The following is a 57,671-nucleotide window of genomic DNA, read 5'->3' on the forward strand; positions in this document are numbered from 1 at the left end:
AACGTGATGAAAAAGCCAATCGTGATGCTGCCCGCAATTGTCGCCAGCGCGATTACCGGGCCTATCGCCACTGTCATCTTTCAGCTGCAATGTACGCCAAGCGGCGCAGGCATGGGCACGGCTGGATTCGTCGGGGTGTTTGGCGTGGTCGATGCGTCCGCTGGCGCGATGCCTGCTACTGCAATGTGGGCGGCAATCGTGCTTTTGATGTTCGTACTTCCAGCGGTAATTGCTGGCGCAGTCGCAATGTGGATGCGCCGTAAAGGCATCATTCGCCATGGTGATATGGCTTTGGCAAAACTGTAAAACACCACCGTATAGGTGGCTTAGAAACGCGATCCCAATCGCCATCATTGTCAAAATAAGTTCACCGCCGCACAGGCGTGCTTAGAAAATGTACACGAACCGCGCATGAAAAGCGCCGTTGTTCACCACCGCACAGGTGGCTTAGAAATAAAAAAACGGCGACGCTTTGTCGCCGTTTTCCCACTAGATTCTTATATTCTGGCAAGTCATCACCGTATACCTAGTGCTACCGCAGCTCCTCAAGCGCATTAACCTAATAACTTACGCGTTGCCCGCAAGCGCTGCGCGAAACAGATCGTTAAGCACGGCGATATCGCGCGGCTGGCGGACGCCTGCAAATGCACCAAAGCCTTCGCTTTCATGGCGCTCGATTTCCGTGCGGATAAAGCAATCAATAATATCGTTTTTGGCGATAAAGTCTTTTTCCTGACTGACGGCCTTTTGCGCAAGTAAAGCGTCTATTTCTCTACGCACTGCTTGGTCATCAAGCATGGTTAGCAAGGTGTGGAACTCTATCGGGGCTGGCTTTTGCTGCGCTTGTAGCCAGCGGATGGCAAGCAGCGGCCGCAAGACATAAAAATACTTTTTCAGCGGCACACTTTCTTCACGCAAATAACCACGATAGTTATTCTTTGCCATGTTCAAGTAGTGATACATGCCTTTTTCAAGGGCGTAAATCTCAGGCATCAGCGCAAGCATTTTTTGGCGAAAGTCGCCGCGCTCGATATAGGTGATTGGCGATTGCAGCCATTCGATCAATGCCGGATTGGATTTCCAGAACAGCTGCAAGGCTTTGCGGATGTCCCAGCCGTTGATATCTATTTCATCGACGATAGGGTATTCAATCACATCGCGGCGGTCTTCAAGGTCGACCGATAGATACCAATCGCGCGGGTGGATATAAATAAAGCGTACGTCGTAGTCGCTATTCGGCGAGGCAAAGCCCCATGCGCGGCTGCCGGATTCAATCGCCAGCAGGACGCGCACGTTGTGCTCAGCTTCTGCCGCGCTAATGCGCGACAGAATATCCGCCCGGACTTCGTGCTTAATTGCCAAAGGACACCCAATGCACGATGCTCGGGAAGAACGCGATCAAGACCAGCAGCATCAGCTGAATGCCGATAAATGGCAATACGCCTTTGTAAATATCCGCGGTTGTGACGCTTGCAGGCGCAACGCCACGCAGGAAGAACAGCGCGAAGCCAAATGGCGGGGTGAGGAAGCTGGTTTGCAGGTTCAGCGCAACCATGATCGCAAACCACACTGGATCAACGCCCATTTTGAACAGCACCGGCGCGACGATTGGCACGATAACGAACACGATCTCAATGAAGTCGAGCACGAAGCCGAGGAAGAACATCACCACCATGATCAGCAGCATTGCGCCAAATACGCCACCCGGCATATCGGTGAGCAGTGATTCAATCAGGTGATCGCCGCCGTAGCCACGGAAGACGAGTGAGAACAACGATGCGCCAATCAGGATAAAGAACACCATGGCTGTGATCGACATCGTTTCACGCGGTACGTCGATCAGCCAGCGCAGGCTGGTTTCATTGCCGCGCTTTTTGTCGATTACATAGCGGATCAGGGCAATGATCAGCGCACCAAATGCACCGACGCTTGCGGCGTCAGTCGGGGTAGCGACGCCCATCAAAATAGAGCCGAGCACGAATGCGATCAGCAAAAGCGGCGGCACTAAAACGAAGATCAAGCGCAGGTAAAATTTATCACCTCGCGCTTCAATGCGCGCTTCTTTGCTGCGCAGTGGCATCGAGTTCGGGGTGAAAAATGCGCGCGCGAGGAGATAGAGAATATACATACCCACCAGCAGGATACCCGGCGCAATCGCCGCGGCAAACAAATCACTGACGGATACGGTATCCGGCGACCAGTTGCCCATTGCAAGCTGCGCTTCGGAGTAAGCGTTGCCAATCACATCACCGAGCAAGATCAAGACGATTGACGGCGGAATGATCTGCCCCAGCGTGCCGGATGCGCAAATAATCCCGCAGGAGACGGCCGGATCATAACCGCGCTTGAGCATGACGGGCAGCGACAGTAAGCCCATGGTGACGACGGTCGCGCCGACGATACCAGTCGAAGCCGCGAGCAGCATACCAACCACGGCAACGGAAAACGCCAAGCCACCGCGCACGCCGCCAAACAAGAGCGACATGGTATCGAGCAAGTCTTCAGCGATTTTCGCTTTTTGTAAGGTCAGGCCCATAAAGATGAAGGTCGGCACGGCGATGAGCGTGTAGTTGCTCATCGTGCCGTAGAGGCGCTTGCCAATTGCCTGCAAGAAAGTCAGGTCAAATACGCCAAATGCTGCACCACCGGCGGCAAACAGCAAAGCAACGCCACCAAGCGACAATGCGACCGGATAGCCGAGCATGAGAAATATGCACAGCACACCGAACATAATTAACGGCATCCATTCCAAAATCATTCTGCCTCCTCTGGGAGCACTACTTTACCCTGTAAAATTAATATATTGCGCAATACTTCTGCCACGCCCTGCACGATAAGCAGAATGGCAAATGTCGGCATCAATGATTTAAGCAGGTAGATATAAGGTAAGCCGCCGGGCTGATTGGATGTTTCCATGACGGCCCATGAGCGCGTTACATCACCCCACGAATAATACAAAATGATGCCAGCCACAGGGAACAAGAATAGAAATGTGCCAATGATATTCACCACGGCTTTTTTACGCGGCGAAAACCCACGGTAGAACACATCAACGCGCACATGCCCATCAATCTGCAACGCATAGGCAGCGCCGATCATGAACACAGCTGCGTGCATGTAGGTGACAGATTCCTGCATGGCGATTGAGTTATGCCCAAACAGCTGCATGATGACGACGATCGTCGTGACCAACACCACGCCAAACAGCAGCCAAGCTACCGCTTTGCCCAAGAACCCTACCACCGCATCTATTAAGCGGACAATTGTCTCCATTTAAAGCCTCCTCAGCTTTTCCAGTTCTTCCGTGGTCGGCGAATACGAGCGCCCTTGGTAGAACTTCTCGATCGCTGCAACCACGGCATCGGCATCATCAACCACACTGAACAAGTTCAAGTCGTCCGGATGGATCGTGCCTTCGGCGACCAAGCGCTCTTTAAACCACTCGACCAATCCCTGCCAAAAATCGCTACCGACCAAAATCACCGGAATTTGGCGACTTTTGCGCGTCTGAATCAGGGTAAGGATTTCAGCCAGTTCGTCGAGCGTGCCGAAGCCACCCGGCATCACCACATACGCATTGGCGTATTTGACGAACATCACCTTGCGCGAAAAGAAATGCCGGAAATCAATGCTGATGTCCTGATAAGGGTTGCCGCCTTGCTCGTGCGGCAGCTGAATATTCAGCCCGACAGATAGCCCTTTCTCTCCGGCATAAGCGCCTTTATTCGCAGCTTCCATCAAGCCAGGGCCGCCACCGGATACGACAGAAAACCCTGCATCCGACAGGCGCTTGGCGACGGTTTCAGTCAGCTGGTAATAAGGGTGATCAGGGCCAATACGCGCCGAGCCAAAGATACTTACCGAAGGATCAATAACAGCCAGGCGCTCAAATCCTTCCACAAATTCAGACATAATCTGAAATACTTTCCACGACTCATGATTCAGCCTATCCGTATCACGCAAGCGCAAATCTTTAGGAGGACGGCGTTTTTCAAACATGTTTACCCCGTTTCTTAATAACTACGCCGCTTCTATTTAACGTTTCTTCATAAAAGCGGCACAAACGGCCTATTCTGCCGTTAATATGAAGAGGACGCAATATTTTCATGCAACACAATTATATAAAGCGCAAAGGGCATTCACTGCGCAGATTATGCGCCGTGCATAACAAGGAATCGTGAAAAGAAAGTAGGCGGGTTTTTCATCCCACAGCCAAGCCGAGTACAATGCGCGCATACATGTGCATTTAAATCGGGAATATTTCGTGATAGACAGCAACCGCCTCGTCGTCCTCGTTGACGGCTCATCTTACCTTTTCCGCGCCTTCCACGGCCTACCGCCACTGACCAACCGCGAAGGCCACCCAACTGGCGCGCTGCACGGCGTGATCAAGATGCTCGCTAAGCTCTATAACGACTACCAGCCTGCGTATTTCGGCGTCATTTTCGACGCCAAGGGCAAGACGTTTCGCCACGATCTCTACGATCAATACAAGGCCAACCGCCCACCGATGCCGGACGATCTGCGCGTACAAATTGCGCCACTGCACGAGCTGGTCAAAGCGCTTGGCTTCGCGCTGATTATTGAAGACGGCGTCGAGGCTGACGACGTCATCGGTACGCTCGCTGCGCGCGCCTTGAGCGAAAACTACGAAGTGGTGATTTCCAGCGGCGATAAGGACATGGCGCAGCTGCTCACCCACGCAGACATCACCCTGCTTGACACGATGAAAAACGCCGTCACTACAGCCAGTAACATTGCCGAGCGCTTTAAGGTTGACCAGCTGCGCGCCGATCAAGTCATCGATTTTCTTGCTTTGGTCGGCGATACCGCAGACAACATCCCCGGGGTAAATAAAGTCGGCCCGAAGACTGCGGCCAAATGGCTTGCCGAATACGACACCATCGATAACATCATCGATAACGCACCTAAAATCAAAGGAAAAATTGGCGACAACCTGCGTGAAGGCATCGACCAACTGCGCCTCTCGCGCGAGCTGGCGACGATCAAATGCGATCTCGACCTCGATACATCTATCGCTGATCTCGCACTACAAGCAAAAAATCCACATAAAATTGCGCAGCTTTGCGATCTGTACGGCTTAAACGCCGTCAAAGCGCAATACCTCAGCGATGAACCCGAAGCGCAAGCACCAACTGCGCCGCCCATCGCCAGCGAGTACACCACCATCCAAAGCACGGCTGAGCGCGACGCACTCTTTACGCGCCTTAAAGCCGCCAAAGCTTTCACCATCGACACCGAAACCACCAGCCTTGACTACGGTAAAGCGGAGCTGGTTGGTATTTCGCTGTGCATCGAACCCGGTGAAGCGTATTACCTGCCGCTTGCGCACCAGCTCGAGCAAAACCTGCCATTTCAAGATACGCTGGACCAACTCAAGCCAATTCTGGAAGATGACAAGATCGGCAAAATCGGCCAGCACCTCAAATACGACCGCCACATCTTCGCACGCTACGGCATCACAATTCGTGGCGAAGCTGATGACACCATGCTGATGAGCTACTGCTACAACGCGACCGCCACGCGCCACAATATGGACGCACTCGCCGACTACTACCTCAACCACAAAACCACCAGCTTTGAAGACATCGCGGGCAAAGGCGCAAAGCAGCTTACCTTTGATCAGATCCCGCTCGACACCGCCGCGGACTACGCGAGTGAAGACGCAGACATCACCGCGCGCCTCTACGCCTTTTTTGCTGACAAGCTCGCACAAACGCCTAAGCTGCAAAGCCTTTATCAGGACATCGAGCGCCCGCTCGCCGAAGTACTGTGGCATATGGAACACCTCGGCGTACGTATCGATAGCGATCTGCTCGCCGCGCAGAGCAAAGAGATCACCGCCAAACTCGCTGATATTGAAGCGCAGGCGTATGAAATTGCCGGTAGTGAATTTAACCTTGGCTCACCCAAGCAGCTGCAGGAAATCCTTTTTGAGCAGCTGAATTTGCCGGTCATCCGCAAAACACCCAAAGGCCAACCGTCAACCAATGAGGACGTCCTGCAAGAACTCGCCGCTGAGCATCCATTACCGGCGCTGATCCTTGAGCATCGCGGCCTCGCCAAGCTCAAATCGACCTACACCGACAAATTGCCCGAGCTGGTCAGCCAGAATACTGGGCGCATCCACACCAGCTATCATCAAGCGGTGACCAGCACCGGCCGCCTCTCATCCAGCGACCCGAACCTGCAAAATATTCCGATCCGCAGCGAAGAAGGCCGCCGTATTCGCCAAGCCTTTGTCGCCGATGATGGCTGGAAGATCCTCGCCGCCGACTACTCACAAATCGAGCTGCGCATCATGGCGCACCTCTCCGGCGACGAAGGGCTACTCAAAGCGTTTGCTGGCGGCAAGGACATCCACAGCGCTACCGCTGCTGAAATCTTTAGCATACCGCTAGATGAAGTCGACCGCGATCACCGCCGCAAAGCCAAAGCGATCAACTTTGGGCTGATTTACGGCATGAGCGCTTTTGGCCTGGCGCGCCAGCTCGCCATCCCGCGCAGCGAAGCCAGCGAATACATCGATACCTACTTCGCGCGCTACCCGAAAGTACGCGAGTACATGGAAACCACGCGCGAAACCGCACGCAAGCAGGGCTACGTCGAAACCTTATTTGGCCGCCGCCTCTACGTGCCCGACATCAGCAGCAAAAACCCTGCCCGCCGCCAAGCCGCCGAGCGCCTTGCAATCAACGCACCCATGCAAGGCAGCGCAGCCGACATCATTAAAAAAGCGATGCTCGCCATCGACGCAAAATACCGCGACCACAAGCACTTGCGCATGATCATGCAGGTGCACGATGAACTCGTCTTCGAAATCGACCCCGAGCATATCGACGAACTCAAAGCCGAGATCATCACCATCATGCAAAACACCACCAAACTCGACGTGCCGCTGATCGTCGAGGCTGGTATTGGCGAGAACTGGGATGAAGCACATTGATTTATTTTCACAGGCCAATCAGTATTTTATTAGTTAATTAACTTATCGATATGTTCAGTAAAACAAGTTGTAATCTTTGGCTGGCTAGTTCAGCGTTAAACTAACGGCCATTAAAAAAATAACCATCAGGAGTATTTATGAAAACCCGTACTATTCTTTCGGCTTCAGCACTTGCTTTGGCGTTAGGCATTTCTTCTTCTGCGCTGGCAGCTAATAAGTGCGGTGGAGAAATCCACTTCGACAAAGGCAAGAGCAGCGCGACGATCACCGGTAAAGTCGCCGGTAACGACATTTGCGAATACACCTTTTACGCCAAAAAAGGGCAGGAATTGCTGGTTAACTTCGCACCGAGTGACCGCCCTCAAGCAACGCTTTACAGCCCGGTTAACCAAATGCTGGCTAACAATCAAGCCTTCATTTTGCCAAAAAATGGCAAGTATGAACTGCGCGTTGGCATGACCCGCAACGACGCGCGCAAGTTCCCAAATAAAGCGCAGCCATTCACCATGAACTTCGCCATCGGCGCACCACAGCAAACTGATAGCCAAGTCGCAAATGCCGCAGCATCCGGTTATGTCGGGGAGTATGAAGGTACGTTGCCTTGTACCACTTGCAATGGCATTGATACCTATCTCGCCCTGTACGACGATGGCAGCTTCACTTTGTCCGAGAACTACCTCGGCCGTAACGACAGCAGCTATACCCAGCAAGGTACCTGGATGGCTCAAGGTGATGCCATCGTGCTTGAGCCTGAAGACAACGAAGCAGAAAGCATCTACTTGTTCGGTAAAAATGGTGATCTTTACTTCGTCAGTAAAGAAGAAGCTGGCGCAGCAAACCCACAGGTCAATCAGCGCTACCGCCTCCAACATCAGCAATAAAGCTTTTAGCTGATTTTTATCGAAGCGCATGGTTCTCGCCATGCGCTTTTTTCTTTGCCGCGCAAGGCGTATCATTCACGCCATGCAACATACATCAAACAGCAATATGACTGACAATATCCGCCTCACCGAATACAGCCACGGCGCTGGCTGCGGCTGCAAAATTTCCCCCAAAGTGCTCGATACCATCCTCGCTTCAAGCATTGCTATGCCTGACGACCGCAATCTGCTGGTCGGCAACAGCAGCAAGGACGACGCGGCCGCCTACGACCTCGGCAATGGGCAGGTGATCCTCAGCACGACCGACTTTTTCATGCCGATTGCCGATGACCCGTTCGACTTCGGGCGCATCGCCGCAACCAATGCGATCAGCGATATTTACGCGATGGGCGGCACGCCGATCATGGCAATTGCAATTCTTGGCTGGCCGATTAATACGTTGCCTGCGGAAGTTGCGCGCCGCGTCGTTGAAGGCGGTCGCCAAGCCTGTGCTGATGCGGGTATTGCGCTTGCCGGTGGGCACAGCATCGATTCCCCCGAGCCAATTTTTGGCCTTGCCGTTACCGGGCAAGTGCAAAAGTCTCAACTGATGCAGAACAACACCGCTACCGCCGGTTGCAAGCTCTACCTGACCAAGCCGCTCGGCGTTGGCGTACTCACCACTGCGCAGAAGAAGCAGCTGCTCAAGCCCGAACACGCCACGCTGGCGCGCGATACCATGTGCATATTGAACAGCATTGGCGCACAAGCGGCACAACTTGAGGGCGTCAAAGCGATTACGGACGTCACCGGCTTTGGCCTGATGGGGCATTTGCTTGAGGTATGCGAAGGCAGCGGCGTCAATGCCGTGATTGATGAAAATGCTGTGCCGACTTTAGCACCGGTACGCGATTACATTGCTGCGGGCTGCATTCCCGGCGGCACACAGCGCAACTTTGAAGCCTACGGACACAAGCTTGCTCCACTTAGCGACGAACAGTGCGCACTGCTTTGCGACCCACAGACCAGCGGCGGCCTATTGATCGCGGTTGAGCCCGAGCATGCGGCAAGCCTTGAAGCACTGCTGCGCGATAACGGGCTACACGCTGATTCTATTGGCGAACTCGTGCCCGCCCGCGACGACTTCCGCATCAGCATATGGCAGAAAAAAGCATAAGCGCATCGCCTCAGCCATCGGCCAACGCATGGGTGACGCTGACCCATCACGATCGCGTATCGATGCGTGCGGCCATGGTTCATCATGCTTTTGTTTGCTGGATACGCCATGGCAGCAAGACGCTGTACCACGGTGAAACGCCATTGACCAGCTGCACGCCGGATCAGCTTTTGCTGGTCAATGCCGGGCAGCAGATTGATTTTTGCAACTACCCTGTCCCGCGCTATGGCTATCAGGCGCACCTCATCAACCTCGACTACCGTACCTTGCAGCACTTCTATCACCAGTCGCCGCACAATCAATCCTGCAAAGCGATCCACATCGAAACATTGGATATCGACGCCACGCTTGAATCCGTCTTGCAGCGCTTAGCCAGTATCGGAACACGATCACCATCGAGCCTATTTGACCATTGGATTAACGAATTATTACTGCTCATCAGCCTGAAAGGGTTTGTTTTCCGGCCAAGACAAAACATGAGCATCCAGGAGCGCATTCATCAGCACATCGGCCACCGCCTTGAGCAAAAGTGGCAGAAAAAGGCGATTGCCGATCTGTTTCACGTCAGTGAACGTACGCTTGATCGCCAGCTGGCACAGGAAGGGCAGACTTTCTCATCCTTATTGCGCCAATGGCGAATGGAGCAGGCTATGTCCCTACTCTTGCAGCACCAGCACAGCATCGGGGAGATCGCTTACCGCTGCGGCTACCAATCGCACAGCCGCTTTAGCCAAACGTTCAAGGCCTACTTCGGCAAATCACCTGCTGATATTCATTGAGCTTGCAATTAGCCATACGCGATTGACCGCTTTGGCACAAACATTGGCGCAATCGGCACAACCAATCAAAACTCCGTGTATATAATAAATATCCAATCAATATACGGAGAAAAAACATGCTTCAGACCAATCTAAAACGCAAACTATTGGCTACTTTTCTCAGCTTCGGCGCGATGTTCAGCGCGCACGCTTTTACCGTCAGTAGCGATGCGGTCAAACCCGGCCATGCACTGCCTCATGCGCAAGTCTTTAACGGCTTTGGCTGCGAAGGCGACAATCATTCACCAGCGCTTAGCTGGCAGAACGCACCGGAAGGCACAAAAAGCTTCGCTGTCACGCTCTATGATCCAGATGCGCCAACCGGCTCAGGCTTCTGGCATTGGATCGTCGTCGATATTCCGGCTGATACCAGCGAACTCAGCGAAAATATTGCCGCACAGTTGCCTGAGCCTATGCGCCAAATCACCAACGACTACGGATTTAGCGGCTTTGGCGGCGCCTGTCCACCTGCTGGTGACAACCCACACCGCTACCAGCTCAGCGTACACGCGCTCGACGTCGATAAAATCGACTTACCTGAAGACGCGTCACCAGCCGTCGTACGTTTTATGATTCACGCCCATCAGCTCGCCGTTGCCACAACCACCGGCTACTATCAGCGTTAATCGAACCACACAGGGGCGAGGCATACTGCTTCGCCTCTTGAGGCGTGTTGGTTTTTCAGGTCTTGCGCTATATCATGGCGACCTTGTCTTCCAGATCTACATCCCATGACCCGACCCGATACTGACGACTACGCTGCTCTATTTCTGCATGACACACCATTTATTGACCTGCGCGCACCGTTAGAGTTTGCCAAAGGCGCATTCCCGACCAGCACCAGCTTGCCGCTAATGGATGACCGCGAGCGTGCCAAAGTCGGTACTTGCTACAAGCGCGACGGGCAAGCAGCTGCAATCAAGCTCGGGCATCGGCTGGTCAGTGGTGAAATTAAAGCACAGCGCATCGCTGCATGGCTGGAATTTGCCAAGCAACACCCTAATGGTTACCTCTATTGCTGGCGCGGCGGCTTGCGCAGCCAAACCGTGCAGCAATGGCTTACTGAAGCAGGATGCCAGTATCCGCGCGTGATTGGCGGCTACAAAGCCATGCGTCGTTTCCTGATTGACGAACAAATGCGCATTCTTGAGCAAACACCATTGCTCATCCTTGCCGGGCGCACCGGATGCGCCAAAACCGAGCTACTTAATCAACTACCCAATCACCTTGATCTTGAAGGCCTAGCCCACCATCGCGGCAGCAGCTTTGGCAAGCGCCCGGCCGGGCAACCGGCTCAGCTCGACTTTGAAAACCGCCTCGCCATCGCCTTATTACGCCAACACCATGCAGCCCCCGAAGCGACGCTGATTCTCGAAGATGAAAGTGGATTGATTGGCCGCTGCGCCCTGCCCCATGAACTACGCGACAAGATGGATCTCACCCCACTCGCCCTCATTGAATGTTCGCTCGAAGAACGCATCGAACACAGCTACCACAACTACATCCTCGACAAACTCGAAGAATGGCGGCAAACGGTCGGCGACGCACACGCTTTCAGCGCCTTCGCCAACGACCTGCAGCAATCGCTGCACAACATCCGCAAGCGCCTCGGCGGCCTGCGCCATCAGCAGCTCACGGACATGATGCAGCAAGCACTGGAAGACCACCAACGCGGCAATCCTGAAAGCCACCGCGCATGGATTAAAATCCTGCTCACTGACTACTATGACCCAATGTATGACCATCAGCTGAGCAAAAAAGCTGACCGCATCGTCTTCCGTGGTAACCGCGAAGAAGTCCGGGAGTATCTCAATACCATCAGCACATCAGGCACAGAAATATTATGAATATCGGTAAATCTATCCGCCTATTCCTCGCCAACGGCCATGCTTCAGGCGTTATCGTCGCTGAAATTCCTAACTGGACCGGCCATCTGATCGTCGCACCGCGCAATATGCTGCCAGATTTACTGCGCCGCGAAGAAAGCGCACGTACCGGAGTTTACTTTCTCATTGGGGAAAACCCTGAAAATCCTTACTTGCCAACCCTCTATATTGGCGAATCAGACAATATTGGCAAGCGCCTACGCGACCACGACAGCAAAAAGGATTTTTGGGAAAAGGTCTGCATCATCACCAGTAAAGACAGCAACCTGACCAAAGGCCACGCCAAATACCTTGAAAGTGCGCTAATTCTGCTCGCCAAGGATAACGGCCGCGCGGAATTGGAAAACCATCAGCAGGCTGAATACATTCAGCTGCCGGAAGCTGACCGCGCTGATATGGACTACTTCCTTACGCAGCTAAAAATCATCCTGCCCGCACTTGGCTTCAACTTTCTCAAAGAAAGTACTCGCCGTTCAACGCTCACTCAGGCTCAAACCCTACCGCGCTTTATTCTCAAAGCCAAAGGCGATATTGTCGCGCATGCCGAAGAGCGCGATGGCGACTTTGTTGTACTGAAAGGCTCTCATTGCAGAGAGGAATGGATCGGCGTAAAAGGTGGCTATCAGAAGCTATTTGAGCAATTAGAAGAAGAAGCCATCATCGCTAAAGAGCCATCAGGAAACCGTATCTTTACCCGCGATTATGCATTTAATAGCCCCAGTGCCTCTGCAGCTGTTGTGCTTGGTCGTTCAGCCAATGGGCGGCAAGAATGGAAGACCCCCAGCGGGCAAACTTACGCTGAATGGCAAGACGCACAATTAAATGAAATCCCAAACGACGAGCTGCACCATGAATAACCTAGAACCCTGCATCATCGAAACCACAACTGCGACCCAAGAAGATGCCGAGCGCATTGCAGCTGCGCTGCTTGAGCAAAAGCTCGCTGCCTGCGTACAGCTCGAAAACGTACGCAGCCACTACGTCTGGCAAGGGAAAGTCGAAGATGATGAAGAAATTCGCTTGTCGATCAAATCCGCAGCGCACCTCTACGCACAAGTCGAAGCCGCAATCCTTGCGCTACATCCTTACGACTGCCCGCAAGTCCTGATGCTGCCCATCACAGCCATGTTGCCTGAATATAAGCAATGGCTGGCTGATGCGCTGACTTAACCAAAACCCCGACTGCTTCAAGCCCATAATTAAGCGCTGGCTCAGTGCCGCCCAAGCACGGGCTTACTTCCATTGAAACTTAAAAACATAAAGCACAGAATTACCAATTAAACTTATTTATAAAATAAGAATCAAAATCATTTAATTTTCTCGTAAAAAAGTTTACCATTGCGCTGGTTGATGCAGTTCTTCTACAAGGTTGATGAGGGCAACCGAAGAGAAACTGTAAAAAAATTGACCAAACCAATCGAGGCGGCCAGTTTATTTCAAATCCACATGCGAAATAATTTATGCAAATCAATGATTGGCCGCAAAAAACCATATAACGATGAAAATGGAGTGCCTTATGAATCACCATCACCCACTGCGTTCAGTTAATGCATTGCTCAACTTGCGCTTCAAGCTTGCAGTGGCTACTTGCCTCGGCCTGCTTTGTTCAGCCTCAGCCTATGCGCACGTCAAGTGGTTTATCGACCCCAATATGCCAGCACCACTTGATTACGTACCTTATTCATGGACGGAACCATACGTATTGGCATGGATTGCAATTGGTCTATGCTTGATTGGCGCTTCTATCTTCCTCGACGATAAATTCCCTGACCCTCCGATCCCAACGCACCGCTTCCGCCATGATGCTATCGTTATCTTGCGCGTATTTACCGGTATGTCGTTCTTTCTCACCGCCTACGATGGCAACCTGATCGCGCCACACATGCCAGCCTATGGCACATTTGGCATGATTCTGCTGTTCTTACAAGGCATCATTGGCCTGTTGTTTATTGCGGACCGCTTTATGTTCCACGCTGCGGCACTGATTTTCGTCCTGCTTCTCGGCGTGCTCATTCAATACGGTTTCCTCAGCGTACTCGAGTACTGCAACCTAATCGGCATCGCGCTGTTCTTTATGTTCAATCACATGCCGTCACTCGCACTGTCTGAAAAATATAAGCCCTACTCCGTCGATATGCTGCGCATATTCACCGGGATTGCGCTGGCGACTCTCGGCGTGACTGAAAAAATCACCGGTGGTGCGCTTGGTCAGGCATTTATTGCTGAATACGGCTGGAACTTTATGCAGCTTGCCGGGTTTGATTTCTTTGATGATCGTCTGTTCGTACTCTCGGCTGGCGTCATGGAAGTTATCTTCGGGATTATCCTTATTCTCGGTACGACCACACGCGTCAATACGCTGGTTGTCTCGTCTTTCATGCTTGCATCCAATACCGTCTTCCTCGTGATTGGCGATAACCCATCTGCACTGATGGAACTCGTCGGGCATATGCCAATCATCGGCTCAGCATTAATTCTGATCTTGCTTGGCTACGGACAACGCCTAAAAATCACCAATCTATGGCGTAAAAAAGAACAATCAGGCATAGCTGCTCACTAACTTTGAAGCCTGCACAAGCTCGCACTTGTGCAGGCACACCAACCGGAAAGCACCATGAACATCAATCTGCGCCATCCACCGTTTATTTACTGGAGTATCGGCTGCATACTGGTTGGCGTATTGGCAGCGCCGCTGTTTTATGACGCCAAACCCGAAGACCACAGCACTCACTTCAACCACGATCACTCCATGGCACACGGCAATATTGAGGTTGACCCCAACTTGCCCATTCCGTCGCTCGATCTGGAAGTCACGCCTGATGCCATGTCTGGCTGGAATCTCACCGTCAATCCGCACAATTTCACGTTCACCCCGGAGAACATCAATCGCCAGCCGATAGCGAACGAAGGCCATGCGCATATTTACATCAACGGGCAAAAGCTCACCCGCCTCTACGGCAAGCACTATCATCTCTCAACGCTGCTGCCTGGTGAATACGATATATCCGTCTCACTCAATGCCAACGACCACTCAACTTACACCCACAATGGCGAGCCGATCCAAGCCACCAAGCGCATCCGTCAGCTCATTACGCCACCATCAGGATAAATAGTTGTAGGTGCTGATAAATCACGCACTCTATTTTCAGCTATAATTGCGCTTTTTGTGTGCCGTAGCCACTGCGTATCAGCACACATCGCCCAGCACAAAAGTAATTATATGCCTCAACCAATCATCACCACCGTTCCAGCCGCTTTTGGCGTCCTGATGGGCATCATCGGCCTGATTTTCTATACTTCCGGTTTGCAAAGCCGCTTTTGGCAGCGTTTTTACGCCGTCATACCAGCCATTGTGCTGTGCTGCTTCATTCCAGCCGGGCTAAATACCAGCGGCCTGATCGAGCCAGAAATAGGCAAAACCATTTACCGCTTTAGCGCCACCTGGCTATTGCCAGCGGCACTGTTTCTCATGACGCTCTCGATGGACGTCCCGCGCTTGATGCGCCTCGGCTGGAAAGTACTGGCGATGTTCTTTGCCGCGAGCATTGCGATCATGCTGTGCGGGCCTCTTGCACTATGGACCTACAAGCTGATTGATCCTTCCGCATTTACCGATGATACGCTGTGGCGCGGATTTTCCACCGTTGCAGGTAGCTGGATTGGTGGCGCAGCCAATCAGGTCGCGATGAAAGAATTGTTCAACGTTGACGACAACCTATTCGGCACCATGATTTTGGTCGACACCACCAACGCCTCGCTGTGGCTGTTCGCCATTTTTATGATCGCCAAAAATGCACCGCGTATCGATCGCTGGCTGCGCGCGGATACCAGCACCATCGATCGCCTGATTGAAGAAGTGGAGAAAGACAGCCAAAATCACGCACGCCCAACCACCCTGCGTGATTTTATGCTCATCATAGGGCTAACCTTCTTCATCGCCGGTATTGCCGCAACCATCGGGCAAAGCATTGCCAGCTATTTTGCGCAAACCTCATGGGCTGCGCAGTACAGCTTTCACAGCACCTTTTTCTGGATGGTGATCGTCACCACGCTATGCGGCATCGGCCTATCCTTCACTCCAGCGCGGAAGCTTGATTACGTCGGCGCCTCAAAACTCGGCACCGTCTTTATTTATATATTGATCGCCGCTATCGGTATTCAAATTGACCTACGCGGCATCAGCGCACACTGGCAATTATTGCTGGTTGGCACTGGCTGGATCGCGCTTCATGTTGCGCTGCTGTTCGTCATTGCGCGGATTATCCGCGCACCAGTGTTTTTCCTCTGCGTCGCGTCCAACGCCAATACCGGTGGTGCATCCTCAGCGCCAATTGTCGCCACCGCATTTCATCCATCACTCGCGCCAGTCGGCGTTTTGCTCGGGATTCTTGGCTATGCGATCGGCACTTTTGGCGGCTATATCTCTACACAACTGATGCGTATCATGGTGCAATAACTTTACCCTCATAGGAAAAAACATGAATACAAGGCACATCATCGCCAGTCTGTTCTGCCTCGGGTTAACGCTATCAGCCCATGCCGATATGCATCCCGCACCGCTTCCTGAAGAAGCCACCCGCATTGAGAACATCAGCGAAGCCGACCTAATTGGCACGTGGAGCTTTGAAGAAGACATCCCCTACGCCAAGGTTATCAACTACAGCGAGATCCGCGCCGACCACACAAGCACCGACGACACGCTGGTCACCGCGCAAACCGGTGAGACCGTCAAAAGTCCTGCAAACATTTACTTGGGCGTACGATCCTGACACGCAAATATTCAGCCAGAGAGTAGAAGAACTGAAACAATCAGTTAACGGTGCTCCCTTTGAACAACTTCCTGTGGAAAACGAATACACACAACTGACACTAACCATGTGGCTGGTTGATGGTGAGCGCATACTCGGCCTGAGTGAAGAATATGGCGACACTCTCTACTACACGGAAGTGACCAAAGAAAATATGCCAAAAACCATAGAAGCCGCATACATTGAAGCAGCGCAATAATGGCAATGATCAACGGAACAATATGAGCATAAAACACATCCTTGTCAGCCTGTTCAGCCTTGCGTTGATCGCACCTACACACGCAGAAACACTATCCGCACCACTACCAGAAAATGCAGTCCGAATTGAAAGCATTGGTGAGGCTGATCTGATTGGTCAATGGCGCCATGAAGAAGAAATGGCTGATGTCGTCTCTATCGATCGCGATGGCCACATCCACACCGCCAGTAGATACATGGAAGCAGGCGTCTCTAACGCAACATATCTTGAAAACCTGACCATCCGCGCCGACCATACCGCCACGGATAACATCACCGTCGATACTCAAATCGGTGATACGCTGAATAGTGAATTGGTATTCAACTGGGCATATAGCCCCGAAACGCATGAACTAACCATGTCCTCGGTATCATTTACTGAATCCGTCAACGGTGCGCCGAATCAGATGAAACCGCAGCCGCCTGAAACAACTGCCGAAATCACGATGTCGATGCTTGACGACCTGCGCATCCTCGGTTTGAATCCAGAATATGGCAACACCATTTATTACACTGAAATAACTGATAATATCAAAGCCAAATAAAATTCAGAGTAATGAAAAATGCCGGTCGAAACCGGCATTTTTCATTACATAGCAAAAATAATTTACAAACGAATCAGATAATCAAATGCAGACAGTGCGGCGGTTGCACCCGAGCCCATCGCAATGACGATTTGCTTGTAAGGCACCGTGGTCACGTCCCCACAGGCAAAAATGCCCGGTACGTTGGTCTCGCCTTTGGCATTGATTTCAATTTCGCCAAAGCGGGTCTTGCTCACGCCACTTTCTTCACCGACAAATTCACTGTTCGGCACCAAACCAATTTGTACGAAGACGCCGTCCAATGCGAGATCGGTATGCTCTTCGTTGTCACGGTTCTGGTATTTAAGTGCGACAACTTTGCCGCCTTCAGCCTTGATTTCCTTGGTTGCAGCGTTGGTGTACACGTCGATATTGTCGCGCTTTGCCATGGCATCGACCAAGACTTTATCAGCTTTCAGCTCAGGCATGAATTCAAATACACTGACGTGCTTGACGATACCGGCCAGATCCAGCGCAGCTTCGACACCTGAATTACCACCCCCGATAACGGCAACGTGCTTGCCTTTAAAGAACGGGCCATCGCAGTGCGGGCAATAGGCAACGCCGTTACCGAGGTTCTCTTTCTCACCCGGTACGCCAAGCTCACGCCATTTAGCACCACTGGCAACAATAACCGTCTTAGTATCGATCTTTTCACCGGTCTTGAGTACGATCTGATGCTGACCTTCGCCACGAATGAGCTTATCGACGCTGAGATTTTCGCGGATAGTGACCGGATAGGATTGCAAGTGGGTGTGCAGTTTTCCGGCAAGTTCAGGGCCGGTGGTTTTGGTCACAGAAATCAGGTTCTCAATATCCATGGTATCTTTAACCTGTCCGCCGATACGGTCAGCGATCAAGGTCACTGCAAGGCCTTTACGCGCTGCGTAAATAGCCGCTGAGACACCAGCCGGGCCACCGCCGATAACAGTAACATCCTGCAATGGCAATGATGATGCACTACTGCCGTAATCACGTACTTCCGGGTAGCGCTCAAGCAATTTATCAACCAGCTTGGCTGTGTCGATTTTGCCGTTGGCAAATGGTTCGCCGTTCAAAAATACCGCAGGGACGCCTTGAATATTATTGGCTTCGACCTGCTCTTGGAACAGTCCACCATCAATCATTTCGTTGCTGATGTTGTCGTTAAGTAATGCAAACTGATTCAGCGCCTGCACGACATCCGGGCAATTGTGGCAAGACAGCGAGACGTAAGTCTGGAACTTCAGCTCATGATCAATACCGGCAATCAGTGATTGAATAGATGGATCGAGCTTGAGTTCACTGCCACCTGCTTGTAGCAGTGCAAGGATCAGCGAGCTGAACTCATGCCCACCAGGAATACCGCTGAATACGATACCGGTATCGCCTTTTTCATTGTCCAAACGGAAGCTGACGCCACTCGGCAAGCTGATATCGCCGCTTTCATCGAGAATGATGTTGTCTGATACGCTGGCAATATCGCGTAGGAAAGCGAGCAGTTCATCGCGCTTTTCATGCGCGCCAGTGCCGGTCACAAGGGTAACGGGGGAAGTAATTCTTTCGGCGTATTGTTTTACTGCGCCTAACGTTTCTTTATCTATCATTTGTTTTACCTATCATATATACCTTTTAAAGCCGGTCATGGACCGGCTTTGAGTTGATTTGGGGCATTCTAAAATGCTGGTCAAACCAGCCAGCACCGCGGCTGTTGCCACGAAGGGCTGTTTGGCGATGCTGGTGGCTGAGCACAGATTTAGATTTTACCGACCAGATCAAGGCTTGGCTTGAGGGTTTCCTGACCTTCTTCCCAAGCTGCCGGGCATACTTCGCCGTCGTTTTCACGAACGTATTGTGCTGCTTTGACTTTGCGAACCATGTCTTTAGCGCTACGGCCGATGCCGCCATCGTGCAATTCAGCAACTTTGATCAAGCCATCAGGGTCGACGAGGAAAGTGCCGCGCTCTGCAAGGCCGTCTGACTCGATCATGACGTCAAAGCCGCGAGCGAGTACGCCAGTTGGGTCGCCAAGCATTGGGTAAGTAATTTTGCCGATTGCTTCAGAAGTGTCGTGCCATGCTTTGTGTACGAAGTGAGTATCACAAGAGACAGAATAAACTTCTACGCCCAAGCTCTGCAGTGCGTCATACTGCTTAGCCATATCTTCCAATTCAGTTGGGCAAACGAAGGTGAAATCAGCTGGGTAGAAAATGAAGATTGCCCACTTGCCGAGCACGTCTTCATGGGTCACTGTTTTGAACTCACCATTGTGAAAAGCTTGAACAGTAAATTCTGGTATAGATTTATTAATGATGGACATATTTACACTCCGTTAAAATAAAAGTTATCATAAATTTCAAATTCATTATACGCTGATTTTTTGATGATAAAATTTCAAAGTATTTAAATCAGGATTTAATTTTTCTTATTATAGAAATAGAATGTTTTTTATCACCCTATTACTTTACTATTTTTGGATGTCATCATGATTACTTTACGTCAAATCCAATTCGCCCTTGCCGTCTCACGTCATCGCCATTTTAAGCGCGCTGCGGATGAATGCAAGGTATCCCAGTCTGCACTGAGCCTCGGCATTGCCGAGATGGAAAAAAACCTCGGTGTGATTATTTTTGAACGTAACAACAAGCAAGTCGTGATTACACCGATCGGTGCAGAGCTCCTTGAGCGCGCACAAAAGGTTTATCTCGATGCACAGCAGCTTGTTGAACGCGCCAAGGCCAGCGATGATGTGCTCAGCTTTGGTATGGCGATCGGATTTATCCCGACCGTTGCACCTTATCTATTACCTAAAGCACTGCCGGCCATTCGTGAAAACTACCCTGACTTCAATATGGATATTCACGAAGACCTCACCGATCGCCTGCTTAACGACGTGCACAACGGCACGCTGGATGCTGCGGTTATTGCCCAGCCATATGACGTGCCCGGGCTGACCGCACTAGAATTTGCCGAAGAAAATTTCTACGTGATGGTGCCGCGTAACCATCCATTGGCCGAGAAGGATCAGCTCACCAGCAGACAGCTGCAAAGTGCGGAACTACTGCTGCTTGGCGAAGGCCACTGCTTGAAAGACCAAATCATGGAAATTTGCAAATTCAGCAAAGAGCAGGGCAAGAGCCGCATTCGCCATGCCAGCCTCAATACCCTGATGCAAATGAGCTTGAATGATATGGGCCTGACGTTCGTACCAGAAATGGCGCTGCCTTACCTTAACCATATGAAAGACCGGGTTGCGTTTATTCCATTGTCCGTCAGAGGGCCTCATCGCCGCCTAGCACTGGTGACCCGCCCAAATTATCCTCGACTCAACGAGCTCGAGACTCTCGGCAAGCTGTTTAAAAACATACTGCGCCAGGAAGCCACAGCCCACCAAGAGACGGATGCCTAATGCGAGCTTTATCAGCATTAGTAGAAGGTTTCTCTTGGCTCTCTCGCCCCGGCCTGCGCAAGTTTGTGTGGATACCGCTGACGATTAACGTACTCGTATTTGCCGGTGCAACATGGGGGTTCATCTACTATCTCGATAGTGTGATGGATCACTTCATGCCGGCCGAGTCGTGGCTGAACTATCTGCGCTGGATTTTATGGCCGCTGCTGGCTGTGATGTTTGGCATTATCGTGTTCTATACCTTTAGCCTGATTGCCAACATCATTGCCGCACCATTTAACGGCTTCCTCTCAGCAGCCGTCGAACGCATGGAAACCGGTATCGAGCCTGATTCAGGCATGAGCCTTGCGCAAGAAGCATGGGTCACTATTGGTCAGGAAATTCGCAAGACGGTGTTTTTCCTTATCCGAGCCATTCCACTGGTCATTCTCAGCTTTATTCCGGTCATCAACATTGCTGCGCCATTTTTATGGTTCGCCTACTCTTCATGGGTCAGCTACTTGCAGTATATGGACTACCCGATGGCCAACCACGGCATTCGCTTCGATGATCAGCGCCGGCGCTTGCGCGGTAAGCCTCTCGACACCTTCAGCTTTGGTGGCCTCTCAACCCTGATGATGATGGTGCCGGTACTCAATCTGTTTGCCATGCCTGTGTCCGTCATCGGAGCCACTTTGCACTGGTGCCGCAGTGTCCGCCATACATCCCCTTTTTAAGGAGCACGTATATGAAGCTTTATTACTATGATCATTGCCCATTCTGCACACGCGCACGCATGATATTTGGCTTCCGCAACATCCCGGTTGACAGTGAAATTCTTGCCAATGACGATGAAGAAACGCCAAACCGACTCATTGGCAAAAAAATGCTGCCTATCTTGGTGAAAGAAGATGGCACAGCCATGGGCGAAAGTCTGGATATCGTCAAGTACGTCAATCAATTGGCTGAACAACCCATTGATGAAGACGTCCGTCCAGCATTGAACGACCTACTCGATAAAATCAACAAATACGCTATTTACCTGATTTTGCCACGCAGTTCAAAAATTGACTTTGCGGAGTTTGCCACCCCATCTGCAGTGGACTACTACACCAAAAAGAAAACAGAAACTGTTGGCGACTTCGACGCGCAAATTGCGCGCAGCGATGAATACATTGCCAAACTTGATGAAGACCTCAAGGCGCTCGATGCCCTTATTCTTAGCACAGACGCAGCGAACGGCAAAGCGCCAAGCATGGAAGACATCCTCATTTTCCCTATCCTGCGTAACTTGACTACGGTCAAAGGCATTAATTGGCCGGATGGCATCCGCGACTATCTGGATAGTATCAGCAGGCAAACAGCCATCTCACTGCTGTTTGATCACGCAATCTAGACGAGCGCACTCAAAATACCAAGCCAACCCCACGGGGTTGGCTTTTTTGTTTCTGAGCACAGCTCACTCTGTAATGTTATTTTTGCATCATATGCTCATAACATCATAATATTGTAATATCATATATAAATGAATAAAGATTCTACAATCAATGATATGAGTAATGACATCCCGGCCAAGGCGACAGAAGTAGCCAATCTATTGAAACTGATTAGCAATCCGCACCGTCTAACCGTACTTTGCGCGTTAACAGAGCAACCGATGAACGTCACCGCACTCACCGAGCTTGCCGATATCAACCAAACTGCAATGTCCAACCATCTGGCGCGGCTGCGCTCAGCCGGCATTATTGATTATCACCGTAAGCACCGTGAATTGATTTATGAATTGAGTGACCCACGGGTAGCGAAAGTGCTGACCCTGCTGCATGACCTTTATTGTAAGGAGAATAATGATGAGTAACGTTCGGACAATTGATGCTTCATCTTTGGCTGAGAAGCTACAGCGCGGCGAAGTGCTGCTTATTGATGTGCGTGAAGCTGCTGAATTTGCCGAGTGCCACATACCCAATGCCATCTCATTGCCACTAACCAACATTGAGCCACATTTTGTCCAGCTTTCAGGAGAAACGCGGACTTTGGTTTTCCAATGCCAAAAGGGCAAGCGTGGTGAGTTGGCCGCTGAACAAGCTCTCGTAAAAGTGCCCGGGAATAAAGAGATTTACAACCTGACTGGCGGCATCGAGGCTTGGCAACAAGCTGCATTGCCAGTCGTCTCCACTCAATCAGGCGGGAAAAAGACCTTGCCACTTAATCGTCAGGTATTTATCGCAGTGGGTAGCTTGATCTTTATCGGCTCATTGCTCGCCATTGCAGGGATAAAGGCCGGTGCAATCTTGACGCTATTCGTTAGCTGCGGACTACTGGTTGCAGGCTTTACCGGCTGGTGCGGCATGGCACTGCTGCTGCAAAAAATGCCATGGAATCGCTAACTACAGCAGCCCATAAAAAAGCCAACCGTATCGGTTGGCTTTAAAGTTAGCGGCTCCTATGAAATAGCAGCACCACTAATTACAGCTTGTTTTTGTCGCGGATTGCTTCGAGATTTTCATTGATACGGAAGAAAATCATGATTAATTCGCACCATACGCGCGCCATGATGATGCCTAAAATGATGGAGAATAAGCCAGAAAGGAATCCGGCAAAAGTAAACCCACCACCATAGCGGCTCCCCATACCTGAGAACATTAGGCCAATGCCTCCCAAGACGGAAAAGATAATGATCAGCCAGTAAAGTACGACAATAGCCCGCGGCGTAATGAATTTATCAAAAGTAAAGAGTGACTTAAGCATAGTATTTCCATATTAAATTGAAGCGAAACGTTTCTTGCAGCACGTCCTTGGATCCAGCCACATAAAAACGTTTCTCATTTTACTATAATTTAATCACCAAATTAACTGGATTAATCCGGGAAATCACTCATAAATTTCATTGCATTTTCAACCATATTTTTAGAGCCGATAAACAGTGGTACGCGCTGGTGCAGCTCGGTTGGCTCTATATCGAGAATACGGCGGTAGCCATCGGTAGCCATGCCGCCAGCCTGCTCAGCAAGAAATGCCATTGGGTTACATTCATAGAGTAGGCGCAATTTGCCATTTGGATAGCTGGTTGCAGACGGATAAATGTAGATACCACCTTTAATCATATTGCGGTGAAAGTCCGATACCAAAGAGCCGATATAGCGCGATTTATACGGACGATCAGTAGCAGCATCTTCTTCCTGACAATACTTGAGGTATTTCTTTACCCCCAATGGGAATTTGAGGTACTGGCCTTCGTTGATTGAGTAAATGCTGCCATCTTCGGGAATATGTACCGCTTCTTGAGACAAGCCAAAAATGCCAACGGTTGGGTCGTACGTGAAGCTGTGAACACCATTGCCAGTGGTATAAACCAACATGGTTGAAGAGCCGTAAACGACGTAACCAGCCGCAACCTGACGGTTACCTGGTTGTAAAAAGTCCTCCAACGTGACCGGCCCACCAACTGGCGATAAGCGGCGATACACAGAGAAGATCGTACCTACCGCAACGTTGACATCAATATTCGATGAACCATCCAGTGGATCAGTTAGGATAACGTACTTGGCATTGCGCCCTTTTTCACTCTCAAAGATAACGATATCGTCTTCTTCTTCCGAGGCAAATCCGGCAACATCATCGCGGGCAAGAAAAGCATTTTTCAGCGTATTGTGGGCAATGACATCCAGCTTTTGTTGCGCTTCCCCCTGAACGTTATCTGATCCGGCTTCACCAAGAAAATCCTGAATCAGCCCGGCTTTGTTAATATCGCGATGCAGTACTTTTGCCGCGAGCCGTAAAGCGGATAAGATGCCGGTTAGATCACCTTTGGCATCGGGATACTGGTTTTGCTTTTCAACGATAAATTCACCAAGACTTCTCATTGCCCATGCTCCTAATTAGTTGCCAATTGTGCTTATTGTAACGCCCATATACAAAAAGCAGCAATCTCTCAGCCTTGGTATTATGATGCAGCCAAAATATTTGACAGGAGACCTCATGACCCTTGCCGAGTCTTTCAAGCGTGCACCGCTTGCCGTATCACTGGCTGGCAGCTTTGTATTGATCTTTGTGCTTCAGGTGCTAACCGGCATAGACATCAATGACCCGGCTCTTGATGATCTCGAACGCTGGGGCGCAAATGCATTTCCACTGACCATGGGTAGTGAGCCGTGGCGCTTGATTTCCAGCGCTTTTATCCATGCCGGGCTAACGCATTTGGTGTTTAATGCGCTGGCGATGTATGTCTTTGGTCTCGCAGCCGAGCCGTTATTCGGCCATGCGCGCTTTCTCGCCATATTCCTACTATCAGCGGTTGGGGGCGGGCTGCTCAATAGTTACCTAACTTGGCACGCGCTACTCGATGGCGAACCGTACTATATTGCCGTGGGTGCATCTGGAGGCATTATGGGGCTTGGTGCAGCTCTGACGCTGGCTGCTTTGAGTAAATTGCCACTCAAAGACTCGCAGCTCAATACCCGTGCATTAATTGTGCTGATGGGCATCAACATTGGCTATGGCTTTTTAATGCCGGGGATCGATAACGCTGCGCATATTGGCGGCGCATTGACCGGCGCGCTGATCGCTTTGGCCTTCATCGCCGGATACAAATTGCGTAATCAGTGGATAAGTTGGGTTGCCATTGCACTAACAGGCTTAGGCTTTTATTGGTACTGGCATAGCCTGCATGAAGAAATCGTCTCTGAATTAGCACGCTACGGACAAACATTAACATAAGCACCCGCACACATAACTTAAATCTATTCTGCTCATATAAGGAGAGAGAACAATGGCATATTCCAATCCCCGTATCGCATTGGTTGCCCACGATGCGCGTAAAGACGCCATGATTGAATGGGCGCGCAAGCACGAAGCATGGCTCAGCCAATGCCCGCTATTCACGACTGGCACCACTGGCAAGCGTATTGAAGAAGCGACCAGTTTGAAAGTCACACGGATGCTTTCTGGCCCACTCGGCGGCGACCAGCAAATCGGTGCAATGATCGCAGAAGGTCGGCTCGACGTGCTGATTTTCTTTTACGATCCGCTATCAGCCGTCCCGCATGATGTAGACGTCAAAGCATTACTGCGCATTTCGACGGTCTATCATATTGCTGTTGCCATGAATGAGCGTACTGCCGACTTGCTGGTACGCGGCTTGGCTGAGGAAAAAGGATTGCAGAGCAAGACAACCTGCTAATCCCCAGCTACAACGCATTCAAATAGAAAATGACGTTAAGCGCTTACTGTATAGATACTATTTACTCGCCACGCCGTACACAAAACAATAAAGCACGCTTAATGTCATTATAGCTATGCTCACCATTAAGGGCTTCATATAGAGGCTTGAGTCGCAGCGGTTCATCAGCAGGCTGCGCAGCAAGTAGCGGCTCAAGCTTGGCAACCAGCGAATCATCACGTTGCACAAAGGTGGTCAGCTCTATCTCAGGATCATCTTTCAAATCATTGAGGTGGCCGATGATCGTGCCAATCTGAATACCTCGTTGCTCAGCAACCTCTTCAACGGTTTTGCCTTCAAGCAGCAATTTTTTGGTGATCATGTGGGTCGGGATTTTTTCCTGCTTCATTTTTGCTGCGGCAATCTTGCCTGGGTCAGTCTCTCCTCCGCTGCGGTGAATAAAGCCATCCCATTCATTTTGTAGTTCATGCAAAGGAAGCGCTGCATCGTGTTGCTCAGACAGCGCACGAAAGCGTTCATCAGCTTTAAGTGCCAATGGCTCAAGGGTCAGCGCCATATCATTCATGCCAAGCAGGCGTAGTCCATCGATATGTTTTAACCGCGACAACGCAACATACCCTTGCCCACATTCAAAAGTCTTCGCCAAATCCACGCTCGCTTCATCCAGCGTCATACCTTGGCTTTTGTGTACAGTAATGGCCCATGCCAGGCGCAGCGGCACTTGCTCAACACTTGCCAAGACCTTGCCGCGCTCATCCTCAACCTGCCATTTTTCTGCATCAGCATAGACTTCACGCCCGTCGAGCAGGCGCACTCGCGCCACACCCTCACCATTAAAACCAATCACTTCACCAAGCGTACCGTTAAAGGTTTCTTTCTCCGGATTGTTTTTGACGAACATCACTTTCGCTCCAGCTTTCAAGGTCAGCTCTTCTGGTGCAAGAATATTGCGCGCCAAGGTATCAGCCAATACTTCATTGCCCTTTTTAACTGCAGTGTAGGTATGCGCTTCACCAACCATCGCAGCCAGTTCACGGGCGTTGATATTGTCCACATTGGCATTGTGCGGATAGAGGTGCGGGAAGTGCTCGGCAGCGGCCATGCCTTCATCCAATTTGCCTTGGATTAATGCTTGTGAGGCATCGGAAATGGATTGGTTGCGGATGTCGTTAAGTAAGCGGTTAAGCTGGTTATCTTCAGCACGGTGCTGCTCGGTTAGATAACACACCTGTGGGCTGGCCGCGACCCACGCACCGGACATAAAGCAAAACTTATCAGCCGCACGCTGCTCTTCACGGGTCACCGGCGGTAGCTGAAAAAAGTCACCGGAAAAGACCACTTGAATACCGCCAAATGGCAACTCGTTACCTTTGAAATGCTGCAATACCCGGTTAACCAACTCAAACTGACGGCGGTGCAGCATCGATATCTCATCAATGATCAAGACTTGCACCATATCCATTTTCTTGCGCATGTACTGCTTGTCGGATAGCGCTTTGAGCTGTGCATCATTTAATGCATCGCGAATCCCGATGCCACTCCACGAATGAATCGTCATGCCATTCATATGCGTCGCGGCGATGCCCGTGCTCGCAGTAATCGCGACAGCGACCTGCCGCTCCTGCAAGTAGTCGATGTACTGATTGAGGCAATAGGTTTTGCCGCTACCCGCCGAACCGGTCAGAAACACATTCCTGCCCGACTTCAAAATCGCCAACGCTTTTTCTTGATTCATCGCTCTGCCGTGAAAAATATTGGCTTCATCTTAGCGGGTGCGCAGCGGTGTGTCGATCACGCGGCCGGATAGAGTACGCCAAGGACCGCCGGACGTGATGCGCCCGTTACTTCGGGCACGTTGCCCGGCAAGCGCTGCTCAAAGCGGTAAGCGAGCCATGCAAATGCCATTGCTTCCATATAGTCGCTACTGACGCCATGATCATCAGTACGCGAGACGTCCCAATCCGGCAATAGTTCGCGCAAGCGCTGCATCAGCAGTGGATTACGCGCGCCGCCACCGCACACCAGTATTTGCGCATGCTCGCCACTGTGCCACTGAGTAATCTGCGCAGCAATGGTCACCGCTGTGTACTCACACAAAGTGCGCTGCACATCTGCAGCAGAAGTATCAATACCGTTTAATTGCGCAGCTAACCACGCCTTACTGAACAATTCACGGCCGGTACTTTTCGGCGCGGATCGTGCCAACCACGGTTCTTGCAGCAGCTTATCGAGCAATACTTGATTGACCTCGCCTTGCTGCGCTAGGTGCGCATCGCGGTCATAATGCTCGCCACTTTGCTGCTGATACCAGCTATCCATCAGCATATTGCCGGGGCCGGTATCGTAGCCGAGTACTGGCTGCCCAGGGCGCAATACGGTGATATTGGCAATGCCTCCTATATTGAGCACGACCACGCTGGAATCAGGCGAGCCAAATAATGTGTGGTGAAAAGCGGGCACGAGCGGCGCACCCTGCCCACCTAAAGCGACATCTTTGCGGCGAAAATCAGCGACTGTATCGATGCCGGTACGTGCGGCGATGATATTGGCGTCACCAATCTGCATGGTGAATGGGTGCTCACCATCCGGCTGATGCCAGACTGTCTGGCCGTGACATCCGATTGCCCGTACGCTGTTGCGATCAATTTGATGCTCATCGAGTAGGTGATTAACCGCCGCTGCAAACAAGCAGCCGAGCGCTCGGTCAAGTTCGCCTACCGCTTGCAGCGACTGTGGCTCACCGCTGCAAGCTGCCAAAATGTCTGCCTTGAGTTCAGCCGGCATAGCGTATTCACTTTGCGCAACCAGCACAGTTTGTCCGTCTGCCATATCGACCAAAACCACATCAACCCCGTCAAGGCTGGTGCCAGACATCACACCAATATAGTATTTCTGCACCATAGCTTATCCTTTGCTGTTGTACTGTATGCCTGCACTGTTGTTACCGGCAATACAGATCACAAATGCGACAAACGTACCGACACAAAGCTGATATGGGAAGGCGAGATAATGCCCAGCCCACTCAGGATTAACGGCATTCATCACGCTGTCCCACACGTATGGCTGAAGCAGTAGCGTGGTCAAGAAACCAGCGATAAGCGCAATCAATACTGATGTTTCGCTACCACGGCGAGTAAAGATAGCCGTGAAGTACACACCGAGCAGACCGGTATAAGCAAAGACCATAACGCTCAATGCAAAAGAAAGCAGCGACATATCACTATAGCGCTGCCAATAGAAGCACAGCACTGCCATACTGCCCAAAGCAATCGCTGCGATGGCCATGCCAATCCGCCCAGCACGGACGTAATGCTCCTCTGCGTGGACTTTACCACGGTGTTCAGACCACGGACGGTAAATATCCTGTACGGCAACGGACGACATGGAATTGAGGCCAGAGTTCAGCGTGGAAAGCGTCGCCGCGACCACACCAACCGTGACTAATCCACGCAAGCCAGCCGGCATTTCATTGAGTACGTAGTACATAAAGATGGTGATTTTTTCACCGCTGAATGTCTGCTCCACTTCGCCACTACCAGTAATCCCCATCAATTCCGGGCGCTGATAGAAGATATAGAGCAGCAAACCGATGCACATGAACACCAAGACAATCGGAATCGAATAGACGATCGAGTAGATCATCGCTTTAGAGCCTTCTTTGGCATCTTTACAAGTCAGCAAGCGTTGCGTCATGTCCTGATCCAGACCAAAAGCACCAATATTGAGCAAGACGAACCCGGTAATACACGCCCAGAAACTAAACGTACCTTTGGGGCTAAAATCGAGATTAAAGTCGAGCAGGGTCAGCTTTGATGCCTGGCCATTACCGGGATTTTGCAGCGCACTGACGATCTCGCTAAAGCTGGCCGGAATTTGAGTGTATAAATAAAACACCACCGCTACTGCCGCACCGACGTAGACAATCAGCTGAATTAAATCACTCCAAATAACCGAACGAATCCCGCCCATATAGGTATAGGCGAGGCCGATGACCGTGATGATAGCAACCGCACTCACCACGCTTGATGGAGAGATATTGCTGAACAAAATCATCGAAACCGCGATGGCCGCCATATACAAACGCGAACCGGAGGCAAACACGCGCCCGACCAAATACATGATCCCCGCACGGCGCTTTGAGCGCTCACCGAAGCGGGCTTCGAGCAGCTCGTAGACCGTTGCCGCACGCAATTGGTAAAAGCGCGGGATCAAAATCCACGCAACGAATAATGCGCCAAGAATACCGCCGATATTGGTCGCGAGGTAGGTCAGGTTACTGCGATAGCCGGAGTCCGGCCCACCGAGAAACGTTGCCGCTGACTGGGACGTCGCCAATACCGATACGGCAACGACCCACATCGGCATGCTGTTATTGCCCAAAAAGTAATCGCGCGTTGTGGTGATTTTCTTACGGCTAAAGTACCAGCCGATATAAGCAATGAGTGCAAAGTAGGCGACAAAAACCACCCAATCTAACGTCGTAAACAGCGTATTCATCGAGTTATCTCCCCTAATTATTATGATAGATCGACATTACGGCTGGCGAACAGCCATGTAATGGCAAAACCACTGATCCACGCAACGACCATACCGGTGATATACACGCCCATACCGAGGAATACACCACTATTTGACGTCATCAATGGCAATGCCAGCAATCCCGAAGGACCAAATACGGTATTGAGGCCGACTGGGTAACCAAGCCAAGCAATCAAACCAATAGTGAAGCCACCACACGCACCGCCCAAGCAGGCTGTGACAAACGGCTTGATGCGCGGCAGGGTAACGCCGTAAATCAGCGGCTCACCGATGCCCAAAAATCCGGGGACAATCGCGCCGCGAATTTGCTGACGCAGCAGGCTATCTTTTGCAGCACGGGCATACAGCGCCAATGCAGCGCCAACTTGTCCGGCACCGGCCATTGCCAAAACGGGGAACAGTGCATTAAAGCCCTGACTTTCCACCAGTGCAAAATACACCGGCACAAAGCCCTGATGAATACCGAGCATTACCGCAACGAGGAACAATCCAGCGAGAATGGCACTGCCGAATGGGTTACCATTGAGGTTGCTGAATAGCCACGACATACCCGTAAACAACACGCCACCCAAAGGCATAATCAATAAGAACGTGACGCATCCCATGATCAACAGCGTAATGGTAGAGGTCAGGATCATATCGAGGTTATCGGGGATAAAGCGGCGCACAAACTGCTCAACTTTCGCGCCAACAATTGCGGCAATCAAAATACCAATGATGTTGCCACGCGGATCAATCGTGAAGCCAAAAAATTGCTCCATGCCGGAATAGATGCCTTTGGTCGCTTCTGCGTCATAGCCGAGCACAAACAGCCCGGCGAGAATCGCACCGTGAACCCCAGTGCCACCAAATGCTTTCGCCGCGTTATAGCCGATCAGAATACCCAGGAAGCTGAACAGGCTTTTACCGAACACTTTCATATAGGCAATCAGGTCGCCCAGCCATGCCGAGCTGGCAAGCGTTTCTTCTCCAGCCACTTGCCCAATCAACGTTGCGATACCGAGCAACAAACCGGCGGCGATAAAGCCCGGAATCAGCGGCGTAAAAATCGTCGCGAAAGTACTGAAAAAATTCTGCACACCACGATTTTGCCGCGCTTTGACGGCCTGCTTATTCTGTTTGGAAATATCGGCCAAATCCGGCTGTACTGGCTGCCCATCCACTTCTTCTGCAATCAGACTGCGCATGATTTCTGCTGCACGCCCGGACTTCCCCGCACCAAGCACCACCTGATGCTGCCCTCCGGCAACGACCAGCCCCAAAACCCATGGCAGCTGCTTAATACTCTCTGCATCGACGAGGCTTTCATCAGCAAGCTTAAGGCGCAAACGCGTCATGCAATTGCTGACTTCAGTAATATTATTTGCCCCACCGAGCAAATCCATCAATGTGGTTAATGACTCACGGTTTATCGTATTAGCCATGGCTATGCTCCTTGACTAGAAGAGGAAGAAACGGCATCAATCGCCGCATGAGTGACGCCTTGATGAGTGGCGAGTAGCGCACGCGCTTTTTCGGCATCAAGCCCCAGCATCAGCATGATGATTGCCGTTTTGGCTTCACCATCTGCCTGCTGTAAGGCCTGACTGGCGGCCGCTTCATCACAGCCGGTCGCCGTACACACAATATTTTTCTGCCGCTGTACCAGCTTGGCATTAGACGGCTTTACGTCGACCATCAAATTGCGATACACCTTGCCGAGGCGAATCATCGTTGCCGTGGTCAGCATATTGAGCACCAGCTTTTGTGCTGTACCCGCTTTCATTCGCGTTGAGCCGGTCACAACTTCCGCACCGACCACCGGCGAAATCGCTATATCACAATGTGCCTGCATTGGATTCTCTTCAGTACAGGTAACGGCAATAGCCACGGCACCCAACGACTGCGCATACTGCAAAGCACCAATGACGTACGGCGTACGCCCACTGGCTGCAATACCGACCAGCACGTCATCTTGGCTAAAATGGATTTCTTTGAGGTCATCCACCGCCAATTCCGCATTGTCCTCAGCATTTTCAACTGAGCGGAATACCGCTTCACGCCCACCGGCAATCAAGCCGACAATCTGATCTGGATCGGTGCTATAGGTTGGCGGACACTCTGTGGCGTCCAAAATACCCAAGCGGCCAGAAGTTCCAGCACCGATGTAGATCAGCCGACCACCACTGCGCAATGCACTGACGATCTTTTCTACTGCAGAGGTGATCTGCGGAATTTGGGTGGCAATTGCCGGCGCGACTTTTTGGTCTTCAGCATTGATGATACGCAAAATGTCTTCCGTACTGCAGCGATCAATATCACTACTGGCTGAATTGGTGCGCTCAGTAGCCAGTTTACTCAAATCCATTACTGCACCTCCGGCTGCCAAACCAGCTCTTGATCACTGACGGTAATTTCTCCCCCTTCCACATTTGGGAAAAGAACGATGACTTCACTATTGGATAAGCGCTGCTTCAGTAGTGCAAAATCAATATCGACCAACGGATCGCCGATCTTGACTTGATCCCCTTCACGAACGTGCGGATGAAAACCTTCCCCTTTGAGATTCACGCTATCGAGGCCAATATGGATCAACACTTCAACACCTTCATCAGTCGTCAACCCAATTGCATGCCCACCTGGGAAAACAGCAGATACAGCGCCATTGATTGGGCTGCATAATGTCGGCGCATCTGTATGGATAACAAACCCGGCCCCCATCATGCCTTTAGCAAAGACGGGATCGGGCAACCCTTTCAAGCTGGCAACTTCACCGCTAACCGGCAACGCCCACGCGGATGGCAACCTGACGCCCCCTTCTTCCTCTGATTCGACCTCTACGACAGACTCATTCTTCTTTTTACCAAATAGGCTTTTCAACCATTGCATGATCAATACTCCTTTTCAAAAGCCATAACCGACGCATATCTAATGTTAGAGAGACAACGCCCAACCCAACATAAAATGGATAAAGTACTGCAAGTAACGACTATTATTTGTAATAATGAAACTCATTTATCTTTATCCTCAAATAAAGGCTCTTTGCTCTACTTTGTATATTTCCATGCAAGCTGAGAAAGCCTTCAATTAAAAACACAGTTAGTTAAAGATCAGGATGGCTTTTATGTTGTATCTGCAGTCAACCCCAACCATATCGTTGAAGCAAATACTTTAACGAGTTTTCATTATGAAGCCAACAAAAAATATTAAAGCTTATAATATCCCTAAGTTAGCACTACTTGCAGGTATTTTTTCCGCCATCGCATGGTCGGTTGGCGACATGCTACTGGTCGGTTATGTCCCCGACCCCGAAGCCTATCCACTACTGAGCAAGACCCTTGCCGCCCACCTTGATAGCGATTTTGCATTGATGATGGTCGAAGGGCATAGTGCTATTCAGCGCTGGGGAATCTTCCTTGCTACCTTTACCGTCGCAGGCTATCTCTACGCCCTGCTTGCCATCCGTGCACTACTTGCTCCCGGAACCATGCGCACAATCATCATCACCCTGCTGCTTTTCCATTACGCACTCTCGCCACTCGGTCATGCCGGATTTTACTTCGCTGGTGAAACATATAAGTTACTGCTCGCCTCATCGAGCACAAGTAGCAGTGCGATTTTGAAGATGGCCAACGACTTCTACACCATCTTGCTTTGGCACTGGAGTTGCTCACTGACCTGCGCAGCACTTGGCTGGCTACTGTTTGCCATACAGGTTTATAGACGACGCTCCATCCTACCGCGTTGGATGACATTGGTTAACCCGCTACCACTATCGCTGATCATCGCTGGTATATGCAGCCTATTCCCGAGCAGCCAGCTTGCCACCAACATCGGCAGCGCAACATTTAACCTTGCCGCACTCATCTTTTTCACTGGCGTTTGGATGTTTGTCGTTAGTGGTCACGACATCACCACACCTCCGGAAACACAATCATGAAACAGCAAGCCAATTTAACCGGAGTACCCGAGACCATGCTGTGGACGCTGCACAACCGTGCATCCGAAGCCATACGCGAAGACGGCTGCATTCGCGACCCGCATTGCCTCGATATTTACAACGCACTCGAATACGACTACGAGCGTCACTTTGGCAAAGCCGATGGTTCACATGGCGTACGCTCGATGCTCTTTGATGAATATCTGCGCGCATTCCTCGACAAACACCCCGACGGCGTCATCGTCAATCTCGGCGAAGGGCTAGAAACCCAGCGCTACCGCATCGACGCACCGCAAGCATTATGGTTCAGCATCGACCTGCCCGAAGCCATCGACATCCGCGAACGCTTCATCAAGCCCGATACGCAGCATATCCACATCCGCAAAAGTGCATTGGATATTAGTTGGTTTAGCGACATTCCCGCCGACCGCCCTGTATTCATCACCGCGCAAGGGCTATTCATGTACTTCAGCGAAGCACAAATGGCGACCTTCATCCACGCGCTTACCCGGCACTTCCCCGGAGCGCGCCTGATGTTCGACTACCTCAACACTTTCCTCTCCAAGCGCAGTATCAGCGACAAAGGCTGGATGAAAACCCCGCACTACCGCACGCCGCCCATGCCGTGGGGCATCAACCGCCGTGACCTCACGCCAACTTTATCGCGCTGGATCGGGCAAGATATCAAGGTACACAACGTCACCTTCCTTTATCCGCGTGGTTTCAGGCGCTGGTTCGTGCCATGGGCAGAAAAATACCTCGGCGCATTGATCAACAAAGCTCCCGGCGTTTGCTATATCGACTTTCCCGAACAAAGCTTATAAATCAATCATGACCAACCAATATCTCAACTACCTTTATTACGACAGCACAGACTGGCAAGTAGAAGTTCACGGTGACAAAGCAGCGGTTATGCACCCAAAACGCAACGGCTGGTCAGGCTATGGCGACTGCCGCCTACTCGACAACGGCATGATGCTTGGCCGTGCCCACATCACCACCGGTAGTGCAGCGCAAGAACCGCCGATGTCCATGCAATGCCACTTCGGCCTGCACATCATCTGCGAAGCCGGATACAGCCTATACAGCAATACCTTTGCTCACCCACTGCACGTCCATGCACCGCAAATCTGGCAGCGTTGCGGTGTATTCGAAGACATCGCGGCAGTCTGGCAAAACAATACCCGCAACCGTGTCCTCACCATTGACTTCACGCCCGAACTCATCGAACGTTGGCGCGAAGATTTTGCCTTGCCGTCATGGCTGACAATGCCAGCAAGCGACAATCCGCACCTCAAACAACACCACTTGCCGCAACAGCAGCGCATCATGGCACGCACGGCACAAATCATTGACCACCCCGTCATCACGCTGAACGACAAACTCGCGCTGGAAAGTATGACCCTTGCCCTGTGTAACGAACTATTTACCCTCCCCGAAGCAAAGCACCACTACCCGCAAATTGACGATGTTATCGACATCATCCGCAGCGAATACAACCAGCCGCTCACTATTGCCATACTCGCACAACGCAGTGGCATCAATGAATGCTACCTCAAGCAGCAATTCAAAGCGCGCACCGGCAAAACCATCGCCGCCTACATCCGCGATCTGCGCATGAAAGAAGCCATGCGCTTATTACTCGATGAAAACAAAACCCTACAACAAACCGCATGGTACATCGGCTACCGCAGCCCAGCCAACTTCAGCAAAGTATTCAAAAAAACCTACGGCATCATGCCCACTGAACTGGTGCAACGTTGATCCGCAAATAGCGCACAAGGACACATCAGACCATGACATGCAATATCAACTACCTCCAAGCCTTCGCATCCCTCAGTCATAAACACTGGCAAGTAGAGGCTTACAATAGCCACACACAGTTTCTGCGCGTCATCCCCACTCGTCCGGGCTGGTCCGGCCACGGAGAATACTGGCAGATAAGCAACGATATTCTATTTTCTCGTGGTGATATCTACGCAGCTGACTACCATGAAGAAGTGCCCATATCCACGCAATGCCACTTCGGCATACAATTCACTCTCGATGCTGCTTATACCATCCACACCACGGCAATGCACAAACATATCGACATCCGCGCACGACAAATCTGGCAGCGCAGCGGCGATTTGGGTGAAGTCGCAACAACATGGTATGGCAACCAGCAAAACCGATTAATTTCACTTGATTTCAGCCCTGAAATCACAGCACGCTGGCAAGAAGAAGGCCTGCTCAGCACAGAGAATATTTATGGCAAAGCACCTCTTACCTCAGTAGCCCCAATCCCGACAAAGCGCATCTTCGCTCATGTCGCACGAATTATCGATCAGCCTGTCGTCACAATACACGACCGTTTGCTGTTGGAAAGCCAGATACTCGCTTTATGTGCCGACCATTTTGCCTACACCGCCCTTCCGCGAAAGGACAAAATTGATGGAGCTATCGACATCATCCGCAGCGAGTACCACTTGCCACTAACCATCACTGAATTGGCTCAGCGTATCGGGCTCAATGAGTGCTACCTCAAGCAGCAATTCAAAGTTCGTACGGGCAAGACCATTGCCAACTACATCCGTGATCTGCGCATGAATGAAGCCATGCGCCTATTGCTTGATGAGCACAAAACCCTGCAGCAAACTGCATGGCACGTTGGCTACCGCAACCCAGATGGATTTAGCCGAGCTTTTCGCAAGGCGTACGGCATTTCCCCCGCCACATTAGTGCGAAATCACTGAACGAATACAAAAATTCCCGCCTGTACGTTTATTTTCCCTCGGGTACGGTATCGGTCATGGAAAAATAATGATTCACATTACTTTTTCATAAAGGATGCGCCATGGTCACTTTGCCCTCACGCCAGTTACTTTCCATCACAATTGCTAGCCTGCTGTACAGCAGCCTGCCTGCCAGTGCCTACGCTAACAACACCACCGCATATCAGCTCGCCCCAATCACTGTCACCGCACGCCACAGTCCCGAACAAGCTCTCGATCTCCCACTGACGGTCAATACCATCACGGACAGCACCATAGATAACCATGCCTTTGCCTCACTGGAAAGCGTGCTGACGCAAACTCCCGGCGTCAATCTCAAATCCTATGGCGGTACCGGACAAGCGGCAATCAGAATGCGCGGTGTAGGCGCTCTGAATAAAGTCACCCTCGACGACTCATCAGTCGTTCTCTACCAAAACGGCATACCACTATCCCTGCTTCAAACTGGCAGCGATCTGTTTGACATGCAAAGCATCGAAATTATCAAAGGTCCTCAAGGCACACTGTACGGACGCAATAGCGAAGCAGGTGTCATCAACCTCAAGCCCAACCAGCCCGAATTATTCAACGAATATCATATTGGCGCAGAAATCGGCAACAACGGGCACTACCAAGGTGAAGCGGTATTCAATACCCCGATAAATGAGCAAACCAGCGCCCGCCTTGCCTTGCAATACCGCCATGATGAGCACCCTTATACCAATCATATTGACGGAAAGCCGCTAACGAAGCCCAATGCACTTAATGCTCGCCTCGGCCTGCGTTGGCAAGGCGAGCGGGACGATATTTTATTCAGCGGCGAGCACCACCGCTTACGCAACTTTGCCACGGCAAACAGCTTACTCGGTAACGAAGCCGTGATAGCGATAACGCCTGGGCTAATGGCAGACAACGCAAACCACAGCAACCTCAGCCTCAACTGGCATCACGAATTTGACAATTTCTACTTACACAGCACCACAGGCTGGGGCAAATACAGCAGTTCAAGCAGAATACCAAGCTATGACTGGCGCATATCTCACCGCATTTACGGCCAAGCATTGCATACAGAGACGCATGGCAAAGGCGACAAACAGCATTGGTTTCAAGAGCTACGTATTGGTAGCAACGACGATGCACCATTTTTCTGGACTGCTGGCGTGAACTACGAGCACGGCAAACGCAGCACCTATTCCCGCGCAGGGAAAAGTAACGACCCGAACAGTGCCTATGACCCATTCAACGCACAATTTGACCACTACTTCCGCACCGATAGTGCAGCTGTATTTGGTGAACTCACTTATCCAGTATTGGATAAACTCGACCTAACCGCCGGCTTGCGCTATAGCCATGAACACACAGACTATCAGGCTGACTGGACTCCTAATCCAACCTATCTCATGCCGGGTGCCAGCGCACAGCAAGATGTGCAAAGCATCAGTGACAACGCGGTTACCGGTCGCCTTGGCCTGAGTTATGCCATCACCGACAACTGGCGCAGCTATGCCACTTACGCACGTGGTCATAAAGCTGGCGGTTTTAGCGACTGGGACACCAGCATCAGTAGCGGCCAGCCTGCTACACCATATAAACCCGCCACTATCGACAGTTTCGAAATTGGTATCAAAGCAGATCTACCTGAGCAAGGCCTCAGTACCAGTGCTGCACTGTTTCACAACCGCACTAAAGGTGATCACCTCTACGTCTTGGTTGACCCGACAACATCCTATGCCTACACCACGGAAAACGTCGACACCCGTAGCCACGGTATCGAACTCGCGGCAAACTGGCGTGCTAACGACAACCTCACTCTCGACGCCAACCTCGCATGGACGGATGCTACCATTACCGGTAAAACTGACAACAGTCGCTCACCGGATATTCGTATCGGCAACCGTATACCGGACGTCGCACGCCTGAGTGGCGGCATTTCTGCTGAATATCGCCAACCTGCGACCTTGCCGCTTGGGCTGGGACAGGGCAACTACACCGCGTTTATCAGCTATCAGCACACCGGTAAACGCGCTGCGGACGCGCAAAACCATTTCAATCTACCTGCACATAACCAAATTGATGCACGCCTCGGTATCGAAAGCGAACACCTCGACCTTTATCTCTACGGCACCAACCTACTCGGCAAGCGCAAAACCCTCAATGGCTACTATTTACCGGCCATACCCGTCACCTATGGCGGCAGTGGTGCAGATGCCAAAGCAGGTGCGCTTGGTGCAGGCCGCAGTGTTGGCGTTGGTTTCCGCTACCACTTCTAGGCATACTTGATGGCACAGGTTCATTATCTGACCTGTTCCATCTCGACTTAATAGGGAAATACCGTGACTACATCACGTCCACTTTCACACTGGATGCTAATCATCAGCCTCTACACCACCCAACTCCTCGGCATGGGTTTTCTCATGGTCGCCGTGATTGCAATCTTGCGCGAGCGTGACACCAGCCTCGCTGATCTTGGATGGCTGTACCTGCTCGGCTTACCGTGGGGGCTAAAGTTTCTTTGGGCACCGCTGATTGACCGCTTCGCCATCCCTCGACTCGGGCATTACCGTGGCTGGCTGCTGATCTTGCAAGCACTCATGGTCATCACGCTACTCATCATTGCCCCACAATCGCTTGATCAGAATTTAACCCTCATTGCAACCCTTGGCGCCATATTCATCACGCTTTCTGCCACACAAGACATCGCCACCGATGCACTGACCACTACCCTGTTCCATCATGATGAACGTGGGCTGGTCAACGGTATGCAAATGGCGGGAGGACAGCTCGGCAGCCTCATCGGGGGAGGCGGCGTACTCATGCTCTATCCTTTGATCGGCTGGCAAGGTTCGCTTTATCTGCTCGCCGCCCTGACCGCTATCTGTTGGCTACAACTGCTGTTCTTTCATGAGCCAGCACACTGCACCATTGAGAGCCCACAGACTATTCGCGATGTATTCATGCGTCTATTCAGCTTTTGGCGCGGGCGCAGTTTATGGTTCATCCTCAGTATTTTCTACCCATTTGGCCTATGTATGACCTACGCCATTCTGACACCAATGCTGGTTGATGGTGGATGGACACTTCCTGAAGTCGGCTTTGCCACCAACATTCTCGGCGGCGTGATTGGCATCGCCACAGGGTTGCTCGGGGGCTGGCTAATACAGCATTGGGGGCGCAAGCGCTGCCTGATTGGATTTGCATTACTACAAATCGTCGGGCTCGCCGCCATGCTGCCCGCCGCCTTTAGCGCAAACACGGTCAATGTTTATCTCGCTCTCACTGCTTATTATATTTTCTACCCTCTGGTCATTGCCGTACTTTACACCCTGATGATGGATAAAGCCGCCAAAGGCACAACCCCCGGCACTGATTACACCGTACAAATCAGCATCAACTTTATCGCTGTTGCCATTGGCGCTAGTGTGGCACTGCCGCTCGCCGAAGCCATTGGCTACCAAGGCGTTATCTTCACAGCCATTGTGATTGCCACTTTGGCCGCCATGCTCGCTTTCCGTTATAGCCACAATAGGCGACTCGGAAGATAATTTCACCGTTTCCTACTCACCAGCCAAAATTTCCCGATTAGACTCCACCTTATTATTGCGAACGATTGTTATCTGCAATAGCATAAATCCATCAATAACCGTACTGGTATCAAGATGGATAAAAGCAGCAAAAAAAGCCCTTCTCACTGGCAAATCATCGAGCCAATCAAGCCGCGTATTTACACTGCAATGGGTATCGCGGTTGGTGGTGTGGTGTGTTCACTACTGTCGATTCTGTCACTGGCATGGCTGGTGCGCGATACGATTGCTGCCGATGCAGTACAGTGGACATGGTTTTGGGTGGCACTGGTGTTTGCCATTGCCGCCTACATTCTGCGCGGTCTGTCATTCAGACAATCACACTTGGCCGCATTTGCCCTTGAGCCAATTTTGCGCCAACAAATTATCAGCCATCTTGCCAAGCTGCCACTGGGTACGATTCAACAACAAGGTTCTGCGGGGCTGACCAAAGTGATTCAGGATGACGTGCGCGAATTGCACGTTTTTGTCGCGGATTCCACGCCACTTTATGCACGCTCTTTTGCCGCACCACTGCTGACCTTTGTTATTTTGCTGTTCATCGACTGGCGATTGGCACTGATTGCTGCCGCTGTATTGGTGATTGGCATGACTATTCTTGGCATGGTAATGCGCAACAGTGGCGACATGAGCGAGCAATACAATCAATCGCGCGAAAAGGTCAATCAAGCGGTAATCGAGTTTGTGCAGGCGATGCCGGTGGTGCGTACCTTTGATGGCGGTAAAGCCTCATTCGGGCGCTATGAGACTGCACTCGACGAGTATCTCAATATTCTTACCGGCTGGTACAAACAATCTGGCCCCGCTGCACGCCTCTCAATGATTATCCTCAATCCGATGCCGACCCTGCTCGCACTGCTGTGGGCGGGTGCGTACTGGCTGTGGCACGATAGCCTTGATTTTAGTGCATGGCTGGCCTGCTTACTGCTCGGCACCGGCATGGCTGAGGCGATGATGCCATACATGGCACTGTATCATTTGATTGAAAAAGCAAAAATCAGCGTGGCGCGTATCCTCGAAGTATTCGACCTCGTGCCACTACCGATTAGTAAACAACCACAACATCCGCAAGACGCCTCAGTCAGCTTTGAGCAAGTCAATTTCCGTTACGCTGAACGTAGCGACAATGCCTTGAGCGACATCAGCTTTACTGTGCCAAGCGGTAGCTTCACCGCATTGGTCGGTGCATCCGGTGCAGGCAAAAGCACCGTTGCCCGCCTGATTCCACGCTTTTGGGATGCGGACAGCGGCAGCATCAAAGTCGGCGGCGTGGATGTGCGCGACATTGCCCCCAATGAACTGATGCAGCAAGTCGCGTTTGTCTTTCAGGACAATTTCCTCTTTTCCGGCAGCATCACTGATAATATCCGCCTCGGCCTGCCCGACGCGACAATGGACGACGTGATTGCTGCCGCCAAAGCTGCACAGTGCCACGACTTCATCAATGAATTGCCCAACGGTTACGATACCGAAGTCGGCGAGCGTGGTGCAAGCTTATCCGGCGGCCAACGTCAGCGCATTACCATCGCTCGTGCCATTCTGCAAAACCGCCCGATACTGGTGCTTGACGAAGCCACTGCCTTTGCCGACGCAGAGAACGAAGCACTGCTGATGAAAGCACTCGCCAATCTGATGCAGGGCAAAACCGTGCTGATGATTGCGCATCGCCTCGCCACCATTCAAAACGCCGACCAAATCCTCGTCTTTGCTGACGGAAAACTGGTCGAAGCTGGCGCACCACGCGAGTTGCTCGCACAAAACGGCGCATATGCCGAACTGTGGCAAGCGTATCAACAAGCGCAAAACTGGCAAATACGCACCGCGTAAGGAAGTAACATGAGTAAGCCCAATAATCCTCTCAGCCACTACGAACTGCAAGCCCTTGCAGCACAACTCGCCTGCCCGAGCGGTGAGCAAGCCGCACAAGTCGGCGACGCGATGGCGGACGGCAACCGCACCATGATTCATCACGCCATCGACCACCTGCAACTGCAAGCAGGGCAGCACGTCCTTGAAATCGGGCACGGCGGTGCAGACCACCTCGATTACCTGTTCACCCAACAACCCGACTTGTACTACAGCGGCTTGGAACTCTCGCCAGCCATGCACCAGCGCGGCGAACAGCAGCCACATGCCAATGCCACATTCTATTTATACGACGGCGACAACTTGCCTAATTTTCCGCAACCATTCGCGCGCCTGTTCAGCGTCAATACCCTGTATTTTTGGCCGCAACCCGCCGAATTTCTCAACGCCTTATCAGACATCCTTGCTACTGATGCACTGGTCTGCCTCACCTACGGCTGCAAAGATTTCATGATCAGCCTGCCGTTCAGTCGCTACGGCTTCACCCTCTACGATGAAGCAGACATTGAGCGCCTCGTCGCGCAAACTCCGTTCACCGTACACGCTCACCACTACGCAAACGACCACGTTATCAGCAAAAGCGGCGAACCCGTCGACCGCCAATTCTGCACCACCGTACTGCACAAAGCCTAAGGACAATCCATGAACAGCAAAGCCTTCGCCAACCTGCCCCACATGATATTCAGCACTGCCGGCGAACAAGCACCGGCACTCAAGCGCAGTATGTTACTCGGCTGCATCACGGCGACACTGCGCGGACTGGTTTTTGCCTGTTTTATCCCCTTGTTTTATGCCGTCGCCGCACAGGACGGCCGCAGCATCGTCACATGGCTAATCGTCATGACTATACTCATGCTCGTTGCCAGCATTGGCGACTGGTACAGCCGCGATTACGACTACAACGGCCACGCCGCCCGCGCCGGCAACGACCTTCGCCACCAACTCGGGCAACATCTGCGCCGCATTCCCTTGCAAGACCTCTACCGCAGCCGCTCAGGCAACACCGCCGCGACCATAGCCGGCAACGTCGATGACGTCATCAACTACACCATGACCGTATCTCTGATGCTCGTTGCCGCCATCGTCACGCCCACTGTCGTCGCACTCGTCGCCCTATTCTTTGACTGGCGACTGGGGCTTGCCTTGCTTATCCTCTTTCCCGCCGTCATCCCCATTTACCTGTGGGTACGCCCGATGATGACCCGCCACAAAGCAGAACAAGCTGCTGCCAGCAGTCACCTCAATGCCGAAATCGTCGAATACACCCAAGGCTTGCCCGTCCTCAAAGCCGCCACCTGCGTTGGAGACAAATCCGCGCGTTTCATCAGCGCCGCCAAAGCCGTCGAAGACCTGCAAATCAAATCCCTGCGCGACGAATCCGTACCCAATTTACTACTCGCGTCTGCCATCGAAATCGGCATGCTGCTCGTCGTCGCACTTGGCCTATGGCAAGTCAGCCACGGCGACATATCGCTGATGCTGCTCACCGCCCTAATGGTCGCCATCATCCGCTTTGCCGAACCGCTCAGCGTCTTCCTCAGCATGATGAGCATCTTTGAAATGGTGCATGCCGGCTACAACCGCCTGCAAGACCTGCGCGACATCGAACCCTTACCGCAAGCGCAACCCGTACAAACCCCAAGCCAATACCACATTGACTTCCACGACCTCAGCTTCACCTACGCCGGACAAAGTGACACCGCACTAGAGAGCATCAACCTGCACATCCCCGCCAACGCACTCACCGCACTCGTCGGCCCATCAGGCTGTGGCAAAACCACCCTCATCCGTATGCTGATGCGCTACGCTGACCCGCAACAAGGCAATGTAGCCATCGGCGGCATCGACATCCGCCACATCGAACCCGAAACCCTCAACCGCCTCATCGCCGTCGTATTCCAAGACGTGTACCTATTCGACGACACCATCCTCGCCAACATCCGCATGGGCAGAGCCGATGCCAGTGAAGCAGACATCATCGCCGCCGCCAGAGCCGCACAATGCCACGACTTCATCGAGCGCCTGCCCGATGGCTACCAAACCCGCGTTGGCGACATCGGCAACAACCTATCCGGCGGCGAAAAACAACGCATCTCCATTGCCCGCGCCCTGCTCAAAGACGCGCCCATCATCATCCTCGATGAACCTACCGCCGCACTCGACACACACAGCGAACTCGCCGTCCAGCACGCCATCGATGCACTGGTACAAAATAAAACCGTCATCGTCATCGCGCACCGCCTATCAACCATCGTCGCTGCACAGCAAATCATCGTTCTCGACAACGGTCAACTCATCGAACAAGGCTCACATAGCGAATTACTGACGCAAAACGGACGCTACGCTAGACTGTGGCAAACGCAGCAGTAACAATATGAATTATTGACCTAAATTTTATGCAAAGTTATAATATATTTCTTCCAAAACAGAGTATTAACAATGAAATCAATGTTCCCCGAACACTTCAGTCTATCTGAAGAAGAAATTGAAAAATTATGGGATAACGCATTATTTGTTTTTGATACTAATACACTACTTAATTTATATAGATATTCAGATAAAACAAAAAATGTCTTTTTGAAAATACTAGAAAAATTAAAGAAAAGAATTTGGGTATCAAATCATACAGCAAATGAATTTTTCACTAATAGACTTACTGTTATATCTGAACAAAAAAAAGCTTATGAAAACGCCATACAGAAAATAGAAGAGATAAAAGGTATATTTGAAAAAGATAAATCACACCCTTTCGTTAGCAAAAAAAATTTTGATGCTTTTTCAAGCTGTGTGAAAAATATCTGTAATGAACTAAGAAGCAATGCAGAACAGCAAGGTAAAAAAATTAACAAAGATGATACTTTAACAAGAATTGCTGAGTTATTTTCAAAAAATATAGGAGAACCACTAAATTTAGAAACCGTTGAAAAAATAGAAGAGGAAGGTAAAAATAGGTTTGAAAAGCAGATTCCTCCTGGGTATAAAGATAATAAAAAAAATGAAAATAATTTTGGAGATCTGATTATTTGGAATGAAATTATAGAGAAATCAAAAAATGTTGAAATACCTATAATCTTCATTACTGATGATGAAAAAGATGATTGGTGGCATATTTTTGATGGTAAAACATTAGGGCCAAGAAAAGAACTAATAAAGGAATTTAAAGATAAAACAGGCCAACTTTTTCATATGTATAAATCCTATACATTTATAAAGCATGCCAGCAATTATCTCGAAGAAAAAATTGATGAAAAGACTATTAATGAAGCAAGAAGTGTAGGCGAAATCCTTGAAAGAAGAAATAATGAAATAGAATTAACACAAAGAAAACGATCTCTTTTCTCTAATAAAATGAGATTCAGAGAAAATGAAAACTTCAATGATCCTGATTTGGAAAAAAGATATTACTTTGAAAATAAACATAGGATAAGACTCTTAGAACTTGAAATCAGGGAATTAAAAATGAAAAAAGATTTTTTAACGCAGAGATTTTTCCATTTAGAAAAAGAAATTGATAAATTAAATGAAACAGGAAATAATCGTGAAGCGGATGAAAAATACCGAGAAGTTACTACGATAAAATCAAGAATTTTTAGTATTGATAATAAAATCATGGATTGCAATGCAGAAATAAACAGAATTAATAACAATTCATTATTTGAACGAAATAATCAAATATTGTTTTGAATGCATAAGTCAAGTTCTTCAGATAAGTACTGCTATATAAACCAAAAATTGCACCAAACAAATCACCACCGACGAACTCGACTTGGTTAGCGGGTTATTTTCCGGCTACCGCGACTTTTGTCAGGCAAGCGTTGACCCGCAAAAGGAACAAGCTTTTCTCGCGGAACGCCTGCAAAACAACGAATCCATCATCCTTTGCGGCTTACAAGATGACCAGCCTATTGCATTCGCACAAATTTACTTCACCTTCTCATCTGTTGGCTTAAGCAAGATGTGGGTTATCAATTACCTGTACGTTGCCAAAAGCCACCGCAACCAAGGCATCGGCAAAATTCTGCTGCAAGACATCGAGCAGCGTGCGCGAGATGCGGGTATTGCCGTATTGAAAATTTCTACCCAAGTCGGTAACGAAACGGGCAATCACTTGTACCCCGCACTGGGCTTTAACCTCAATACAGCATTCAATCATTACGGCAAAAAACTTTAAGGACAAACCCATGCCTATACAACAAATGGCGTTTTACCAAGCCAAACTGAATTATGAAATGGACTCGTGGGATGTGTTTGTCGCGCTCAACGAGGGGCAAAATATCGTGGTTGTGGATGGACGCAGCAGTGAAGCCTTTGCCAAAGAGCATATTCCAGATGCCATCAACATTCCGCACCGCACGATCTCGCAAGACACACCCGCACACCTCGACAAAGCACCGGTATATGTGACTTACTGTGACGGCATTGGTTGTAATGCCTCAACCAAAACCGCGATAAAAATGCTCGCGCTCGGTTTTCAGGTCAAGGAACTGATCGGCGGATTAGACTGGTGGAAACATGATGGCTACGCCACTTCAGGCGAAAAAGCACAATCAGGTACGGTGGTTGACTGTGGCTGTGATGGCTGATACAGCTGGCGCTTATATAGTGCCCTTTTGATTTTATCGGCAACTTTCAATATTTGCTCTATCACGCCCACAAAGAATTGATATTCACATGGTATAGAATGCTTACACAATAAGTTAGCTCTCTAGAATTTATTGCAAGGATACTCTATGCCACTTAATCCATTCTCTGCACTTCCCGATCCCGATGGTTCTTTAGCGTATTTCGAGCAACTCAAAGAACTGAGTGAAGCATACTGGGCTGGAATGACTCTTGATCCAAATCTCTATGGCCTGCAAATCCAGCCCGGTACACGATGGCGTGATGGCCTCGATGAACAGTCGCTGGACGATTTCCAGCAAGCACTCGGTATGACTTTTCCCGAAGACCTGAAAAACTACTATCGCACCATGAACGGGCTGGATAAGCCGGCAATCAATCTTTACGGAACAGACGGCAGCTCGCCCATTTATCGCGCCCCGTTCTACGCCTACCCTGACGATCTGGACACCATTAAATCCTATATTCACTGGATTTATGAAAGCAATGGAATTGATGGAAACCCATCAGCCCATCCTGACATTCCGCAAATTTTCCCTGTTTGCGGGCATCGCTTCCTCATTCTTGATGGCCGCGGGCAAGTGCTATCGATGTACGGCGACGACATCATTTTTTGGGCTGATAACATCTGTAAGCTGCTGGCCTGTGAAATATTTTCTGCATTCGTACCAGAGCCACGCTTCAATAGCGATCCACAGCGAGCCAAGTCTGTGCGCCACTGGTTGGAAAGTAGCACGCGCCGCTAAAACGGTAATGAATATTATTCTTAAATATATTGCGTTCACACTTCTCCTGCTCTACCATCAACTTGCAAACTTTCCAAAGGAGAACACAATGAAAAAACGTAATCTAGTCCTCGCTGTATTGGCAACTGTTGCTACTCCACTGACTTTTGCTCATGGTACATGGGTCGCCGAGCGTATCGGTGAACCAACCATTGTATTTGGTGAAGGTGCGAGTGATGATCCTTACAACCCCGATAACGTCGTCTATATCCAAGGTTTTGATGCGCTGGGCCAGGAAATCGATATCCCACTCAACAAGCATGAGAAAAACATCAGCTTTGGTGCAGGCGCAGAGTACGGCAGTGTGGCCTACGTTATGGATAATGGCTACTGGACCGAGCAAGCCGATGGCGAGTGGGTCAACAAGCCAAAAAATGAAGTAGAAAATGCCAAGCGCGGCGGTCACTACATCAAAACAGCATTTAGCGTTATGGAAGAAGGCCAAATGCCGGATCTTAACCTGCTCAAAGAAGTTCCTTTGCTGATTGCACCGGATAGCGACGTACAGCACAGCAAAGCCGGCGACAAAGTCGACATCATCGTGTACTTTAATGGCGAGCCTTTGGCCAATGCCAAGGTTGAAAATGACTTTGTGAACGCCGAAGGTGAAGTAGTTGCCGAAACCGACAAAAACGGCAAAGCCAGTGTCGAAGTACGCAATAAAGGCCTAAACGTCTTCGCCGTCCACCACAGCATTGATGCGCCAAAAGACGAGCAGGACAAAGGTGAGAAAATTGGCTACACCGCCACTCTGTCCTTTGTAAACGAGCATGCAGACCACTAATTCAGTCTCGCTCTCTGAAGCCGTTGCCTACAAGCAGCGGCTTTTTTACATTCTATTGATGGCTTTGCAAAATCTGTAGCAATGCGTAAGCATGCGCACGCGGCAAGTAGCGCAGCTGCATCGGTGCATTGAGCTTTGCCGCGCCAAGTGTGTCGGCGAGCAGGTTGGCCATTTTATAGTGCCGATCGAACGGATTACTGTTGATTTGCACCGCCTGAATGTGGGCTACATCAACCATATACCAGCGCCGCCACAGCCAGCCATCCCGCTAAATTAACCAGCCATCACGCTCAAGTTGCCAACCGGCAAATGCAACGCGGCGACAAGCGGCAAAGTAGTTCAGGGGTAACAACGCTAACCATAGCCCAAATAGCGTCCAGTAGTAGATCACGCTGCCCTCATGCTCACCTTGAAAAAGCCACCACAAAAACGCAAGTGATGCCAGCATCACCAACCATAGCAAGCTATAGCGGATAAAAATGCGCCGATCAGCTTTAGGGTGCAGTGGATTGATTGCCCGCTCAAGTGGGTTGGTATGCGTCCAGCGCTTGAGTAACTCACCCATCGTTTCCACGTCTGCAAGCGGTACCAACTCACGAATTCCTCGTGACCCACCGTTTTTTAGCTTCACAGCGGTGACCGCAGTATCAATGTGCAGCGCATAACGTCGCAACCAGCGGTGAAATGGATTTTGTACGATACGCCAGCACTGGATTTTTTCACGTGGCACATGGCTTTCAACTTTAGTCAGCAAGCCGCGGCGCTGGGTGATATGGCTATCGCTGTCACTCAAATAAAAATGGCTATGCCCGAGAAAAGCGGCAAGAATGGTTGAGAACTTGCCAAGCAGCACAATAGTAGCGACTACTACCAATGCGCTCAGCCACCAAAAGCTTGCCTGATGCCACAGCTCACCTTCAACGACCATCTTGGGCATATCATTACTCAGCCAATCATCAACCCCAAGCATCACCATCAACAGCGTCAGAAAGCCACCCCATGCCAGCCCTGCATTGCTGATTAGCCCATAACGCAGCACCTCCATATGCGACAGTGGCAATAGATTATCGCTCTCCTGAGCACGCTCATCAGCATGATGATACTGCTCAATCAGGCGCTCAAACGCACGCGCATCATCAAGTGATAACACCCGCAGCAGTGCTTCCGAGCGCTTACCGTTACCCGCCGACTCAAGCCGCACTTCCGCAACACCAAGCCAACGGTGTAATAACGTACGGTGCAGAGTCACATTATGCACTTTGTGCAGTGGTACATAGCGCGTCATGCGGAACAGGATGCCATAGTGGATCACTACGTCACCATCGTGGATACAAAAACGGTAAGTGAGAAAATGAAGTACTGAACCCAGCACAATGAACAAGCCAATCGCCACAACCACCCACAACGTCTGTACATTATGGAACTGCGACCACAATGCAATAGAAATAGGAAAAATCCACTGAATCACCAGCCCCGTGAGGATAAACAGCCACGAATGCCGATGGAGGCGGCGCATATCATGCGCGCCCAGTACTGTCGCCAGATCATCCGAACAGATGTGGCCCGCAGTAGATACGCTTTCTTGCGGAGATTCATTCTGCTTGATATTAATGCCTTTAAGCACGATCACGCTCGATCAATGTATAACGAATTTCTTCCGCACTTTCGAGTGACAAGCCAGCGAGTTTGATTGCGGGCAAAGCTGAACCAGAAGTAAACACGGTCAACGTGGCCAAGCCTAATCGCCGTGCCAGTGGCGAGCGCTGAATATCAACGTATTGCACCCGCGCACGGGTCACACGCGTATCATTACGCCAAAAGATGCCTGTACGCACAGCAAATACGTGTGCATTGAGCTCATATGTCGTATAACGATAGCGTAGCTTCGATAGCCCGATCCATAGCGCGACAAAGATGACTAGCTGAGTCAAGGCGACCAAAAGCGTATTGCGCAATAAGTCGGGCAAGTGATAAAAAATAAGCGCTATCAGCCAATACAGCGCTGTTAACAGCACAGGAACCAACAAAACAACGGGTAATAAAGCAATACGGATTTGCATCAGCGCTGCTTTGGGCAAAGCCTGAAAATCAAGTGAATGGGTTGGCATACGATATCCAGCAGTGAGCATTTAATTTCAGCCTGCAGTCTATCGCAAAGCACCCTGAGTATTTATAAAGCATTAAAAAGGCGAGTCATCTCTCGATTTTAAATTTCATACAAGGCGCATTGATGCAGGCAGTACAGCAAGACAATACAACGATGTATAAAGTTTAAAGGTGCAATTTCCTGAGTGGTACATGCCTTGCCAATGGCAAAGCTGATACGCATGCCGCCATTATCCATCACCTGCAACAGCCGGGTTAAAGTCGCCAATCCTGACCGAGCTTGCGCGACATCGCGGGTATCGAGATACTCCCCGAATGGATTGGTGACGATACGCATGGATTGCACGGTGTAGCCTTTGGCCTGCAAAGCAGTGGCTATACGCTGGCATTGCTGCTGCGCGTCAGCCAATACGTCTGCCCATGTGCCGTCATCTTTGCTCAATGTGATGAAAGTGGTGATGATACGAACCCGACACAAGCCAGCGTCATGAATATTGCTGGTCATGACATTTCCGTGATTTGCAAATTATGGTTATTAATCGAGGATGACTAGTGTGTGATGCGGAGATTTTGTGCAGTTTGCGGCAATATAACGAGCCCATGCCCCTGTTGCCAACCGATACTGACCTGCTCGGCTGCGCTGATATTGCGCGCAGCAAGTGCGGAAAAGGGTTGCAGGCCGTCAGCGGGGGCTTCCCAGCGTAAGCCGCTGTAGTGCATACCACTGAGTGGTGTGAGGGCAAAGACGCTGACTTTTTCACCCTCAGCCAGCTCGCAATCGAGTGTTGCGCTGTTCAAATAAGCGATATGCTGTACTTTTCCCCAAACCAATGCGGATAGACCAAAGTGTGGCAACACCCACAGGTTGCCAAAGGTGTGATCGAGTTCACCACCCAAGCCGCCGATGACACTTAGCACTTCGGCCTGCGGATAGTTATTTTCGACAATCGCAAGTGCGAGTTCGAAGTCGGTAGCGTCTTTGTCTTCAGGATGGGTTTGCCGCGGCACGTCAGCATAGCGTTGCTGCAAATCCGTATCGGCGCTGTCGAAATCACCGATCCATAAGTCCGGCATTACGCCCAAAGCAGCAGCGTGGCACATACCGCCATCAACCGCGATAACGATATCATGTTCAGCGACTGACCAGCTTGGCGCAGCATAGTCACCAGCGAGCAGTAGCCAAACTTTCATCGCAGGGTTTTCACAGCCAGTCGCGCGGCACGAGATAATCGTGCAAGCGAGCCTCGGCACTGTCTGCTTCCGGGCTGTACGCATATTCAAAGCGAACTTCCGGCGGCAAGCTCATTAAGATGGATTCGGTACGCCCGCCACTTTGCAGGCCAAAGTGAGTGCCACGATCATAGACGAGATTAAATTCAACATAGCGACCACGGCGATATTTCTGGAAATGGCGTTCGCGTTCGCCGTAGGCAGTATCCTTGCGTTTACGCACAATCGGCAAATAAGCGTCGATATAGGCATCACCAACGTCTTGGGTAAATTGGCGTGCTTCATCAAAGGGTAATTCATTGAAATCATCAAAGAACAGACCGCCGATACCGCGTGTTTCTTGGCGGTGCGGCAGGTAGAAATATTCATCACACCATTTTTTAAAGCGTGGATAGAGGTCACCATCATATGGAGCACAAGCATCAAACGCGGTTTGATGCCAATGGCGGCAATCTTCGTCAAACGGGTAATACGGGGTAAGATCGAAGCCGCCACCAAACCACCAGTCACGAACTTTTTCTGCATCTTTAGCGACAAATAGGCGGATATTGGCATGGCTGGTCGGCACATAAGGATTGCGCGGATGAATAACCAGAGACAACCCCATCGCTTCAAAGCCACAGCCGGCAAGCTCAGGGCGCTTTTCCGTGGCACTTGGCGGCAAATTTTCACCACGTACTACCGAGACGTTCACACCGCCTTGCTCGATCACATCGCCACCTTTCAGAACCATGGTTCTGCCATGCCCAATCAAGCCGCGTTCTGTTGGTGGCTTTTCCCATGCGTCTATTGCAAAGGATTTGCCGTCCTCGGCTGAAAGTGCGTCGGTAATGCGCTGTTGCAGATCGAACAGGAAGGTGGCGAATGCCGCGCTGTTTTGCAGGTTCATAGGAGATTCCTCAATTGTTTCCTTGGGGCATATAAATATCGTAACGGGTATTCGGTGCATCAAGGCTATGGTGCGGCTTTTCATTGCCGACATACGGCGCGCCTTGTGGCCGCTTGACGACCACGCGATGCTTTGCGTGCTTCTGCGCATGGCCTAGCAATGCAGCACCGTCAGTTTCTTCGCCACCAAGCAAGCTATGCAAGGCTTGCATGTGCTTTTTGACCTTGGCTTTCTTACGCCGCTCGGGGAACATTGGGTCGAGATAAACCGCATCAAAATCTGCACTGAGAACAGCCTTACTGTCGCCACTGTGCAGCGTCAAACGCGCGGCCACATCAGCCAACTGTGGTGCTTGCCGGGCTTGTAGCAAGCCTTGCTCGAGCAAGAAGGCAAGGTAAGGATTGCGCTCGATCATAGTGACGTGAAAACCACGATAAGCGAGCAGCCACGCATCACGCCCCCAACCGGCTGTGACGTCTGCAATCGTGCCGCCATTCATGTTTTTAAACGCTTTGGGTAGATATTCCTTACCACCGCGATAGCGGTAATACGGATCAGCGAAGTCGATGGTCAGCGGGCTGTGGCGCTGTTCGCGGTCATGCAGAGCAAACAAGCCGTCTTCGCCACGCGTCAGGTAATGTGCTTGCGGCAGTTCGTCCACGCTGGCGGCGCTATTGGCTGTAATACCTTGCGGCACATCACCGACAAACCACAACACCATCAGTCGTTAGCGTTGTGTATGTCGCTGGATTTATCCAACGGGCTGATACGGGCGCGCTTTTTATCTTTACGCGATTCAAGTAGGCGAGCGAGATACGCTTCGTCGATATCGCCCGTGACGTAGCAGCCATTAAACACCGAGCAATCGAATTCTTCCGGCAAGCAATGCTTAGTTTCCATGCAGGCGTCGATCAGGTCGGGCAGGGTTTGATAAATCATGCGGTCTGCGCCAATCGCCACCGCGACATCTGCTTCTTCGCGCTGCCATGCAATCAGTTCTTCATGGGTCGGCATATCGATACCGTACACATTAGGGAAGCGTACTGGTGGTGCGGCTGAAGCAAAATAGACTTTTTTTGCGCCGGCATCACGTGCCATCTGAATAATCTGCTCACTGGTGGTACCACGCACGATCGAATCATCGACAAGCAATACGTTCTTGTTGCGGAATTCGAGGTTGAGGGCATTGAGCTTTTGGCGTACTGATTTTTTACGCTGAGCTTGCCCCGGCATGATAAACGTACGCCCAATATAGCGGTTCTTCATAAAGCCTTCGCGGAATTTAACCCCGAGCGTGTTGGCGAGCTCCATTGCTGAGCTGCGGCTGGTATCAGGAATAGGCATGACGACATCGATATCGTGGTCCGGCCATTCTTTCATGATGCGTTCAGCGAGCTTTTCACCCATGCGCAGGCGCGCTTTATAGACGTTAATGCCGTCGATGGTTGAGTCAGGGCGCGCAAAATAAACATACTCGAAAATGCATGGCGCACGCCGGGTTTTTTCGGCACATTGCTGGGTAAACAGCTCGCCATCTTTGGTGATGATTACTGCTTCACCGGGGTCAACATCGCGCAGCAAACTGTAGCCCTGCGTGTGCAATGCAACGCTTTCCGAAGCAATCATATATTCTTTCTTGCCATTTTCAGCAACACGCTCACCGAACACCAATGGGCGAATACCATTAGGGTCACGGAAGGCAATCAATCCATAATCACTAATCAGCGCTATCGCCGCATATGCACCGCGTACACGCTGATGGGTTTTGCTGATCGCTTGGAAGACAACTTCTGGCGTCGGGCGGAATGATTGCTGTACTTGTAACTCGTGCGCCAGGACGTTGAGCAGTGCTTCAGAATCCGAGCTGGTGTTGATGTGGCGAAAATCACTTTCGTAGATTTCCTTAATCAGCTCTTCAGTATTGGTCAGGTTGCCGTTGTGCGCCAAAGCAATACCGTAGGGGGAATTAACATAAAGTGGCTGTGCTTCAGCTGAGCTGGACGTACCTGCAGTCGGATAACGCACATGGCCGATACCGTAATGCCCGATAAGGCGCTGCATGTGCTTTTCGCGGAAGACGTCACGCACCAGCCCATTGCTTTTACGCAGATAGAAATGCCCTTGATCACAAGTCACAATCCCAGCCGCGTCCTGTCCGCGGTGCTGCAGAACGGTCAGCCCATCATAGAGCGCCTGATTGACGTATCCCTGACCTACTATGCCAACAATGCCACACATACCTGCTCCCGTACGCGAAAAAACGCAATTATAGCAACTGCTCTTTACTTGCGCACACCAACAATAAAACACATTTCAAAGCCTACCCAATTCATTGGCCTTAGCCCTTTGTGAACGGATCTTAATTAAATGATAAAGCGCCGTAAATACATCAATTAAGCACTACAAGAGCCGTCGTACGCTTAAAACTTCAGGTAGTGCGCTAACAAAAACCACGATCAGAAATCATCATGTTTACTTTTAGTTATATGGTGTTAAATTTTGTGAAAAACATCCTTGTTATTATCTAAATTTTTTATAAAATATGTGTAAATCATTTTGAGCTCGTGGCGAACCCTTGCTCACTCAGCGTGATTAAGACACGGAATTTTTATCAATAACGCTTAACAAAAGGAATACATGCACCATGTTCTCACCTACTTTTGATCCGTTAGATAACCTATGGCTATCCGCGGCCGTTGCCGCAGTGCCCATTGTTCTGTTTTTGCTTGGCCTGACGGTTATGAAAATGAAGGGCATCAACGCAGCATTAATGACGCTGGTAGTCACGCTTGCGCTCTCATTTGTACCGTTTCATATTCCTGCTGATGCAGCAATAGCAGCCGTCGTCCAAGGTGTCGTCCAAGGCATGTGGCCAATTGGCTATATCATCATTATGGCTGTGTGGCTGTATAAATTAACCGTCAACTCCGGTAAATTTGAAGTCATTAAAGCGAGCCTCGCCATGGTGTCTGCCGACCAGCGCGTACAGTTGCTGCTGATAGCTTTCTGCTTCGGCGCTTTCCTCGAGGGTGCAGCCGGTTTTGGTGTACCTATCGCGATTTGTAGCGTGATGCTCGCCGCACTCGGCTTCCATCCCCTCAAAGCTGCAATGCTGTGCCTGATCGCCAATGCAGCATCCGGTGCATTTGGTGCCATTGGTATTCCAGTCGCGATTATCGACACTTTCCATCTTGAAGGCGTCACCGCGATGGACGTCTCACGGACCACCAACACCACATTGCCATTCATTACTGCGAGCTTGCCATTCCTGATGGTGTGGATTCTCGATGGCTTCAAAGGCATCAAGGAGATTTTTCCCGCGCTACTGGTTACTTCCGGCGTCTTTACCATCAGCCAGATGGCTGTGGTACAGTTCATGGGTCCTGAGCTGGCGGACATCTTGCCTCCGCTGTTGTCTCTGATTGCATTGGCTGCACTGTCTACCCAGTGGCAACCGGCCAATATCTTCCGCGTTGCCCCACAAAGCGAAGAAGAAAAGCAGCATGAGGCATATACATTTAAAGAAATCTTAAGTGCATGGGCGCCGTTCTACATGCTCAGTGCATTCGTGATTATTTGGAGCTTGCCAGCGTTTAAAGCAATGTTCGCGCCCGGTGCGCCACTATCATTCACCAACCTCGGCTGGACACTGGCACAGCATGACGAAAGCCGTATTGCGATCAATTTAGGCCTGCTTAACTCGACCGGCACCGCGATTTTGCTCGCCGTCATTGCCACTATCCTAATTTCTGGCAAAAATCTTGGCATCTCACAAGCATTGAGCGACCTTAAAAAGACCGTCAAAGAATTGTGGATTTCCATCGCCACTATTTCCTGCATTCTCGCTATTGCCAAGCTTGAAACCTACACAGGCATGACTAATGCACTTGGTGAAGCAGTATCTGTCACTGGTAGTGTATTCCCGCTTCTCTCACCAGTACTCGGCTGGATTGGCGTATTTATGACTGGTTCAGTAGTCAATAACAACACGCTATTCGCGCCGATCCAATCCATCGTCGCGCACAATTTGGCGATTGATCCATCGCTGCTGGTTCAAGCCAATACCACCGGCGGCACCATGGCCAAGCTGGTTTCTCCACAATCTATTGCCATTGCAACCGCAGCTGTTGGGCAGTCCGGTCAGGAATCCAGCTTGCTCAAGATGACACTGAAATATAGTGTCGGCCTGCTGGTATTCGTGTGTATTTGGACATTCATTCTCGCCACATTCGTGTATCAATAAACCAGCTGAAACCGGTTGTAAAAAAGCCTGCAAGGTATACGCCTTGCAGGCTTTTTCATGGGCTGTACTTGAGGCTGATTATTGATATTGCCAAGTTGTACCATCAACGCCGTCTTTAATCACCACACCAGCCGCATTAAGCTGGTCGCGGATCGCATCAGCGCGGGCAAAGTCCTTATTCTTCTTCGCTTCAGCACGTTCATCAATCAGGGCTTCGATTTGTGCAGCATCCATACCGCCTTCACGCTGCTCACCTTTAAGCATTTCGGCCGGATCACGCTGTAACAATCCCAAACGACCACCAAGCTGATATAAAGTCGCGGCTAGCATCTTTGCTTCCTCGCCATCAGCCTTGTTCAAAGCGCGTGCGAGATCGAATAAAACCGATAAAGCCTTGGGCGTATTGAAGTCATCATTCATTGCTGCGACAAATTCAGCTTGATGAGGCGCTGAAATCTTATCCACAAAGTTAT

60 protein-coding genes (2 of these 60 running past the window's edge) are annotated in these 57,671 nt (G+C 50.7%); 37 read left to right on the top strand and 23 right to left on the bottom strand.

The annotated features are described in order from the left end of the window. Positions 1 to 306, top strand: partial view of a PTS sugar transporter subunit IIC gene (locus KRX19_01540; protein ID MBV7433693.1) — the 3' portion only. Its footprint begins 774 nt before the window's first position; 306 of the gene's 1,080 nt are visible here — the last part of the coding sequence; its start codon lies beyond the left edge, outside the window; it ends in the stop codon at positions 304 to 306. A gap of 261 nt (positions 307 to 567) precedes the next feature. Here KRX19_01540 and KRX19_01545 read toward each other — a convergent pair whose 3' ends face one another. From KRX19_01545 to KRX19_01560, 4 genes are read right to left on the bottom strand one after another with little or no spacing between them, the layout of a single operon-like run. Next, positions 568 to 1,374 carry a nucleotidyltransferase domain-containing protein gene (locus KRX19_01545; GenBank protein MBV7433694.1) on the bottom strand — a complete coding sequence of 269 codons (807 nt, stop codon included), beginning with the start codon at positions 1,372 to 1,374 and terminating at the stop codon, positions 568 to 570. Next, a complete protein-coding gene (locus KRX19_01550; GenBank protein ID MBV7433695.1) occupies positions 1,352 to 2,758 on the bottom strand; it encodes a TRAP transporter large permease subunit in 1,407 nt (468 codons plus the stop codon). The genes KRX19_01545 and KRX19_01550 overlap by 23 nt, the downstream gene beginning before the upstream one ends. Next, the gene (locus KRX19_01555; GenBank protein MBV7433696.1) at positions 2,755 to 3,273 is read right to left on the bottom strand and encodes a TRAP transporter small permease subunit; all 519 of its coding nucleotides are present in this window, start codon (positions 3,271 to 3,273) and stop codon (positions 2,755 to 2,757) included. Before KRX19_01555 ends, KRX19_01550 begins: the two co-directional genes overlap by 4 nt. Then, positions 3,274 to 3,945 carry a TIGR00730 family Rossman fold protein gene (locus tag KRX19_01560; GenBank protein MBV7433697.1) on the bottom strand — a complete coding sequence of 224 codons (672 nt, stop codon included), beginning with the start codon at positions 3,943 to 3,945 and terminating at the stop codon, positions 3,274 to 3,276. Between the two features lie 319 nt (positions 3,946 to 4,264). Here KRX19_01560 and polA point away from each other — a divergent pair, with 319 nt between their 5' ends. From polA to KRX19_01630, 14 genes are all read left to right on the top strand, one after another. Beyond that, positions 4,265 to 6,967 (top strand): DNA polymerase I, encoded by a 2,703-nt coding sequence (polA, locus tag KRX19_01565; GenBank protein MBV7433698.1) that lies wholly within the window; start codon positions 4,265 to 4,267, stop codon positions 6,965 to 6,967. 137 nt (positions 6,968 to 7,104) lie between these two features. Then, positions 7,105 to 7,848 (top strand): copper resistance protein NlpE, encoded by a 744-nt coding sequence (locus KRX19_01570; GenBank protein ID MBV7433699.1) that lies wholly within the window; start codon positions 7,105 to 7,107, stop codon positions 7,846 to 7,848. Between the two features lie 82 nt (positions 7,849 to 7,930). Further along, positions 7,931 to 9,004, top strand: coding sequence for a selenide, water dikinase SelD (gene selD, locus KRX19_01575; GenBank protein MBV7433700.1), 1,074 nt, complete (start codon positions 7,931 to 7,933; stop codon positions 9,002 to 9,004). After that, a complete protein-coding gene (locus KRX19_01580; GenBank protein MBV7433701.1) occupies positions 8,986 to 9,783 on the top strand; it encodes a helix-turn-helix transcriptional regulator in 798 nt (265 codons plus the stop codon). The genes selD and KRX19_01580 overlap by 19 nt, the downstream gene beginning before the upstream one ends. Positions 9,784 to 9,899: 116 nt before the next feature. After that, positions 9,900 to 10,448, top strand: a complete 549-nt coding sequence (locus KRX19_01585) for a YbhB/YbcL family Raf kinase inhibitor-like protein (protein MBV7433702.1) — start codon at positions 9,900 to 9,902, stop codon at positions 10,446 to 10,448. A gap of 105 nt (positions 10,449 to 10,553) precedes the next feature. Beyond that, entirely contained in the window at positions 10,554 to 11,669 is a 1,116-nt protein-coding gene (gene mnmH / locus KRX19_01590) for a tRNA 2-selenouridine(34) synthase MnmH (GenBank protein MBV7433703.1), read from the top strand. Beyond that, positions 11,666 to 12,565: a GIY-YIG nuclease family protein gene (locus KRX19_01595; protein MBV7433704.1), complete on the top strand. Its 900-nt coding sequence runs from the start codon at positions 11,666 to 11,668 to the stop codon at positions 12,563 to 12,565. The genes mnmH and KRX19_01595 overlap by 4 nt, the downstream gene beginning before the upstream one ends. Beyond that, the gene (locus KRX19_01600; GenBank protein ID MBV7433705.1) at positions 12,531 to 12,878 is read left to right on the top strand and encodes a divalent-cation tolerance protein CutA; all 348 of its coding nucleotides are present in this window, start codon (positions 12,531 to 12,533) and stop codon (positions 12,876 to 12,878) included. The genes KRX19_01595 and KRX19_01600 overlap by 35 nt, the downstream gene beginning before the upstream one ends. A gap of 346 nt (positions 12,879 to 13,224) precedes the next feature. Then, a complete protein-coding gene (locus tag KRX19_01605; protein ID MBV7433706.1) occupies positions 13,225 to 14,268 on the top strand; it encodes a hypothetical protein in 1,044 nt (347 codons plus the stop codon). Positions 14,269 to 14,322: 54 nt separating this feature from the next. Further along, the gene (locus KRX19_01610; GenBank protein ID MBV7433707.1) at positions 14,323 to 14,817 is read left to right on the top strand and encodes a DUF2846 domain-containing protein; all 495 of its coding nucleotides are present in this window, start codon (positions 14,323 to 14,325) and stop codon (positions 14,815 to 14,817) included. A 111-nt stretch (positions 14,818 to 14,928) separates the two neighbouring features. Next, positions 14,929 to 16,164 carry a DUF819 family protein gene (locus tag KRX19_01615; protein ID MBV7433708.1) on the top strand — a complete coding sequence of 412 codons (1,236 nt, stop codon included), beginning with the start codon at positions 14,929 to 14,931 and terminating at the stop codon, positions 16,162 to 16,164. Between the two features lie 22 nt (positions 16,165 to 16,186). Then, on the top strand, positions 16,187 to 16,477 hold the full coding sequence (locus KRX19_01620) for an ATP phosphoribosyltransferase regulatory subunit (GenBank protein MBV7433709.1): 291 nt from the start codon (positions 16,187 to 16,189) through the stop codon (positions 16,475 to 16,477). A 73-nt stretch (positions 16,478 to 16,550) separates the two neighbouring features. After that, on the top strand, positions 16,551 to 16,715 hold the full coding sequence (locus KRX19_01625; protein ID MBV7433710.1) for a hypothetical protein: 165 nt from the start codon (positions 16,551 to 16,553) through the stop codon (positions 16,713 to 16,715). A 22-nt stretch (positions 16,716 to 16,737) separates the two neighbouring features. Then, positions 16,738 to 17,298, top strand: coding sequence for a hypothetical protein (locus KRX19_01630; protein MBV7433711.1), 561 nt, complete (start codon positions 16,738 to 16,740; stop codon positions 17,296 to 17,298). Positions 17,299 to 17,360: 62 nt separating this feature from the next. On the opposite strand, the gene ahpF is transcribed toward KRX19_01630, so the two are convergent. Then, complete coding sequence (ahpF, locus tag KRX19_01635; protein ID MBV7433712.1) at positions 17,361 to 18,923, bottom strand: alkyl hydroperoxide reductase subunit F; 1,563 nt, start codon at positions 18,921 to 18,923, stop codon at positions 17,361 to 17,363. Between the two features lie 149 nt (positions 18,924 to 19,072). Further along, positions 19,073 to 19,636 (bottom strand): peroxiredoxin, encoded by a 564-nt coding sequence (ahpC, locus tag KRX19_01640; GenBank protein ID MBV7433713.1) that lies wholly within the window; start codon positions 19,634 to 19,636, stop codon positions 19,073 to 19,075. Between the two features lie 165 nt (positions 19,637 to 19,801). Here ahpC and KRX19_01645 point away from each other — a divergent pair, with 165 nt between their 5' ends. The 5 genes from KRX19_01645 (at position 19,802) to KRX19_01665 (ending at position 23,091) form a co-directional block, all read left to right on the top strand. Then, a complete protein-coding gene (locus KRX19_01645) occupies positions 19,802 to 20,725 on the top strand; it encodes a LysR family transcriptional regulator (protein MBV7433714.1) in 924 nt (307 codons plus the stop codon). Continuing rightward, positions 20,725 to 21,441, top strand: a complete 717-nt coding sequence (cysZ, locus tag KRX19_01650) for a sulfate transporter CysZ (GenBank protein MBV7433715.1) — start codon at positions 20,725 to 20,727, stop codon at positions 21,439 to 21,441. The genes KRX19_01645 and cysZ overlap by 1 nt, the downstream gene beginning before the upstream one ends. A gap of 11 nt (positions 21,442 to 21,452) precedes the next feature. After that, positions 21,453 to 22,100 (top strand): glutaredoxin 2, encoded by a 648-nt coding sequence (grxB, locus tag KRX19_01655; GenBank protein ID MBV7433716.1) that lies wholly within the window; start codon positions 21,453 to 21,455, stop codon positions 22,098 to 22,100. 129 nt (positions 22,101 to 22,229) lie between these two features. Next, the gene (locus tag KRX19_01660; GenBank protein ID MBV7433717.1) at positions 22,230 to 22,562 is read left to right on the top strand and encodes a metalloregulator ArsR/SmtB family transcription factor; all 333 of its coding nucleotides are present in this window, start codon (positions 22,230 to 22,232) and stop codon (positions 22,560 to 22,562) included. After that, the gene (locus KRX19_01665; protein MBV7433718.1) at positions 22,552 to 23,091 is read left to right on the top strand and encodes a rhodanese-like domain-containing protein; all 540 of its coding nucleotides are present in this window, start codon (positions 22,552 to 22,554) and stop codon (positions 23,089 to 23,091) included. Before KRX19_01660 ends, KRX19_01665 begins: the two co-directional genes overlap by 11 nt. Positions 23,092 to 23,170: 79 nt before the next feature. Here the strand turns inward: KRX19_01665 and KRX19_01670 are convergent, their stop codons facing one another. Beyond that, positions 23,171 to 23,452, bottom strand: a complete 282-nt coding sequence (locus KRX19_01670; protein MBV7433719.1) for a DUF4282 domain-containing protein — start codon at positions 23,450 to 23,452, stop codon at positions 23,171 to 23,173. A gap of 110 nt (positions 23,453 to 23,562) precedes the next feature. Continuing rightward, positions 23,563 to 24,567, bottom strand: a complete 1,005-nt coding sequence (gene fbp / locus KRX19_01675) for a class 1 fructose-bisphosphatase (GenBank protein ID MBV7433720.1) — start codon at positions 24,565 to 24,567, stop codon at positions 23,563 to 23,565. Between the two features lie 115 nt (positions 24,568 to 24,682). Here fbp and KRX19_01680 point away from each other — a divergent pair, with 115 nt between their 5' ends. Together KRX19_01680 and KRX19_01685 are read left to right on the top strand one after the other, a co-directional pair. Continuing rightward, positions 24,683 to 25,420 (top strand): rhomboid family intramembrane serine protease, encoded by a 738-nt coding sequence (locus KRX19_01680; GenBank protein MBV7433721.1) that lies wholly within the window; start codon positions 24,683 to 24,685, stop codon positions 25,418 to 25,420. A 52-nt stretch (positions 25,421 to 25,472) separates the two neighbouring features. Next, on the top strand, positions 25,473 to 25,883 hold the full coding sequence (locus tag KRX19_01685; GenBank protein MBV7433722.1) for a methylglyoxal synthase: 411 nt from the start codon (positions 25,473 to 25,475) through the stop codon (positions 25,881 to 25,883). 61 nt (positions 25,884 to 25,944) lie between these two features. Here KRX19_01685 and KRX19_01690 read toward each other — a convergent pair whose 3' ends face one another. The 6 genes from KRX19_01690 to KRX19_01715 are packed head-to-tail and all read right to left on the bottom strand — an operon-like array spanning position 25,945 to position 33,290. Continuing rightward, positions 25,945 to 27,618, bottom strand: a complete 1,674-nt coding sequence (locus KRX19_01690) for an AAA family ATPase (GenBank protein MBV7433723.1) — start codon at positions 27,616 to 27,618, stop codon at positions 25,945 to 25,947. Positions 27,619 to 27,674: 56 nt separating this feature from the next. Further along, the gene (locus KRX19_01695) at positions 27,675 to 28,784 is read right to left on the bottom strand and encodes an anhydro-N-acetylmuramic acid kinase (GenBank protein ID MBV7433724.1); all 1,110 of its coding nucleotides are present in this window, start codon (positions 28,782 to 28,784) and stop codon (positions 27,675 to 27,677) included. Positions 28,785 to 28,787: 3 nt separating this feature from the next. Then, on the bottom strand, positions 28,788 to 30,380 hold the full coding sequence (locus KRX19_01700) for a sodium:solute symporter (protein ID MBV7433725.1): 1,593 nt from the start codon (positions 30,378 to 30,380) through the stop codon (positions 28,788 to 28,790). A gap of 20 nt (positions 30,381 to 30,400) precedes the next feature. Further along, a complete protein-coding gene (gene murP, locus KRX19_01705; protein MBV7433726.1) occupies positions 30,401 to 31,846 on the bottom strand; it encodes a PTS N-acetylmuramic acid transporter subunit IIBC in 1,446 nt (481 codons plus the stop codon). 2 nt (positions 31,847 to 31,848) lie between these two features. Continuing rightward, positions 31,849 to 32,769: an N-acetylmuramic acid 6-phosphate etherase gene (murQ, locus tag KRX19_01710; GenBank protein MBV7433727.1), complete on the bottom strand. Its 921-nt coding sequence runs from the start codon at positions 32,767 to 32,769 to the stop codon at positions 31,849 to 31,851. Further along, positions 32,769 to 33,290 (bottom strand): PTS glucose transporter subunit IIA, encoded by a 522-nt coding sequence (locus KRX19_01715; protein MBV7433728.1) that lies wholly within the window; start codon positions 33,288 to 33,290, stop codon positions 32,769 to 32,771. Before KRX19_01715 ends, murQ begins: the two co-directional genes overlap by 1 nt. A 298-nt stretch (positions 33,291 to 33,588) precedes the next feature. Between KRX19_01715 and KRX19_01720 the strand changes: the two genes are divergently transcribed. The 14 genes from KRX19_01720 (at position 33,589) to KRX19_01785 (ending at position 48,730) form a co-directional block, all read left to right on the top strand. Then, a complete protein-coding gene (locus KRX19_01720; protein MBV7433729.1) occupies positions 33,589 to 34,341 on the top strand; it encodes a hypothetical protein in 753 nt (250 codons plus the stop codon). Then, entirely contained in the window at positions 34,338 to 35,165 is an 828-nt protein-coding gene (locus KRX19_01725) for a class I SAM-dependent methyltransferase (GenBank protein MBV7433730.1), read from the top strand. The genes KRX19_01720 and KRX19_01725 overlap by 4 nt, the downstream gene beginning before the upstream one ends. A gap of 7 nt (positions 35,166 to 35,172) precedes the next feature. Continuing rightward, positions 35,173 to 36,105, top strand: coding sequence for an AraC family transcriptional regulator (locus KRX19_01730; protein MBV7433731.1), 933 nt, complete (start codon positions 35,173 to 35,175; stop codon positions 36,103 to 36,105). A gap of 32 nt (positions 36,106 to 36,137) precedes the next feature. Further along, positions 36,138 to 37,076, top strand: a complete 939-nt coding sequence (locus tag KRX19_01735; GenBank protein MBV7433732.1) for an AraC family transcriptional regulator — start codon at positions 36,138 to 36,140, stop codon at positions 37,074 to 37,076. A 101-nt stretch (positions 37,077 to 37,177) separates the two neighbouring features. Further along, positions 37,178 to 39,364 carry a TonB-dependent receptor gene (locus tag KRX19_01740; GenBank protein ID MBV7433733.1) on the top strand — a complete coding sequence of 729 codons (2,187 nt, stop codon included), beginning with the start codon at positions 37,178 to 37,180 and terminating at the stop codon, positions 39,362 to 39,364. 63 nt (positions 39,365 to 39,427) lie between these two features. Beyond that, complete coding sequence (locus KRX19_01745) at positions 39,428 to 40,636, top strand: MFS transporter (protein MBV7433734.1); 1,209 nt, start codon at positions 39,428 to 39,430, stop codon at positions 40,634 to 40,636. Positions 40,637 to 40,750: 114 nt separating this feature from the next. Next, complete coding sequence (locus tag KRX19_01750) at positions 40,751 to 42,502, top strand: ABC transporter ATP-binding protein/permease (protein ID MBV7433735.1); 1,752 nt, start codon at positions 40,751 to 40,753, stop codon at positions 42,500 to 42,502. A gap of 9 nt (positions 42,503 to 42,511) precedes the next feature. Continuing rightward, positions 42,512 to 43,174 carry a class I SAM-dependent methyltransferase gene (locus KRX19_01755; GenBank protein MBV7433736.1) on the top strand — a complete coding sequence of 221 codons (663 nt, stop codon included), beginning with the start codon at positions 42,512 to 42,514 and terminating at the stop codon, positions 43,172 to 43,174. Positions 43,175 to 43,216: 42 nt separating this feature from the next. Further along, complete coding sequence (locus KRX19_01760; protein MBV7433737.1) at positions 43,217 to 44,911, top strand: ABC transporter ATP-binding protein/permease; 1,695 nt, start codon at positions 43,217 to 43,219, stop codon at positions 44,909 to 44,911. Positions 44,912 to 44,980: 69 nt separating this feature from the next. Then, complete coding sequence (locus KRX19_01765; protein ID MBV7433738.1) at positions 44,981 to 46,225, top strand: DUF4935 domain-containing protein; 1,245 nt, start codon at positions 44,981 to 44,983, stop codon at positions 46,223 to 46,225. 82 nt (positions 46,226 to 46,307) lie between these two features. Continuing rightward, positions 46,308 to 46,712: a GNAT family N-acetyltransferase gene (locus KRX19_01770; GenBank protein ID MBV7433739.1), complete on the top strand. Its 405-nt coding sequence runs from the start codon at positions 46,308 to 46,310 to the stop codon at positions 46,710 to 46,712. Between the two features lie 10 nt (positions 46,713 to 46,722). After that, positions 46,723 to 47,124: a rhodanese-like domain-containing protein gene (locus KRX19_01775; GenBank protein ID MBV7433740.1), complete on the top strand. Its 402-nt coding sequence runs from the start codon at positions 46,723 to 46,725 to the stop codon at positions 47,122 to 47,124. 147 nt (positions 47,125 to 47,271) lie between these two features. Then, positions 47,272 to 47,907, top strand: a complete 636-nt coding sequence (locus KRX19_01780) for an SMI1/KNR4 family protein (GenBank protein MBV7433741.1) — start codon at positions 47,272 to 47,274, stop codon at positions 47,905 to 47,907. 88 nt (positions 47,908 to 47,995) lie between these two features. Then, entirely contained in the window at positions 47,996 to 48,730 is a 735-nt protein-coding gene (locus KRX19_01785) for a DUF4198 domain-containing protein (GenBank protein ID MBV7433742.1), read from the top strand. A 52-nt stretch (positions 48,731 to 48,782) separates the two neighbouring features. Here KRX19_01785 and KRX19_01790 read toward each other — a convergent pair whose 3' ends face one another. The 8 genes from KRX19_01790 to purF all read right to left on the bottom strand — a co-directional run bounded on the left by KRX19_01790 (position 48,783) and on the right by purF (position 55,193). Further along, on the bottom strand, positions 48,783 to 48,968 hold the full coding sequence (locus tag KRX19_01790; GenBank protein MBV7433743.1) for a PH domain-containing protein: 186 nt from the start codon (positions 48,966 to 48,968) through the stop codon (positions 48,783 to 48,785). Between the two features lie 30 nt (positions 48,969 to 48,998). Then, complete coding sequence (locus KRX19_01795) at positions 48,999 to 50,354, bottom strand: PH domain-containing protein (protein ID MBV7433744.1); 1,356 nt, start codon at positions 50,352 to 50,354, stop codon at positions 48,999 to 49,001. Further along, positions 50,347 to 50,838 (bottom strand): PH domain-containing protein, encoded by a 492-nt coding sequence (locus tag KRX19_01800; GenBank protein MBV7433745.1) that lies wholly within the window; start codon positions 50,836 to 50,838, stop codon positions 50,347 to 50,349. The genes KRX19_01795 and KRX19_01800 overlap by 8 nt, the downstream gene beginning before the upstream one ends. A 98-nt stretch (positions 50,839 to 50,936) precedes the next feature. Continuing rightward, positions 50,937 to 51,341, bottom strand: coding sequence for a DUF711 family protein (locus tag KRX19_01805; GenBank protein ID MBV7433746.1), 405 nt, complete (start codon positions 51,339 to 51,341; stop codon positions 50,937 to 50,939). Between the two features lie 44 nt (positions 51,342 to 51,385). After that, the gene (locus KRX19_01810) at positions 51,386 to 52,027 is read right to left on the bottom strand and encodes a thiamine diphosphokinase (protein MBV7433747.1); all 642 of its coding nucleotides are present in this window, start codon (positions 52,025 to 52,027) and stop codon (positions 51,386 to 51,388) included. A 10-nt stretch (positions 52,028 to 52,037) separates the two neighbouring features. Beyond that, positions 52,038 to 52,955, bottom strand: coding sequence for an oxygen-dependent coproporphyrinogen oxidase (hemF, locus tag KRX19_01815; GenBank protein MBV7433748.1), 918 nt, complete (start codon positions 52,953 to 52,955; stop codon positions 52,038 to 52,040). 10 nt (positions 52,956 to 52,965) lie between these two features. Continuing rightward, positions 52,966 to 53,676, bottom strand: a complete 711-nt coding sequence (locus KRX19_01820; GenBank protein MBV7433749.1) for a class I SAM-dependent methyltransferase — start codon at positions 53,674 to 53,676, stop codon at positions 52,966 to 52,968. Beyond that, positions 53,676 to 55,193, bottom strand: a complete 1,518-nt coding sequence (gene purF, locus KRX19_01825; protein MBV7433750.1) for an amidophosphoribosyltransferase — start codon at positions 55,191 to 55,193, stop codon at positions 53,676 to 53,678. The genes KRX19_01820 and purF overlap by 1 nt, the downstream gene beginning before the upstream one ends. Positions 55,194 to 55,599: 406 nt before the next feature. On the opposite strand from purF, the gene KRX19_01830 reads away from it, so the two are divergent. After that, on the top strand, positions 55,600 to 57,198 hold the full coding sequence (locus KRX19_01830) for an L-lactate permease (GenBank protein MBV7433751.1): 1,599 nt from the start codon (positions 55,600 to 55,602) through the stop codon (positions 57,196 to 57,198). A 78-nt stretch (positions 57,199 to 57,276) separates the two neighbouring features. Here the strand turns inward: KRX19_01830 and cysS are convergent, their stop codons facing one another. After that, positions 57,277 to 57,671, bottom strand: partial view of a cysteine--tRNA ligase gene (cysS, locus tag KRX19_01835; GenBank protein MBV7433752.1) — the 3' portion only. Its footprint extends 991 nt past the window's final position; only the last 395 of its 1,386 coding nucleotides appear in the window; its start codon lies off the right edge, out of view — the gene reads right to left on this strand; it ends in the stop codon at positions 57,277 to 57,279.

It is taken from the genome of Cardiobacteriaceae bacterium TAE3-ERU3, assembly GCA_019218315.1.
Lineage (GTDB): Bacteria > Pseudomonadota > Gammaproteobacteria > Cardiobacteriales > Cardiobacteriaceae > JAHUUI01.

Bases quoted from the DNA above. Each gene is read 5' to 3' on its own strand.
- KRX19_01715 (MBV7433728.1), bottom strand. From the start codon at position 33,290: ATGCAATGGTTGAAAAGCCTATTTGGTAAAAAGAAGAATGAGTCTGTC.
- murQ (MBV7433727.1), bottom strand. From the start codon at position 32,769: ATGGATTTGAGTAAACTGGCTACTGAGCGCACCAATTCAGCCAGTAGT.
- grxB (MBV7433716.1), top strand. From the start codon at position 21,453: ATGAAGCTTTATTACTATGATCATTGCCCATTCTGCACACGCGCACGC.
- KRX19_01735 (MBV7433732.1), top strand. From the start codon at position 36,138: ATGACATGCAATATCAACTACCTCCAAGCCTTCGCATCCCTCAGTCAT.
- KRX19_01755 (MBV7433736.1), top strand. From the start codon at position 42,512: ATGAGTAAGCCCAATAATCCTCTCAGCCACTACGAACTGCAAGCCCTT.
- KRX19_01730 (MBV7433731.1), top strand. From the start codon at position 35,173: ATGACCAACCAATATCTCAACTACCTTTATTACGACAGCACAGACTGG.
- KRX19_01605 (MBV7433706.1), top strand. From the start codon at position 13,225: ATGAATCACCATCACCCACTGCGTTCAGTTAATGCATTGCTCAACTTG.
- KRX19_01665 (MBV7433718.1), top strand. From the start codon at position 22,552: ATGATGAGTAACGTTCGGACAATTGATGCTTCATCTTTGGCTGAGAAG.
- selD (MBV7433700.1), top strand. From the start codon at position 7,931: ATGCAACATACATCAAACAGCAATATGACTGACAATATCCGCCTCACC.
- KRX19_01700 (MBV7433725.1), bottom strand. From the start codon at position 30,380: ATGAATACGCTGTTTACGACGTTAGATTGGGTGGTTTTTGTCGCCTAC.
- KRX19_01765 (MBV7433738.1), top strand. From the start codon at position 44,981: ATGAAATCAATGTTCCCCGAACACTTCAGTCTATCTGAAGAAGAAATT.
- KRX19_01600 (MBV7433705.1), top strand. From the start codon at position 12,531: ATGAAATCCCAAACGACGAGCTGCACCATGAATAACCTAGAACCCTGC.
- KRX19_01670 (MBV7433719.1), bottom strand. From the start codon at position 23,452: ATGCTTAAGTCACTCTTTACTTTTGATAAATTCATTACGCCGCGGGCT.
- KRX19_01595 (MBV7433704.1), top strand. From the start codon at position 11,666: ATGAATATCGGTAAATCTATCCGCCTATTCCTCGCCAACGGCCATGCT.
- cysZ (MBV7433715.1), top strand. From the start codon at position 20,725: ATGCGAGCTTTATCAGCATTAGTAGAAGGTTTCTCTTGGCTCTCTCGC.
- KRX19_01610 (MBV7433707.1), top strand. From the start codon at position 14,323: ATGAACATCAATCTGCGCCATCCACCGTTTATTTACTGGAGTATCGGC.
- KRX19_01820 (MBV7433749.1), bottom strand. From the start codon at position 53,676: ATGGTGTTGTGGTTTGTCGGTGATGTGCCGCAAGGTATTACAGCCAAT.
- KRX19_01740 (MBV7433733.1), top strand. From the start codon at position 37,178: ATGGTCACTTTGCCCTCACGCCAGTTACTTTCCATCACAATTGCTAGC.
- KRX19_01550 (MBV7433695.1), bottom strand. From the start codon at position 2,758: ATGATTTTGGAATGGATGCCGTTAATTATGTTCGGTGTGCTGTGCATA.
- KRX19_01695 (MBV7433724.1), bottom strand. From the start codon at position 28,784: ATGGTGCAGAAATACTATATTGGTGTGATGTCTGGCACCAGCCTTGAC.
- KRX19_01775 (MBV7433740.1), top strand. From the start codon at position 46,723: ATGCCTATACAACAAATGGCGTTTTACCAAGCCAAACTGAATTATGAA.
- KRX19_01645 (MBV7433714.1), top strand. From the start codon at position 19,802: ATGATTACTTTACGTCAAATCCAATTCGCCCTTGCCGTCTCACGTCAT.
- KRX19_01630 (MBV7433711.1), top strand. From the start codon at position 16,738: ATGAGCATAAAACACATCCTTGTCAGCCTGTTCAGCCTTGCGTTGATC.
- KRX19_01690 (MBV7433723.1), bottom strand. From the start codon at position 27,618: ATGAATCAAGAAAAAGCGTTGGCGATTTTGAAGTCGGGCAGGAATGTG.
- purF (MBV7433750.1), bottom strand. From the start codon at position 55,193: ATGTGTGGCATTGTTGGCATAGTAGGTCAGGGATACGTCAATCAGGCG.
- KRX19_01800 (MBV7433745.1), bottom strand. From the start codon at position 50,838: ATGCCAACCCATTCACTTGATTTTCAGGCTTTGCCCAAAGCAGCGCTG.
- KRX19_01570 (MBV7433699.1), top strand. From the start codon at position 7,105: ATGAAAACCCGTACTATTCTTTCGGCTTCAGCACTTGCTTTGGCGTTA.
- fbp (MBV7433720.1), bottom strand. From the start codon at position 24,567: ATGAGAAGTCTTGGTGAATTTATCGTTGAAAAGCAAAACCAGTATCCC.
- KRX19_01830 (MBV7433751.1), top strand. From the start codon at position 55,600: ATGTTCTCACCTACTTTTGATCCGTTAGATAACCTATGGCTATCCGCG.
- ahpC (MBV7433713.1), bottom strand. From the start codon at position 19,636: ATGTCCATCATTAATAAATCTATACCAGAATTTACTGTTCAAGCTTTT.
- KRX19_01780 (MBV7433741.1), top strand. From the start codon at position 47,272: ATGCCACTTAATCCATTCTCTGCACTTCCCGATCCCGATGGTTCTTTA.
- KRX19_01620 (MBV7433709.1), top strand. From the start codon at position 16,187: ATGAATACAAGGCACATCATCGCCAGTCTGTTCTGCCTCGGGTTAACG.
- ahpF (MBV7433712.1), bottom strand. From the start codon at position 18,923: ATGATAGATAAAGAAACGTTAGGCGCAGTAAAACAATACGCCGAAAGA.
- KRX19_01725 (MBV7433730.1), top strand. From the start codon at position 34,338: ATGAAACAGCAAGCCAATTTAACCGGAGTACCCGAGACCATGCTGTGG.
- mnmH (MBV7433703.1), top strand. From the start codon at position 10,554: ATGACCCGACCCGATACTGACGACTACGCTGCTCTATTTCTGCATGAC.
- KRX19_01660 (MBV7433717.1), top strand. From the start codon at position 22,230: ATGAATAAAGATTCTACAATCAATGATATGAGTAATGACATCCCGGCC.
- KRX19_01810 (MBV7433747.1), bottom strand. From the start codon at position 52,027: ATGAAAGTTTGGCTACTGCTCGCTGGTGACTATGCTGCGCCAAGCTGG.
- KRX19_01680 (MBV7433721.1), top strand. From the start codon at position 24,683: ATGACCCTTGCCGAGTCTTTCAAGCGTGCACCGCTTGCCGTATCACTG.
- KRX19_01615 (MBV7433708.1), top strand. From the start codon at position 14,929: ATGCCTCAACCAATCATCACCACCGTTCCAGCCGCTTTTGGCGTCCTG.
- KRX19_01685 (MBV7433722.1), top strand. From the start codon at position 25,473: ATGGCATATTCCAATCCCCGTATCGCATTGGTTGCCCACGATGCGCGT.
- KRX19_01585 (MBV7433702.1), top strand. From the start codon at position 9,900: ATGCTTCAGACCAATCTAAAACGCAAACTATTGGCTACTTTTCTCAGC.
- murP (MBV7433726.1), bottom strand. From the start codon at position 31,846: ATGGCTAATACGATAAACCGTGAGTCATTAACCACATTGATGGATTTG.
- KRX19_01580 (MBV7433701.1), top strand. From the start codon at position 8,986: ATGGCAGAAAAAAGCATAAGCGCATCGCCTCAGCCATCGGCCAACGCA.
- KRX19_01760 (MBV7433737.1), top strand. From the start codon at position 43,217: ATGATATTCAGCACTGCCGGCGAACAAGCACCGGCACTCAAGCGCAGT.
- KRX19_01720 (MBV7433729.1), top strand. From the start codon at position 33,589: ATGAAGCCAACAAAAAATATTAAAGCTTATAATATCCCTAAGTTAGCA.
- KRX19_01785 (MBV7433742.1), top strand. From the start codon at position 47,996: ATGAAAAAACGTAATCTAGTCCTCGCTGTATTGGCAACTGTTGCTACT.
- KRX19_01750 (MBV7433735.1), top strand. From the start codon at position 40,751: ATGGATAAAAGCAGCAAAAAAAGCCCTTCTCACTGGCAAATCATCGAG.
- KRX19_01790 (MBV7433743.1), bottom strand. From the start codon at position 48,968: ATGGTTGATGTAGCCCACATTCAGGCGGTGCAAATCAACAGTAATCCG.
- hemF (MBV7433748.1), bottom strand. From the start codon at position 52,955: ATGAACCTGCAAAACAGCGCGGCATTCGCCACCTTCCTGTTCGATCTG.
- KRX19_01555 (MBV7433696.1), bottom strand. From the start codon at position 3,273: ATGGAGACAATTGTCCGCTTAATAGATGCGGTGGTAGGGTTCTTGGGC.
- KRX19_01805 (MBV7433746.1), bottom strand. From the start codon at position 51,341: ATGACCAGCAATATTCATGACGCTGGCTTGTGTCGGGTTCGTATCATC.